We start from the raw sequence: 48,221 nt of genomic DNA, 5'->3' as shown, positions 1-48,221 counted from the left end.
GGTCCGGGTCGGGGGCGGACGGGAGGTGACGCGGCGGGAAGAGCATGGTGCCGGGGAGAAGCACGCGCACGGCGTTCAGGCCGTGGCGGGGCGGCAGGTCGATGACGGCCGGCTCGGCTCCGTATCGCCGGTGGCAGGCGGCGACGAGTTCCTCCAGCGTCCGGGCGCCCGTGTGGAGCGTGCCGGGCTCGGTGGTCCGGGCGGCGATGAACTCCGCCTGCCGCCGGGAGCCGTGGTACGCCCCCATCCCCCGGTCTCGGACGCACGTTTGCAGCCGGCGTCCGGAGCTGCGGTTGCGCAGCGCCACGCGGACGGCGACCGCTTCGCCGAAGGCGTGCCGCCAGGCGCTGGCCGTGTCGGGGCGTGCGGCGGCGCCGAAGGTGGCGCCGGTCCCGTCCGCGCGGGCGAGCCAGGCGACCACGATCTCCACCCGGCTGCCCGGTACGCGCACCGCCCGGGTCTGAAGCCCCTGGCGTTCGAGGACGTCCGCCGTGGCGGGTCCCAGTACCTGGGAGGCGAGAGGCGTGAGGTCTTCGAAGCGGATCCGGCCGGTGCGCCAGCCGGTGCGCAGGGTGTCGCGTTCGAGGATCTCCCGAAGGGCGGCGGCGGTCGCCGCTTCCCGGGTGGACCCGGCCGCGGTGCCGTTGGAGGTCTGGACGCAGTAGGTTGCCGGGCGTCCCGGCGGGTCCCAGCCCATCAGGACGCACTCGGCAGGCACCGCCACCCGCGAACCGCTGACTATGCCGCGGGCGGTGGTCCACGCGGCTGGCTCCGGTACCGGGCCGTCGTGCTCGGGACACATCCAAGCTAGGTCCCACGCGGCGGGCGCGGCGGGCGCGGCCGGGAGAAGGGGGAGCGCGTTCTTCGCGTCGAGCAGGCTGCGGCGTTCGGCGTGCTCCCCTGCGGCGCGCAGCCGGGCCTGCTCGGCGGAGAAGTCCGCCGCGCCGCCACTGACGCCGTCGGCGTCGGAAGGTGTCCAGGCCAGAGTGAGCAGACCGCCGAGGACGGGCACGGAGCGGGTGGAAGGTGACCTGCTGTCGAGGGTGTTCATGACCTCGCCTGAGGTGTGGGGCCGGAAGCGGGCGGGGTGGGGCGGAGGGCCGAGACCCGGGCGCCGGTGTCGTCGTCGGGCGCGTGCCCGACGACGACACCGGCCTCATCGCCGCCGATGACTGGGCTGGCAGCAGCGGCTCAGGTGAGCTCCGGCCGAGCTCAGTAGGCCATGTCGATGAGGACGTCGAACTCCTCGACGTCCTCGCCGGCCTCGCCGAGGTCCCAGGTGATCTCTTCCTCGATGTGCTCCATGACAGCTCCTCGCTGCTGGTGGGTGAATCGGACGAAGATCACTGTGCCGACCCCTCGCACCGGGGAGTCCCCGCGCCCGCACGGCGCCGTCACCGCGGCGTCATCACGCCCGGATCGGTCGCCTTGCGCGCAATGACGGCCCGATGACGCGCAGATGCGACCGCGCGACAGGCTCTGCAACCAGCACCTCGCGGCACCGGCAGGAGGTTTTCGAGGCAATGACGGCATCACCACCCGCACCAGCCCCCGAGAGTAGAGCTGGCCCACCGGGCGCAGCGCCGGGTCTCGGCCGCAACTTCTGGCTGCTGTGGTCCGGTTGGTCCGTCTCAAGTCTCGGCAACGGGATCACGCTGGCCGCCCTGCCCCTGCTGGCTGCTTCCCTGACCGACAGTCCGCTGCGGATCGCGCTGGTCAGCGCCGCGTCAACGCTCCCCTGGACACTGCTGGCGCTCATCGGCGGCGCCCTGGCCGACCGCTGGGACCGTCGGGCCGCGCTGTGGATCTGCGATGCCGTGCGGTTCGGGCTGCTGGCCCTGCTGGCCGTACTGGTGATGTGTGACGCAATCACCATCCCGCTGCTGATGGTCACCGGCTTCCTGATCACCAGCGTGGACACCGTCTTCGACAGCGCCCGGCAGTCGATCATGCCGATGCTCCTCTCCCGGGACCCCGAGCGGCTGCGGACCGCCAACAGCCGCCTCACCAGCGCCAACATCGTCGCGCTGCGGTTCCTGGGCCCGCCGCTCGGCGGCCTGCTGCACTCGATACGCGCCGCCGTGCCCTTTATCGTCGACGCGGCCTCGTTCCTCGTCAGCTCGGTGCTGCTGCGCCGGCTGCGGGGGGAATTCACCGCACACCGGCCCGAGGGCCGCAGGTCGATGCGCCGGGAGATCGCCGAGGGGGTGCGCTGGCTGGCAGGGCACCGGACGCTGCTCACCGTGACCCTGCTGACCGGCGCCCGCAACCTGATCGCGCTCGCGCAGACCGCCATCCTGGTGCTCTTCGCCAAGGAAATCCTCGGCGTCACCGGCGCCGGGTTCGGACTGCTGCTCGCCTGCGGCGCGGCCGGAAGCCTGCTGGCGACCCTGACCGCGACGTCCCTCAGCCGCCGGCTGGGCACCGCGGGAGCCATCCACCTGTCCATGGCACTCGCCACCGCCAGCGGGCTGATCGTCGGGCTGACCGGCATCACCGCGGTGGTGGGCGTGGCGCTGGCCGTGAGCGGGTTCTCGGTCGTGATGTGGAACATCACCACCGTCTCGCTGCGGCAGACGCTGGTGCCGGACGGCCTCGCCGGAAGGGTCAACGGCGCGCACCGGCTGGTCACGTTCGGCGTGATGCCGCTCGGGGCGCTGGGCGGCGGTGTTTTCACGGACCTGCTCGGCCTGCGCGCTCCCTTCCTCTACGGCGGGCTGCTCATGCTCCTCCTCACCCTGCTGGCCCTCCCGCTGCTGGGCCAAGCGACCGTGCGGGCCGCTGAAGCCACGGCCGCCGCTGAGCCGGAGGCACCGGAAATCAAGAACGCTCGATGAACTGGAGAAGTACTCATGACAGTTGACTCCCACGGGACTACCGCCGCCTCCGCGGAGGCCACCGTTCCCGAGCCTGTCAGGACGGGACGGAGCATCCGCGCGCCCCGGCAGGAGGTGTGGGACGCCTGGTTCATCGAGGAACGACTGCGGGCTTGGCTGCCCTGCGACGAGACCAGGATGTCCGACCAGCCCGGGAGCACGTTCCGCTGGGAGTTCCGCAGCGGATTCCATACCCCCCACATCCACCACGGCACGGTGCGCGAGGTGAACCCGGGCGTGGCCGCCACGCTGGACTGGCACGTGGTCAGCAGCGACGCCCCCACTCGCTTCACGCTGCGGGTCACACAGCAGGCCCCGGATCGCACGCTGCTGGAGCTGACCCACTCCGGGTTCGCCACCACGCCCTACGCCCACGCCGAGCGAGACGGCTTCGACCACCACTGGCCGCACCTGCTCGACGCGGTCCAGGCCCATCTGGAGGGAACACCGCTGGAGATCGACCGGCGGGTGTCGCTCGGCATCTGTCCGCTCGGCGCGCTGCCGGACTCCGGCCTGTGGATCAAGGACATCGTCATCGGGTCCGCCGCCGAGGAACTCGGCATGGCCGCCGGGGACCGGGTGCTGTCCATCGACAACCACGTGATGCGCACCATGGAGGACTTCCACTCCTGGCTCGACGCCGCTGAGCCGCACCGGCACGCCGGCTTCGTGATGGCCGACGGCCGGAAACTGGAGATGATGCTCAGGCCGCTGCCGTCCCGGACGTCATGAGCCGCCGGTGGGGGCCCCCGCTCCCGGAACGCCACGCGCACTGCGCCGGGCTGCCCGACCCCTTCGCCCGGCCGCAGCTCGACCACCATGCGCCGTCGTTCGCGCTCACCCCGCAGGGCCCGGTGGTCAGCAGCGACGCCTGGTCACAGCGGCGCCTGGCCATACTGCGCGGTCACACATGGCAGCCGGTCACGGCCGACGGCTGGCACCGCGAACCGCGGTGGGCGGGCGGACAGCTGTTCACCCTGGCCCACGGCCGCAGTGAACAGTCCGCCACCGGCCTGGCCGGCGCTCTCCCCCCCGGCCCACCCACCAGCGACTGGCTTCAGCCGGTGACCGAGGGCCTCCGGCTCGGCGAGGTCCACTGCTGGGACGGCAGCCGCCCGCTGCGGCCAAAGCGACCGGCCACTGCCATGGCCCTCGATCCCCGCGGCGAACCGGTCCACGCCCAGTGGCAGGAGACAGGGCCAGGCATCCTCCACTGGGGCCAGGTGCGGATCGCCCTCCCTCCGGGCGCCCGCGTCCAGGACCTGGCCGTCTCCGACGACAGTCGGCTCTGCGTCATCTCCCTGCGCAGCGGACAGCACCTTCGCACCCTATGCCTCACCCGCCAGGGGAAAACGGTTGGCCCACCGACGAGCCTGCCGGTGACCGGCCACGCGGTATGGGTCTCCCCCAGCACGGTGGCCCTGCTGGTCAGCACATGGCCGTCCGTCCACCCGACGCTGTGGAACCCGCACACCGGAAGCATCCAGACGCTCAACCGGGACCGCGTCGGGGTCGCCGAGACCCTCGGCGCAGCCGACGACGGGCAACTCGCCTTCAGCTGGACCACCCCCGACACGCCCCGACACCTGCGCCGGGCCGCCACCGACGCCCCGGACCCGCCCCCGGAACGCCGAGCCAAAGCCAGCACGACCCGGCAGGAGACGATCCAGGGCCACCAGGGACCGTTGCCCTGCCTGGTCCAGGACCCGCCGGCCGAGCCCCGCGGCACTGTGGTGCTCTTCCACGGCGGCCCCAACGGGGCGCACTACGCCACCTGGTCCGCGCTGGGCGAGTCCCTGACCGCCGCCGGATGGCGAGTCGTGCGCCCCAACCTGCAAGGCAGCCGGATCCTCGACACCACGCTCGCCCCGGGACCCCCCAGCCGATACGGCGCCGAAGACGTCGACGACGCCTGCCTGGTCACCATCCGGCTCGGCCGCGGCACGCTCGTCGTCGCCGGGCACAGCTACGGCGGCTACATCGCCTCCCGCGTCGCGCAACGCCTGCCCGTAGTCCGCGGCGCCGTCCTCATCAGCGGCTTCCTGCGCATCACCGACCTCAAGGAGAGCCCGGAGAAACAGGTCGGGGACTTTCTCCACTCCCCCCGCGTGGACCCCACGCTCGACCCCCCACACATGCCGCGCACCCCCCACTTCGTCATCCACGGCGACCGCGACACCCGCATCCCCGTAGCGGCGATGCGCCGCCGCTCCGAACACCTGCCAGCAGGGTCCGAATACGTCGAACTCCCCGGCGAACCCCACGGCCTGACCAGCGACACCGCCGCGCGAGCGGCCATCCCCCGCCTCTTCACATGGCTCGACAAGCGGTGAGGACCAGGAAATGGGAACGTGTATAGGCGTGCGACCGCACGCCCATACACCAGACGAAGCTGTGCGTGCTCTCAGGCAAAACTGACGATGGACCCGTGCAGCCGACTCAACCGGTCCCCAGGCGCGATACCGAGTTCGTCCCTGAGAGTCCGGTAGACCTGCTGGTACACAGCCAGCGCCTCCGCGGTACGCCCCAGCCGCCACAGCGCCGTGATGTACGACTCCTGCACACGCTCGTCCAGGGGATCCTCATGTGCCAGCGGCAGCAACTCCTCCAGCGCCTCGCCGACCAGCCCAAGATCGAGCTGACGCTCGGCGAGCAGCAACCGGGCCTCCTTGTGCATGGCCTCCAGCCGCTGGGCCTGCCCCTCAAGCTGACCGACGGCTATCCCCCCCAGAGCCGGGCCCCTCCAGTACGACAACCCACGCCGCAGGTGCGCGACGGCCTTCGCATGCTCACCCGCCACCTGCGCCGCGCGTGCAGCGGCCAGTTCCTTCTCGAAGCAGAACATGTCCACCGCCCCCTCCGGCACCTGCAAGCGGTACCCCGGGCTCTGCGAGACCAGCGCACCGTCCGGCAGCCCGGCACGTTCCAGTCGGCGACGCAGCGAGCCAGCACAGTTCTGCACCTGCTTGACCGCGGTGGTGGGCGGCTCCTCGTCCCACACGAAATCCACCAGCCGCAGCAGGGGCACCAGCCGACCGTGGAACACCAGTAACGTGCCCAGAATGCGCTGCTCTCGCACGCCTTCCAGGACGAACTCCCCCGCAGGGTTGGCGACACGGATGGGTCCCAGAATGCCAAATTGCACTATCAACAGATCAATATCCTCACTGCGTTCATCATGACCACCGCCCACCGCGGCAAGCGCGGGCCAGTCGCCGGGCCCCCGGAGCAGCGAGCACCGACCACGTCGCGGACCTCCGACACATCCGGAAGACGGCCCGCGATCAGCCCTGCACCCGGGCTCGTCACGGCGCCGCCCGCCCCGGTGGGTGCCTCACCGCTCTCGGCATCGCTGCCGGGCAGCACACCGTCCGGGCGGCAGCGGGGACCCCCCAACAACACCTTCCTGTCCGGATCGGTGAACAGCACCGTGGCGACCATCCAGAGGAGGCGGCGGCGCGAGAGGCCGCGTACTCCGCCGGCCGCATCAGGCGGAAGGCGTCCCGGCCCCCGGGGTTCATCGCTGCCGGAGTCGTCATCGCCGCTCCTCCACGCAGAACCGCAGTACGGCCAGGGACTTGTCGTCGGCAGGCTTGTAGCGGGGCCACCGTTTGCCGTCCGGGTCGCCGGACTCGGCCGCCCGGATCATCTGAACGACGCGCGCCGGGCCGCGATCACGGCACAGCTCGGCGAACTCGGCCCAGGACTCGATCAGCCGGTACTCGTCGACAACGGCGCTCACCCCGTCGGTCATCGCCAGGACCTCCGCCAGGTCGCTGACCGGCCAAGACCGCGTGACGGCATGGCGCGCTGCCTCCGGAACGGCCTCGGCTATCCAGTAGGCGCCCTCGACCTCACGGTTGACGTGCCGCATCTGGTGATCCCGGAGCTGCCGGAGCAGTTCCCGGTGCTCGGCGGCCTGGAAGCCGCCGCCGTTCCGCAGCCGGTCCCGGTAGCGCGCATGGGCAGCGTGGGCGCCGACCAGTCCGGCCAGGCGGTCGTCCCGTACCTCCTCGACGGTGCCACTGGTCCTGATCGCGATGACCGGGCTGTCGCCGAGGGTCAGCGCGTCGACCTGGTGGTCGTGGAGGCGCACGATCGAGACGGTGGCGGCCGGGGAGGCGCCCGGCCTGAGGCCGGAGAGGTCGGCCACCGAGGCGATGGCGTCCTCCAGCATGGACCGCAGGCCGGCGCCGGGGGTGGCGCTGAGCGCCACCGCGAGGCGTCTGCCGAGGGTCTGGGCGTACCAGCCGCCCCGTGGATCCTGGCCGTCATGAACGGTCGAGACGCCATCCAAGACGATCACCGCTCGCGGAGTTCGGAAGATTCGGTCCTCGGACGGGCTCGCCCCGCCGGACAGTTCACCAGTCGTCAAGGACAGAACTGCGCTGGTCATGTAGGTGTCTCTCCGGAGTATCACGATGGTCACGTAGCGAGCGTCAGGGCCCGTTGCAGTCGGGCACGGCTGAGCCGGGCCGCGACCAGGGCATGGTCGGATACGTCACCTACCTCGTCACTGTCGTCGACATCCAGACTGATCAGGCACCGGGCGACATCCGGGGTAGCGAACATACGGTCGATGCGTTGCAGCGATCCCTGGTCGGTCCGTCGCAGGCTGGCAGTGGGCTTCAGCGCCTCCGGCAGATCCAGTTTGTTCGACGCGTACCAGCCGAGTTCCTCGTAGGCAACGTGGCCGCCGGGCTTGACGCCTGCCAGGATCCGATCCACTTCGGTGGAGGACACGCGTTCGCTGCCGCGCCAGATGGTGCGCTGCTCGTAGAGGATCGGATCCTGCACGAGCTTCCAGTCGGGCAGCGCAACGGGCTCGGGTCGGTGCGGATAGTCGTTGGTATCTCCTCCGATGAGCGCACTGCGGCCCTGGGCGGCGAGAAACAGCAGCCGACGCGCCTCCCCGAAGCGGGTGTCCGGGTCGTAGCTGCACAGATGCAGCGAGGCCAGCGACAAGGGTTTCGATGTGCCCTTGAGCTTGATGACCGGGTTGCAGATGGGGTGCCAGCCGTTGGTGACGTGCTCGTACTCATGCTGGATCTCGAAGGTGTTCGGGCAGACCAAGACGCCGGTCGGGTTGGGCGACTCCGGCGTGGCCGGCGCGAGGGACGGAAAGAGCCCGAGCGCGTTCGCTTCCATCCACAGTGGGCCGCGGCCGTCGTCTGCGGCACCAGTGAGCTCCTGGCGCAGCACGAGATTTGCTCCGTACCGGGCCATGATCTCGACTCGGGCCATGCCGGCTCGCGCATTACCCGGATCGCGTCGGTCGCGTTCGTTGTGCTCCACGTTCCAGCACAGCACCACAATCTCGTCATCCACAGCATGCATGGAGCCTGTCCTCACAACCAGGGGATGGCACGGGGCGGCACAGGAGCGTCCGAGTCACGTCTTGTGCACGGCGCTGCTGCGCGGATCGGGACGGTTCGCAAGTCGGCGACGGCGCGGCTGGCCGGCGGGTGCCGTGTGCGCGGCCCGCGCGGAATACCGCCGCCGCGGGGGTGTGCAGCAGGACGGGGGGGTTACCGGGCGCGGCGGCCATCGGGTCTGACGGTGATGGGTAGGTGGGACCAGCCGCGGAGGATGTTGTTGAGCGCGCGTTGTGGCTGACCTTGGGGTTCCAGGCGCGTGCAGCGGGCGGCCAGTGCGTCGATGACGGCGGCGGCCTGGAGTTCGGCCAGGTGGTTCCCCGCGCAGGTGTGGGCTCCCTCGCCGAGAGCGAGGTGCTGGTGGGCGTCCGGACGCCGGATGGTGAAGGCGTCCGGGTCCTTCCACCTGCGGGTGTCGCGTCCGGTGGAGCCATACAACAGCCAGACCTGCTGGCCGGCCTCGATGGTGGTGCCGCCTATGACGGTGTTGCGCGTGACGCGGCGGCCGAAGCCCTGGATCGGGGCGTCCAGTCTGAGGGTCTCGTGGAAGACGTTCTCCGGGGTGACGCGGCGCTCGCGGCGGTAGGCGCGGAGCATCGTGAACTGGTCGGGGTGGGTGGCCAGCAGATATATCGCGCTGGTGATGGCAAGTTGGGTGGTGTCCATGCTGGCCGCGGTGTAGGCGGACATCAGCGGGACGGCTTCGTTCTCCCCGATCTCGCCGGCGTCGACGGCGTCGAAGACGTCGTGCATCCAGGAGCCTGGCCGCACCGTGTCTCGTGTGACCTGCTGGGTGAGGAATTCGATCATGGCGGCTGCGGCCGGTGCGGCGTCCAGGTACCGCTGGTTGGACGGGCCGAACATGTCGAAGGTGGGCGCGGCACCGGCGAGCACCTGCTCGCGGGTGTCTTCGGGCAGGCCCATCAGGTGCATGACGTTGTCGGCGACGAACCGTTCGGCCAGGTCGGTCGCGGCGTCGAACGTGCCGTGCTCGACGAGTTCGGCCACCAGGCGGTCGGCGCGCAGGCGTATCTGGTCGGTGAGCCGGCGGATCGCGGGACGTCCGAGCTGTTTTCCCAGGATCCTGCGGAGCCGGAGATGGTCCTGGCCGTCGGAGGCGAGGACGGTTCCGCCGAGGATGAGACGGTTGGTGTCGTCGGTCAGAGCGATGCCGTCGACGGAGGAGAAGGTGACGGGGTCGCGGAGCGTGGCGCGTACGTCCTGGTAGCGGGGCAGTGCCCAGACGTTGTGCCGTTTCAGGTAGACCGCCGCGCCCTTCTCGCGCAGCTCCTCGTAGATGGGGTAGGGGTCGGTGAGTACCGGATCGCTGAACAGGTCGATGGTGCTGCTGGCGGCGGGCGGCATCCTGTGGTCCTTTCCGTGGCTCAGGCGGGGGTGGGCTGGCGGCGCAGGCGGTACTCGATCAGTTCGATCAGGGCGGCGGTGCTGGACTGCTCGTCCCTCGCGTCGAGCCGGATGAGCGGGATCTCGGGTCGCAGGCCCAAGGCGTCGCGCATGTCGCCGGAGGAGTACTCGGGTGCGTCGTCGAAGCGGTTGACGGCCAGAACGAAGGGGATGCCGCGTTCCTCGAAGAAGTCGAGGCTGGGGAAGCAGTCGCGCAGTCGGCGGGTGTCGGCCAGCACGATGGCACCGATCGCGCCGCGGGCGAGGTTGTCCCACATGAACCCGAAGCGCTTCTGTCCGGGCGTGCCGAACAGGTAGAGCACCACGTCGTCGTCGATGGTGCGGCGGCCGAAGTCCAGCGCGACGGTCGTGGTCGTCTTCGAGCCGGTGTGGGAGGTGTCATCGGTGGCGGCACTGAGGGTGGTCATGGGCGCCTCGGTGGAAAGCGGCCGGATCTCACTGGTACTGCGGACGAAGGTGGTCTTACCGACCCCGAATCCGCCGGCCACCACGATCTTCACCGACCGCAGAGCACTAGTTGGCATGCTTCTCCCCTTCCTCGTCGGCCTCTTGTGCCACATCGCACCGCAGGCTCTCCCGGAGCTTCGCTGCGACGCGTTCCATCAGGGCGTGGGTGACGGTGGTGTCGGGACCCATGTCGTAGGGGGCGCGGGTGGCCACCTGGCCGCGGCGGTGCAGCTCGTCGACCAGGAGGGTGACCACCCCCAGCGGCAGATCCATCCCGGAGGCGAGTTCCGCGACGGCGCGAGGTGCGCGGCACAGCCCTAGCAGTTCACTGTGCTGCGCGGTGAGCGGGCCGTGTGTTCCACCGGTCTGGGCGGTGACCTGGGTATCGGGCCGCAGGTCACCGTCCAGGGCCTGGACCCGGCCGCCGGTGGCGGCATACGGCCGCGAACGACGGCCCGAGCCAGGCGGCATCTGGCTCACGGCGAGCCCTCCTCCGGAGCCTGATACCTGCTGGCGGACAGCCTGCGCGCGGCGTCCAGTTGGCCGCCCAGCTGCCCGGCGAGCAGGGAGAGCTGATAGCCGAGGGCTCCTACGTCCGCTCCCTTGTTGGCGCTCAGGGCCAGGTAGCTGTTCGCGCCTGCCCGGCCGAGCACGAGCCAGCCGTCCTCTCCTTCGATGAGGGTGCGCAGCGCGGCTCCGGCACGGTCCTGGCGGGCGGCCTCGTCGGCCAGGGTGGCCATGCCGGAGACGATCGCGGCCCGGTGCTCGGCCACCTCCTCCCGCTTGGTCACCGGCCCGGCATGCTCAAGGCCGGTCCAGTACAGGAGCAGTCCGTCCACGCTGACGATCACGGCGCTGTGCACGCCGGCGGTCTCGGCGACGCGCTTGTCCAGCAGCTTTTGGATCTCGGGGTTGTGCCTCACTGGTCGTCTTCTTCCGTCGTTTCATGGTGGGGGACCTCACCGGCGCGGGCCCCCTGGTGAAAGGCCCCCAGGCGGCACCGACCTGTTCGGGCGACATGCCGTCCGCTGCCACACGGCCGGACGAGGATGGGGAGGGCTGGGTAACCGCCCGCGCCGGGGCGGCGCGCGGGGTGCGCCGCGGCAGCGCCGGCGCTCCCGGGTCGGTCCGCTCCGGCAGCGCCGCGGCATGGCGCGGCGCCACCGGCATACGCAGCTCCGGCTGTGGTGGGGTCGGCTCGGTTCCCGAGCGGCGGGGAAGCGGGGGCGCCGACACGCCAGCGTCAGCGGCGACAGGGGGGTGGGACAACGGCGGGACCGGCCCTGGCGCGGCAGCAGGCACCGCACTGTTAGGCACGACGCGCGACGGCGAGGAGGCACTGTCTCCCCGATGCTTGACGTCATCCGTCAGCAGCACCACCGCGGTCGTGCCGTTGTAGACCGAGGGCCGCAGTTCCACCCGCATCCGGTGCCGGCATGCGTACTGGCTCACCACGAACAGCCCGAGTCTGCCGTCCTTGTGGGCCATGGCCTCGAAGCTCGATGACTTGGCCAGCGCGTCATTCACTTCTGCGTACTGGGCGGCCGGCATGCCCCACCCGAGGTCCTCGATCTCCAGGGCAATGCCGTGCACAGCGGTCCGGCTGGTCACGGTGACGTCGTCGTTGGAGTTGGCCAGCGCGTTGTCGAGCAACGCCGCGATCATGTGGATGACGGAGTTGACCTTGTCCGGCGCCACCAGGAATCCGGCGGCGATCCGGTTGTTGATCCGCTGGGGTTGTCCGGTCTCCACCGCCGCGTCGTTGACCAGATCGAGCAACGCCTTCGGCTCGGTGTACGGCTCTTGGCGGCCGGTCCCGGTCAGAGCGGCCAGGTTCTCCTGGTGCCGGCGAGTCGCCACCACTGGGCCGTCGAGCTCGATCAGCTCCTCGACCAGCCCCGGGTGCTTCTCGTGCTTCTTCATCAGCCGGTGCAGCAGATCAAGCGACCGCGACACCAGGCCCAGCGTTCGCGCGGTCGTGGAGGACACGAACACGTTGAAGCCCCGACGGTCCGCGGCCTGGCGGGCCGCCTGTTCCACGGCGGTCCGCTGCGCAACCACCAGGGCACGCTGCACGTGTCCGAACTCGTCGACGACCCGCGGATCGGGGAACTCCAGCTGCGGATCGACCCGCTCGCCGTTCATCAGCCGCTCGACCACCGCCGGCAGCCGCCGCGTGCCCTCCTCGGTCTGGAGCCGCACCTCACGTAGGCGCGCGGCGATGGACACGATGAGCCACACGATCAGCCCGGCGATGACGACCACAGCCCCCAGACCGCCGAAGAACTGCCACAGCGCCTGCGCGCGAACCTCATCCGCGCGCTGGTATCCGTGGGCCAACAGACCCTGCGTCCGGGAAAGGTTCAGCCTGCCGATCCGCTCGGCGACCTCCGCATAGGCCGCGTCCCACGTCTCCAACTCCGCTGGCAGTTCCTCGAGGGAGCCGTCGGGCTGGCTCGTCGGCGCGGAGATGAGTGCGAGTTCGACGCGCTCCTTCGTCTCCCACGCCTCACTGGCGAGGATCCGCTCGTACGTCTCCCCGTCCTGCGCCGGGAGGTAGGGGGCGATCCACCGCTCATACATGACCCGCTGGGACCCGTAGGCCGCGGCGAAGTCCTCGCGATGCTCAGCGCTCATGCCGCCTGCGGCGCGCGCCTGAGCGATCAGCGCCGCCTCCTGCGCCAGCCCTTCACTCGCCCAGAACAGGCCGACCAGCGGCCTGGTCTCCAGGGTCAACTCGGGGTCGTCCATTGCCGAGAGCGCCTGGTAGAACTCGATCAGGCGAGCGAGCAGATCCGTGTAATAGCCCGTGATCTCATCCGGATCACCGCTGCGGGCATCCGCCTGACGGCGAACGTCATCGAGGCCGTCGAGCTCGTCGTAGACCCGCTCGACGTACTCCCACTTGTGCCGATGCTCAACCTGCAGCTCCGAGCCGGACAAGTGCGTGAAACTGTCGATGCCCTGATCCGTCCGCCCCCGCTGCTCTTCCAGCGCGGCACGAACCTCCGAGGTCGGATCCACGAGGTAAGCGGCCGTCAGCGTGCGCTCCACCTGGGCGCCGGTGAACAGGCCCAAGGACGCCTCGCCACCCAGCTCGCCCGTCCTGGAATCGTTGTGGAGACTCCGCTGCTGTCCCCAGTCCCGCGACGCGTTGACAGCGACCAGCACGACCAGCGCAGTGATCGCCATCACCGCGACCGCCAGAAGGCGTGAGCGCACGGTCAAGAAGCGATCCCACCAACTACTGACTCGGGGCTCGGGTGTCGATGTCGCGGTCATGGATCCTCAGACGGTCGTTGCTGACGCGGACGGAATAGAGGGGAGGCCGCCGGGGCGCGTCCCGTACCGTTCCCGACGGGGGCAGTAACGGTCCGGGAACGTTCGCCGCACACCCGGCGGCCGGTCCAAGAGAGAAAACGCACCTGCTCTTCCCTTGATCACGTTCTGTGGCCACGCCTGCCCTCCAGACCGACCTCGGTACGGCTGTCGGTCTGAGCCCGATGAGGCAATGCGTCGCTTCGCAGGCATTACGGTGGCTCAGATTCGGTGGCACCGATACGCCACACTGTGGCCAGATCGTGGCCACTTTCCTGGCGGGCCCAGCGGTCAAGCGGCGAAACCGGGACACTCCGGGTCAGACGATTCGCTTGATGAGCCGCTCGGGGAGAGTTGAACCGCCTTCGACGGCGCCTTCTTGGCAAAGTCCGAAAAAGCGCTACTGCCGCCGTGCTTCGGGGACGGCGATATCGCCAACGGGCCGCTGTCGTGCGACTGGATATGATCGGCGGTCGACCTTCGTTCATTTTCGGCTGGTGGACCGGGCCTCGTGCGTCGCGGCGGTCATGAGGACGGCCTGCAGCACGATGGGATGGCTGTATGGGTGCTCGGTGTCTTCGGGGCCTCGTATCCATCGGTATTCACTGGGGGACGGCGCTCCCAGGCTGAGCTCCGACAGAAGGAGTTCGTCGTGCGCATGGCGGTGGTAGCGGGTACCGGGCGGCCAGGCCGACCACTCCTCGGGCAGGTCCACATCGTCGCCGGCGTGTGCGCCGGAGCCGAGTTCCAGCAGCCACCACCAGCCGACCGTGGTGGCGACGACCCACCCGGCCCAGGGTGTGTCGGGCAACCGGTCGCGGGCGTATTCCCCCAGGCGGGGGGTGACAAGCACAGCGTCGAAGACGTCAGGAAAGTCTGGGAAGGTACGTGATGGCAGATCCGTCATCTCTTGCTGGGAAGAGGCAGCGCGTAGGTACGCGCGTTCGGTGAGCAGGGCCATGGGCGGGCCTCGCTTTCGGCGGGAGTCGTGGAGGAGCGGGATTCGCCGTCTGCCTGGATCAGGGGCGGGCAGAGGTCGCGTGAAGCGGAAGGTGGCGCCATTTGTGCTGCATGCTGTGGCCCCCGGGACGGGATGGTTGGGGGGCGGGGCTCGGCACGAGTGGCAAGAACACATGGCCGCCAGCGTTATCGGTTTGCCGTGGCACCGATACGCCACACAGCGGCCACATGTTGGCCACTTCCACACTCGGGCACAATCGTTCGACTTTTCTCAGCTGGACTGATGCGCGAGCGGCAGAGGCCCGCGACGAAAGTGGCCGTGTTCTGGCCGTGATATGGCGTATCGGTGCCACGCCTCCGCCCGCCACTGTAGGGAGCGGACCGGCAACGGTCCGAGCCACAGGCGTTCCGGAGCATGAGGAGACGAAGGTGCCCCCCACCACGGAGCTGGTCCCTGGCACAGAACTGGGCGAACTAGTTGATCACGCCGACGTCGACCTCCGGGCCCAGATCGCCCCCGGGCAGGTTGCCCGCAGCCTGGTGCGCCGGACACTGAAGGGCTGGGCGGATGTGGAGCGGATCGACAACGCGGTCCTGGTCGCCAGCGAACTGATCGGCAACGCCGCCCTGCACGGCGGAGGACCGATCCGCATGACCCTCGATGTCTACACCCGGGGCGCTGTGGTTGCCGTCCTCGACCACAGCACCGATTTCGCGGCCGTATCGATGCCTCCTTCCAGCACAGGAAGCGACCACGCCGACGGCATTGGCCCCGACACCAACGCGCCGCACGGGCGCGGCTTGTTTCTCATCACCCACCTGGCCACGGCCTGGACGGTGAAGAGAGAAGCACAAGGCAAAGCCGTGGTGGCCATCTTCTCCCTGCCCGACGGCGGTCAGCGGTGACGGGGCTTCCCGAACTCGCGTCACGCCACCTGGGACGCGGAATACTCGCGCATCCAGTAGGCGTGAGCTGCTCAGTCACCGGCATGCCTGGACGAAACTCTGGGGCCCCGGGGGCCACGGACGACAGGCGCGTCTTGCGCGGGCTGCGACGCGCGGCCGAGTTCGGTGCGAATTTTCTTGACACCTCGGACTTTTACGGAGGCGGGTATGCTGAGCGCCTTATCGGCCGGTTCCTGCGGGACTACCCGGATGAGCACTTCCGGATCAGCAGCAAAGTCGGCCTCCTGAGAGGCTCTGCACCCCATCCGTATGCCGGTCGCCATATCCATCACCAGCTTGAGCAAAGCCTGGAGAACCTCTACGTGGAGCGCCTGGACGTGTTCACACTGGAGTCGCTCGACTTCGGGCCAGGTGATCGATACCTCGGTGGGGCAATCGACCAGCTCCACACGCTGCGGAAACTGGGGGCCATCCGGGCAATCGGCATGCGCGGCCCCGAAGCCGACTACGACACACCACGCGAACAGCGGGCCGCCGCGGCAGCCCGGTTCCTGTTCCTCTTCCGGCTGATCAAGCCCGACGTGGTGTGGCTGCGGTACCACGCACTCACCCCTGCGCTGACGATCGAGGGAGAGGACTTCTTCTCCTTCATGGCGCACCGGGAGGTGAGCCTGGTACTGGCGGACCCGCTGGCGCGGGGGCTACTCACCGGGAAGGGCGCTGCCCCCCGCCGGTCCGGGCGCACCTCCGGGCCGGCGTTGCGGTCCGGCATCATCTCCAGCGGCCTGGAGCTCCTGAGAGAGCGATTCGGCCACGCTCCAGGAGCGCTGACGCAGCTGGCCGTGCGCAGCTGTCTGCGGAAGGCCGACAACAGCGTGGTGGTCTGCGACATCGCGGGTGCGGAGGATGTCGAGGAGATCTACAACAGCCAAGGCACCGAGCCCACGGACGCCGACTTGGCCCTCGCCGACCAGTTCTATGCCGACATCCGCAGCGGTCTTGAGCGCGAGGCGCAGTCAGTGCATGAGGTCCGGGCCTGAGGAAGGCGAGCGCAGTCCCCCTGCTGACGCGGTTGACATCGGTGCGGGCGTCATGCGCCTCTTGGAGAACGACGTCGGCCACGCGACGCCCGCACCTGGGGCAGCGTTGGGCTTCCTGTTCGTGATCGTGCCCGGCCGGGGCTTGGGACGGCTGTCTCCTCCTGCAATCCCAGTGGACCCTCCCGGTGGATCTGCCGCCCCCCGCCTCCGCTGGGGCCGCGAGGGCGAACCGAAGCGCCTCGCCTGCCGCGACTACCGCGAACTACCCACCACCGCACACCGCAGCTCAGCGGCCCGATGGTGCTGGCATGGGACAATCTCGTGTGGCCACCACCGTCACCCGCGGCACGTGCGGGTGCCTGAGTTTCGATTGCATCGCTGACTGTGCCGACTGCGAGTGCTCCACGGAGACCTCCGCAGGGACGCGAACACAAAGGTGTCCCCTGCATAGTTGGTATGCACCGAGGCCGACGCCGTGGCCCTCCGTGGGAGCCGCCTGGACGGTGTTCATCTCCGCCCAGTCACGAGGGGAAGTACGCTCAGGATGCGACCCGAGGATGCAGCGGTATACCGGACGATCCGAGAGTGGATCGCGACGGGCAGGCTAGCTCCGGGGGAGAAGCTACCTTCGGAGCGGACGCTGATGGAGCAACTGGACATCGGTCGAACACCCCTTCGCCAGATCTTGGCGCGGCTGGTCTCTGAAGAACGCCTCCAAGCCCGGGGAGAGGGCTCCTATCAGGTTCCTACTCGGTCGCCGAGCCACAGGGAAGTAGACGTCGCACCTCCGGAGAACCTCACGCCGTGGCGGGTTAATGGCGAGCGACCGTTGTACGAGAATCGATGGGTAACGCTCTCCCTGGTCGACGTTGAACCGCCGGGCCGAGAGCGGTTCGAACATCACGTCGTTCGCCTCCACCACGTCGCCGTGGCGGCTGTCGTTGACGATGACGACCGCGTGCTCATGCTCTGGCGCTACCGTTTCGTACCCCAGCGGTGGGGCTGGGAACTGCCGGGTGGAATCGTTGAGTCAGGGGAAGACGCCCGCGGGACAGCGTTCCGCGAAGTCGAAGAGGAAACCGGCTGGCGACCGCACGATCTCGAGCATGTCGTCACCTATCAGCCAATGATCGGCATGGTGGACTCACCTCACGCGATCTACGTTGGTCGCGGGGCACAGCACGTCGGCGACCCGACCGACACCGAGGAAGCCGGACACGTTGCGTGGGTACAGCTTGCCGACGTGCCGGGTCTCATGGCCCGCGGTGAGCTGATGGGTTCGGGAACGCTCGTTGCGCTACTGCACATTCTCGCCATGCGCCGCGAGACGTGTTCTACAACTTTCTTGTGAGATGTTCGATGCGGCGGCGGTATCGCACTGATCCGGTCCGGCTGGCAACGAGGCGCGCTTCGCGCAGATGCTCGCGCGCTTGGCCATGCTCCTCGCGTGCCAGATGGGCCGTGGCCAGATCGACGCGAAGGCCCGACGACGCGCGGACGAATGTGGGATCCATGGAGTCCAGGGCCTCGTACAGACTGCTGACCGCATCATCCTCGCCAAGCAGCGCCAGGACGTGGCCACGCCATCGGCCCAGGTGCTCACCGTTGAGGAAGATGCTCAGCATGTCCGGGTCGCGCGCTTCGTCTCCTTCAGGGAGGTGCGCGGCGGCCAGGTCGAGAGCACGTCGGCAGTCATCACGCTTTTCGGCTCTGGCGCACAGTTCAGCTTCCGCGGCGAACAGCCAGGCGCGTAGCCGCACTGACATCTGCGCGTTGCCTGCTCGTTGGGCGCCACGAATCAGTTCGAGAGCTGTCTCCGGGCGTCCTGCTTCGCATAGGACATACGCCTGCTCGGCCATGGCATGCGCCAGGTACATCGGGGCGTCCGCCTCCTGAGCAGCCTTCTTGCCCAGCTCGTACTGTCTCCAGGCCAGTTGAACCGCGCCGACATCGAGCGCTTGCCAGGCCGCCAAGGTGGCCGCGCCGGCAAGCGCCAGGGCCACGGGGCGACGGGTCTGCGGAAGTACCGTGAACGTGAGCGCTTCCTCCAGGGTGGCCAGGTGCCCGGTCATCTGTTCAACGAGCCCGGCAGCACCCAGCTGCCGGTCCATCGTGCGCAACAACTCGGTCTGGTCCATGAACGTCTTGACCATCGTCAGGCTGATGGTCCGAGCTGAGTCGATGCAGGACAGCAGTTCGTCGTAGCCATCCGCCGGCCCGAGCGCAACCGGGGTGGGTCGCTGGTCGAAGGGTTCATCGTCTGTGGCGTGAAGGTTCGCCGTGGAGCCACCGTTGGGCATGTGCCGGCGGGCGTACCCATCAGTCTCGCGAGCCAGCCGCTCTGGTGACCGCCCCCGGGGCGTGCGCTCGGCAACGGGTCCTCTGCTGACTTCTTCCTGTCGCTCATTCTTCGTGCTTGGCGCATGCACGGTCTGGAAGAGAAAGGCCACGGGCTCACCGAAAAGATGTTCCAGGATGCGGCGGGTATCGGCCCAGGGCAGTCCTTGCAACTCGCCTCGCTTCCAGCGGTCGAAGCTGCGCCGGGAGACGATCACATCCCGCAGGGCCCTCTCCCCGGTGAGGTCAGCCAGCTCACGAGCCGCTCGGGAGAAGTGCAGGCTGAAGGTCTGCACCGTCGTCCAGCCACGCTCCTCGATCAGTCGGCGGAAGAGGGTTTCCCGGATCACCGCCACCTCCGTGGTCCTTCCGTTCAGTCTTCGTCGAACGCCAGCAGCGGCACGTTGTACAGGTCCGTGCGTCTGGGACGGGTGAGTTGCGGCTCGACGACCTTCACGACGCGTTCAGTCGCCGGTGCCTCCGGTCGCCAGGGGCAGGTGCGTGTTCACGGCCCGTGCTTCCTCTGCCAGATCCGGGAGCTCGGTGACCGCGATGCCGTTCGCCCGCAGCATCGCCACACCGACGCAGTTGGTCACGAACAGGCTCGGCTCCCGCCAGGCGATCACCACCCGGGGAATCCCGGACTGGAGGATGAGTTCAGAGCACGTGTGGGGTCGCGACCTGCGCTGTGTGCAGGGCTCCAGCGTGCTGTAGAGGGTCGCTCGGGGCAGCTGGGGATCGTCTGCAGCGACCTTGGAGAGGGCGGACTCTTCGGCGTGGACATGTTCGTCCGTCTCGCGGGAGTAGCCCGCGGCGAGGGGGCGCCCGTCTGCCACGATGACGGCCCCGACGGAGAAGGCGCTCCGGCTAGGCGGACATGCATGGGAGAGGTCGATGGCGTAGCGCATCCACCGCCGGTCGTCGGTACTGCCGGTGCCGGTCACAGGCTCTCCTGCTTGGGAAGGTAACGCATCAGCACGACGTCGCCGACCGCTCGGACCTCGGCAAGGCGCATGCGGCGCTTGGGCCCACCCGGATAGTTTCCCGGGCCCAGGAACCGCGGCGCTGCCGGATCCCCTACCACCAGTGGGGCGATGGCCAGATGGATCTCATCTGCCAGCCCCTGGGCGAGGAACGCTGTGTGGATCTGCCCTCCCCCTTCCACCATCAGGCGGCGGATGCCGCGGTGCCCCAGATCGTCCAGGAGCACAGGGAAGTCGATCTCAGGTCCCACCGAGATGACCTCGGCCAAGCCGGCCAGGCGCTGCTTCAGTTTCTCCTCGCTGGCATCGGTCGTGTAGGCGATCTTCGCTCCCCCGTGGTGCCAGAACTTCAGATGGGGGTCGAGATCGCCGGTTGCCGTGATCGTCACCTTCAGCGGGTACTCCGGCTTCCCCGCTGCCCGCCGGGCGGCGCGGCGCTCCTCGTTATTCACAAGCAGGCGTGGGTTGTCCGCCCGCATGGTGCCAGCGCCGATGAGGATCGCGTCGGACTCGGCGCGGACCTGGTCCACGCGGTCGAAGTCTTTGCTGTTGCTGAGCAACAGCCGGTCGGTCGTGGTGTCATCGATATAGCCGTCTATCGATGTCGCCACGCTCAACAGCACGTGCGGACGCGACATGGTGTTCTTCCCCCTGTTTCAGGCGTGAGTCAACGCGGACTCGTTGAGGGCGTCCCTGAACTGGGCGGCAGCGGGCACCGTACCCCAGTAGGCAAGTCTCCGGTCCAGCTCGGTCAGCTCCGAGGCAATGCGGTCCGAACCGGTCTCGATGCCGATGCTCAGTACTTGCAAGCCGACCTGAGCGGCTTGCTCGGGTTCTCCTGCATGCGCGTGCGCGACGGCTGCGCGGGCGAGATAGACACCGCGGTCCCGGTGGTAGGTGGCCGGAAGCCGCTGGACCGCGTGGTGGAAGCGTTCGGCGGCCCCGGTGTGGTCACCGAGGTGGGCGAGGCTGCGTGCCCGCTGTGCCTCGATATAGGCGTCATCGAGCCACGGCCCCAGCGGCATGGGGTCAGGGTCTATCTGCACGCACAATTGGTGAGCTTGGTCGTAGGCACGCTCGGCGGCTAGGGCGTCGCCGCGTAAGGCGTGGCCGTGTGCGGCGTAGGTGCTCGCGACGGCCGCCAGTCTGCTGCCGGGGGCGGCCATGTGCTCGGCAGCCTCGGCCATGGCGACGGCTTCGTTGTGGTCTCCCATGTCGCCAGCGAGTTGGCTGCGCCGGGCGAGGACGAAGACGGTGATCTCCCGGTCATCCGCCATGTGCGACGTCTCCAGCGCCATTCCCATCCAGTGCTGGGCCGTGCGGAGGTCCCCCATGTCCTGGAATAGCCAGCCGCACAGTTCCATGTACCGGGTCTGCAGGCGTAGGAGCCTGCGAAGGTCAACGCCTCGCCGGTCCTTCCGCAGCATCCTGATCGCAGCGAGGTGCTGCTGGGCGATGGCGATGACGCGGTGGGGGCCAAAGAGGTTGTCGTTGTCGATCAGCACCCGGAGCGTGGCCTGGAGCTGCTCGATGGGATCCGGAGAGGAGAGGATGCTGGCCGCATGCGCACCCGCGGGCGTCTCGCTTCTGGCCGCGCCGCTGAACGCGCCGACTCCCAGTGCGCCAAGGATATCTCTTCGGGACAAGGACACGAAGGCGATCCTTCCGTCGCTGGTGCGCACAGGGACAGAGATGCTCCCCTCCGACGGTAGTTGTGTGCCCGCTCCGGCCGTGAAACCTACCTGGCCGGTGCCTGCTTCCGCTTCACGTTGCTCGACACTCGTATCTTGCTCGCGCATGGACCGGAAGAGAGCGGCCACAGGGACTCCGAAGAGATGTTCCAGGATGCGGCGGGTATCGGCCCAGGGCAGTCCTTGCAGCTCGCCTCGCTTCCAGCGGTCGAAGCTGCGCCGGGAGACGATCACATCCCCCAGGGACCTTTCCCCGGTGAGGTCAGCCAGCTCACGAGCGGCTCGGGAGAAGTGCAGGCTGAAGGTCTGCACCGTCGTCCAGTCGCGTTCCTCGATCAGTCGGCGGAAGAGTGTTTCCCGGATCACCGCCACTTCCGTGGTCCTTCCGTTCAGTCTTCGTCGAACGCCAGCAGCGGCACGTTGTACAGGTCCGTGCGTCTGGGACGGATCAGATTGGGCTTGACGATCTCTACAACGACGAGCTCGTTGATGAACTGGACGGTGCCCTTAAGCAGGTGGCTGGTGCGCCCGTGGGCCTGGTCTCCTTTGAGGCCGGCGCTGAGGTGGATGTGCGGAGCCACGGAGTCGTTGTCCGGATCCCAGGCTAGGGTGCCGCTGCCGCATGCTTCCAAGAACTCCACTTGCACCGAATCCCACAGCGGTGCGTCGGGGTTCTCCAGCGGGCCGCAGGTGCCGACGAGGCGGGCGGAGCGGAAGCCGCCGAGCAAGACCGGAATGTAGCCGGAACGGATGCCGTGTTCGGCGCAGAATTGCCCGAGCGCGGGGAAGAAGTCCTCTCCCTCGTCGAAGGCCACGACGAATTCCCTGCCTTTGACGACCTGTGTCGCGCGCATACAGCCCCTCCTGTCCTTGTCGAGACGGCTTCTTCAGCCGCGGTGGTCAAAGGCGGCCGTGATGGCCGCACGGTCGGATCCGGCCCGGAGATGGGCCAGGAGGAGAAGGCGTGCCTTGTACGGGTCGAGCCGGCCGCCACTGATCAGCCCGCGGTCCAGGAGGTCACGCTCGGACCCGTCGAACGCGTAGGTGGCGGACAGGATGCTGCCCGCGCCGGTGCGGGAGACCAGCACAACCGGGATACGGGTGGCCAGGTTCTCCAGCGGCTTCACCCAGCTGGCCGGCACGTGACCGGCTCCGAATGCGGCGATGACGGCTCCGTCGACGCATTCCTCCAATCCGTCGAGCAGAGCGCCGTCACTGCCGAGGGCGGCCGTGAGAACTTCTACCCTGGCCGGCCGGGCAAGCGGCAGCTGGATACCCGGATGGCGCGGAAGCGAGAAGTGCAAGCGAGGAACACCTTCGACAACGCTTCCGAGCGGGCCGGTTCCTGGGGAGGCGAACGCTGCGGTGCTGAGGCTGTGGACTTTCCGGACGTGGCGTGCGGCGTGAATCTCGTCGGCCATGACCACGAGCGCGCCGAGGTCCCGCGCCGCGGGGGATGCAGCCGTTTGTACGGCGGCGAGGAGGTTCGCGGGGCCGTCGGCGCCCGGAGACTGTGGAGGGCGCATCGCGCCAGTCAGAACGGCCGGTGCCCGACCGTGGTAGTAGAGGTCCACGGCGAAGGCGGTTTCTTCCAGAGTGTCCGTGCCTTGCGTGACGACCATGCCGGTCACCCCAGCTGTCGCCGCGTGGTTGAGCCGCTCGGCCAGATCCGCGACATCCTCAAGTGTGAGGGACGCACCCGGCACCGTCCGGACGTCCTCGACCTGAAGGATCGCCTCACGCTCCAGACCCGGCACCGCGGCGATGAGCTCAGCCCCGGTGAGGCGCGGCTGCACGCCGGCGTCGTCGAGACCTGAGCGAGTCATGGCGATGGTGCCACCGAGCGAGAGGACAAGGACGTTCCCGGGCTCTCGGGAAGTAGCAGAGGTCACGGATTCGCCTTTCTGGGGAGCGGAGGTGGTCGACTGGCCGCGCGAAGCTGGGGACGGGCGTAGCGGCCGGCTCATCGGCGCGGGGCCAGGGAGCCGAGGAAGCGCAGAACAGCGTCCAGAGCGTCAACGCTGATGAGACGGCTGCGTGGCCGGATGATCCCGGCGACTCCGCAGTCACCGAGGTCGCGGCATCGCGGAATCAACCACGGCCAGTCCAGGCGGAGGTAGTCGGCCAGGAGTCTCAGCCGGGTCTCCGGCTCCGGCCCGGCCATGACGCTGCGGTTGCTCGCGTCGGTGAAGGCATCCCGGTACGTGCGCAGATCAGGACTGCTTGTTGTGGTGTCGACCTGCCAGAGTGCATCTGTGCGAACCCAGTTCGCCACGACGGCGCTCTGGCCCGGCACGAGCGCAAACCCGTCCATGGAGGTGTACTCCGGCTGCGTTGTCACACGGACGTGGATGCCGAGCATCTCCATCAGCGAGATGGCCAGGAACAGCAGGATCCGCTCGTACGGACTGGCGCCTTGCACCTCGTTCTCTGGAATGCAGAACACGCGGGAGAGCGGCCTCGCTGCGTGGGCGTACCGGTCCGCCAGGCTCTTGAGGTAGGCGATCTTGTGGCCAAAGAACAACCAGAGTGCGGCCTCCTCCCCCGTACGTTCCCTCGTCCAGAACACCGGAGGCTCCGCAGCCCTGTCCAGGCGGCGATGAATGTGCCGTGCGCAAAAGGCCGACCCGAGCCACCTGGCACCGACGGAGGTGAGGGTGGGCTGGGACAACTGGCTGACCGCTGAGCGTGGCAGTGACAAGTAGGTGTCCAGGACTTGCTGCTCGGCGTCCAGCGTCTGATCGTCGGCGAGTAACCCGTCATCGAGTTGCACGAGGGACCAGAGGATTCCGTAGGTGAGGTCGTCCAGCACGTACGCGGCTGGCAGAGCCAGGGTGCCGTCTCCTGCAGTGGGCGCGGACAACGCCCGTCGTGCGTTTGCCGAGTCGATGACGAAGAGGCGCAGGTCGTCATCATGGCCTTCGTCGACCCCCACCAGCAGGCCGCGCCGAGCGGGCCGAAGGAACCCCCTCAGCGACGTGACATGCTCCGTCCGAAGGGTGACGCCCTCGCCGTTGCGGGACACGGGGAGGAACTGAACGGCAGCGGTGGTGCCGTCCAGCACCTCCCGGCCCAGCCACTCCCAGGAGTCAGCAACATCATCAGCGGCCGACAGGAACAACCGGGAGGTCGGCCAGCGGCGACTGATAGCGAGCGATGCCTGCACCCCACCGCGGTCATGGGGGGCCATCTTTGCACTCATGACATCGGGTGCCGGGCTGAACAGCTCATTGAGAGGAAAGCCGAGCAGGGCTTCTAGGACGCGGCCCGTGTCCTTCCACGGACGCCCGTACCAGTTCCCGCAGAACCACCGGTCAAAGGTCTTCCGGCCCACCGTGACATGTGCCAGCCGGGGGTTGGCCGTCTCCTCCGCCAGCGCGCGGGCTCGCGCCTCGAAATGAGGGCAGAAGATCGCCCAGGTATCCCAGCGCCGTTCCAGAAGCAGGAGCCGGAACAGTGTGGGGCGGGCCATCGGCACTCCCGGGACTAGGCTCGACCGGACGTCAGCCAGCGCAAGCCGACCGCGTCTCACCACGAGCGGCAACGCCGCTCGCACGCAACGTGACCCCAGCTAGCATGCCCCTTGTCATGGCAGATCCGCAATATGAAGGAGCAAATTGCGGACTGACCTTGCTTGTCGGCCCGCCAGGAGACCCGTCACACTACTCACATGGCAGAGATGTACGGGACACCCTGGTCGCTGGAGCGCATGGAAGTGGGCGGCCGCATGCAGGAGTTGCGAGACCGCTCCGGCCTGACCCTCAGCCAGGTCGTGCGCCACCCGGTGCTCAGTCAGCGCGGAGTCAAACTGGACACCGCCGCGTTGAGCCGACTCGAACACGGCCAGCGCGGCATCACTCGGGAGGTCGCCGAGGCCCTCCTGGAGTGCTACTCAGCGGGTCAAGGAGAACGGGAGGAGATCCTGGCTCTCCTGGCAGTCGACACCACCCGCCGCCGCCGGCCCGCGCTGTGGCGCAGGCACTCCGCCCTCCTCACCCCGATGCAGTTCGAGGGCTACCTCACACTGGAACAGCGGGCCTCTCGTATGCGCAACTACGAGCCAGCGGTGGTGCAGGGCCTCCTCCAAACTCCGGACTACGCCCGGCACGTCATCGAATCCATGCGGCCGGACCTGACCTCGGCACAGGTACGTGGCCTCGTCGACGTGCGGTTGGACCGGCAGCGCAAGGTTGAAGACGGCGCGCTGACAGAGTTCCACGCCCTCATCGACGAAGGCGCCCTACGACGCCTCGTCGGCACCCCAGCGGTCATGCGGGGCCAGTTCGAACACCTGCTCGCCACCTCCGGACAAGACCGGAACACTGTACGGATCCTCCCGGACATCGGGTGCCACCCGGGCCTGGCGGGCCCCTTCGTCCTCATGGACCTGCCCACCATCGGACGCGAGGTGCGCGAGGCGGTGTGGATCGAGACCATGGACAGATCCCTTTACCTGGAAGATCCAGTCGAAGTGGACCGCTACGCCGCGGTGTTCCTCAACTTGTGGCAGAGGGCCCTGACCCCCGACGATACCCGGGCACGCCTCAAGTGTATGATCAAGGAGTCTCAGTGAGTACGATCAAGCCGAGCCCCTCTCAGCTCGACCTCTCAAGCGTGGAGTGGCACATCTCCTCCCACAGCGGCGGCGGAGGGAATTGCGTACGGCTTGCCACTCTTGACGGCCTCGTCCTCATCGGGGACTCGAAGAACCCCGACAGGCCACCCCATGTGTTCACCCAGTCCGAGATCGGCGCGTTCATCCTCGGCGTTCGAGACGGCGAGTTCGACCACCTGCTCGCCTCGGAAATGCCCGCAGACTAACGAACTCACGCACCGTTCAGGTGCGGCAGCGCTTCCGGATCGCGATGTGTGATGGCCTGCCGCCCATAACTGCTGACGCGTGCTCGCAGTACGGGCGACAGAGCTGCCATCGCGCTCTCACCGATTACGCCCCAGGTACCCGACTTCCCCTTTCAGGAGTGCGCGCCGGCCTCGTAGGCCCGGAAGGTGGGCAATCCATCAACTCGTGCCCCTTGGCCGCGACTCCGCTCGGTGTCGTCTCGTTGCTCAGCAGCCGCAGCCCGGCCGGAGCGCCGTTGTCCGGGAACAGCCGCGGGCCACTTCCCACGACCACCGGCACGACCATCAGCCTCAACTCGTCGATCAGCCCGGCGGCCAGCAGCAACGCGTCGAGGCGGGCACTGCCGTGGGTCGGGCGTGGTAGCCAGGTGCTGCTCAGCTCGGGCTGTGTGCATCTGGCGAGAGTCCGGCCGTGTGCCTGGAGCCAACGTAGGAGGGGGTCCGCAGCCGTGACGCGGACCCGGACGTTCCAGCGCGTCGGCGGATTGACAGATGGACGGCGATCTGGAGCGGTAGTCTGGTGCTTTCGCATGTCGACTGGAGCGCATCCCCGCAGAAGCGTACGTCGGGACGAGGCGAGCGTCGCGGGTGTCGACCCGGCCTGGCTCGGGCCGCCCATCCGCGTCCCGGTCCCGGTCATGCAGCTGTCGGAAGCCTTCGGGCAGGCCAGGGTGAGGTGTGGGACATGGGAACGGGGTTCCTGAACGTCCGGCCGTACGAGGGGCGGGATGAGCAGGAGGTGCTGCAACTGCTTGAACGCGACCGGTTGCCGGGCCAGCCCGTTGTCACGACGGCGATGCTCCGTGACGCCCTGGCGGGCCGTTCGGAGGTCGACGCCGGCTGGTGGGAGGAGCTGGCCCCTCCGGAGACCTCCGTCGCCGCCGACGCGTCAGGGACCGTGATCGGCGTGATGTCCCATGCGCTGCGTCCCAAGGACGGCGCGGGCCTGGTGCTGTGGCTGCACTGCGCCGAGGATCAGGCTGTGGCGGACAGGCTGTTGCGGCATGCTCTGAAGTGTCTCGGTCCGCGAGAGATGCACGCTTTCGACTTCGCCAGTGCCCTGACGCTGGGGCTTGAGGCGCTGCCGGTCGGGCACCGTCCTGCGACTGTCAGGGCGTTGGAGAACCTGGGCTTCGTCGGCGAGGATCTGTGGCGGTACATGCGACGCGATCTGCCCGCCACCGATCTCCCGCGCGCCAACACCCACACCCTCGGCGACAGCACCGACCCAGCCGGGAAGCGCCTGGAAGTGCGTGAGAAAGACGAGTTGCTGGCGGAGGCTGTCGTCGGTGAGCCGCGGGCGGGGATCGGTGTTCTGTGGTGGATCAGCGTCGAGCCGCCCGCGCAGGGGCGCGGTCTGGGGCGCGCGCTGTTGGGCTCGGCGCTGGATGTGCTCGCTGATCTGGGAGCGGAGCAGGTGATCCTGTTCGTCGATGACGATGCTCCAGCCGACGACCCTCGCTCCCGCTCGGCGGCCAACCGGATGTACGAGCGCGCCGGTTTCACCGAGGTCGACCGCCTGCACTCCTTCCTCCGGCCCACGCCGGTGGCCTGAGCAGCGACTCGCCGCTCACCACGTCGCGCCTGCCTCTCGTGCTCCGGTGAGCCACCGCTCGATGGCCGCCACCCCGAGCAGCACCGCAGTGTCCTCTTCGCTTGCCAGTGCCTCCGTGTCCAGCAGCCCGGACTCGGCACACAGCGGCGCGGCGCGTCCGGCAAGGGTGGCATATCCGCTCAGGGCACGCGTGAAGTACTGCTTGCGGCGTGGCAGCACGGCTGACGCGCCTTGTGGCAGCAGTTCCACGACGCGGGACTTGCACCGCAGATACGGCGAGGGCAGCCGCATGTCGTAGCGGTCGCCGATCCCAAGCGCCAGAGCGGCCGAGAGGAAGATCGGATGCTCGTAGGGTGATGCCTCGGCCACTGGTCCCGCGGGCGGGATCTCCTCACGCGGCAGTAACGCGTCGACCGCGTCCGCCAGTCCCCAAGTCCTGCCCGCCCGGGCATGGGCGGCGATCCGCGCGTCCACCCAGTCTCTGGCCCACTGGGTGGCATTCTCCCGGTAGGGCGCCGACAGCACAGCAGGAGCAACTGGGTCGCACCACTCCGGCCAGTTCACAGCCCAGTAGGCCCGCATCCGTGCGGTCGGCGGCAGCAGACCCACCGCGACGGCGGCGGCCTCACCCGCCCGGCCCGGCCGTGCGAGAGCGGTGTCCATGGCGTACCGCCACGCCGCGTGCACGCCACGGCGCCGCGCAACGGCCATGCCGGCGTATCGCGGGACCCCCAGCACCTCATCGGCACCATCCCCCGAGAGCAGCACCCCGGCCCCGTATTCGGCCGCCCGTGTGGCGGTCGCGGCGTTGACCTCAGGGAGCGCGTCCAGCCGCGGGCCCGTTGGCGACCACCGCGGCTCCAGCCGATCCCGGAGCGGATCGATCACCACCAGCTCCGCATGGAGACCCAGGTCGCGCATCAACCGCAGGACCACCGGCACGCACCCGTGCCCCGAATCGTCGGTCAGGTCCGTCGTGAAGGCCACCACCCGCCGCCCCTCGGCAACCTTCAACGCATGCACCAGGACAGCCAGGGAATCCAGGCCACCGGAGACCTTGACCGCGATGACCTCCGTCTCCGCGGCCAATGCACCAACTGCGGCGGTGAACGCGGCGGGCAGATCTCTCCGGACCGGCCGCGGGAGCCTGGCAGGCAGCTGCTTCACTCCACGCCACACGCAGCGCGGGACGAACTCGCCGAGCAGCGCAGGCGGAGCCAGCAGCAACCCCACCGCCCGGAGATCAACCTGCCGCTCGAAGCCGGACAGTGCAAAGGGATCCTCCGCGACGGTCCCATCCTCAACGCGAAACCTCGGGGTGAAAACGCTCACCGGCGCCGCAGAGCCCGCAACCCCTGGAACATGCCCCGCCAGAACCCGCCATCCGGCCGCTGCGGGTCCTCGAACAACGAGCCCTTGGCACCCTTCCGGTGCTGCCCGTCACCCGGCCTCGATTTCGCCGACACGATCCCGCCTCTCCATTCCGCCTTCTGCTGCCCTGCCAGTGTGACTGCCGGCCGAAGACACGGCTACCGGCTTTCCGGTCACAACGATCTCCCTTCCTCGGGCGGGCAGCGGGGGCGAGTAGCCCCTCAGCACCGAACTGGCCCCCGCCTCGCTGGGACGAGGCCCAGCAGCCGAGGGGAATCTCACCCCTCGGCCCTCACAGATCCGTCTCCGGAGTCTGGTGACCAGAACGACAGGCCCTATGACAAGAGATCGTCACATACGGACGTTTGCCACCGTGCGGCTCGGGACGAAGCTCGTCGAGTACGCCCGGACCCGCTGGCACCGACAGCGATCACGTTGAGCTCCAAGGAGGACGACGGCAAATCCCCTGGGACCGAGAGCTCGCCGAGGCCATGGAGAATAGAACCGAGCCGTCTACGAGGAGGCAGTCGCCGACACCCTCCTGACCGACTGGTCCCACGAGGGACAGTCCAGACGCGGCCGGGCACGGGTGGCTAGGGACTTGGCGGAGCTGCCGGTACTGCTCGGCTGAACAGGGCATGATGCCGTGGCCACGGGCTGGATGTGCGGTCTGGGTACGGGAGGGACTACGCTCCGGCTCGTGGCCGATATCCAGATTCCCGCTGACATCAAACCCGCCGACGGCCGGTTCGGATCGGGCCCCTCCAAGGTGCGCACCGAGGCGCTCAGCGCCCTGGCGGCGACCGGAAGCTTCCTGCTCGGCACCTCCCACCGCCAGGCCCCCGTCAAGAACCTGGTCGGCCGGGTCAGGGAGGGCGTACGCGAGCTGTTCTCGCTGCCCGAGGACTACGAGGTAGTGCTGGGTAACGGTGGCTCCACCGCGTTCTGGGACGTCGCGACGCACGGGCTGATCGAGGCGAAGTCGCAGCACCTGTCGTTCGGGGAGTTCTCCTCGAAGTTCGCCAAGGCCGCCAGCAAGGCGCCCTGGCTGGACGAGCCCACGATCATCTCCGCGACCCCCGGCACCCACCCGCTGCCTCGCGCCGAGCGCGGCGTCGACACCTACGGCCTCACGCACAACGAGACCTCGACGGGTGTCGCCGCGCCGATCCGCCGCGTGCCCGGCACGGACGAGGGCTCGCTGGTCCTGGTCGACGCCACCTCGGGCGCCGGCGGCCTGCCGGTGGACATCGCGGAGACGGACGTCTACTACTTCGCCCCGCAGAAGTCGTTCGCCTCGGACGGCGGCCTGTGGGTCGCGGTCTTCTCCCCCGCGACGCTCGACCGCGCGGCGCGCATCCACGCGTCGGGACGGCACGTGCCCGAGTTCTTCTCGCTGCCCACCGCGATCGACAACTCGCGCAAGAACCAGACCTACAACACCCCCGCGCTCGCCACCCTCTTCCTGCTGGCCGACCAGCTGGACTGGATCAACGGGCAGGGCGGCCTCGCCTGGTCCGTCCAGCGCACCGCCGACTCGTCCTCGCGGCTGTACACGTGGGCGGAGAAGGCCGAGTACGCGACGCCGTTCGTGGCCGCTCCGGAGCAGCGCTCCCAGGTGGTGGGCACGATCGACTTCGCCGATGGCGTCGACGCCGCCTCGGTGGCGGGGGTCCTGCGGGCCAACGGCATCGTGGACACTGAGCCCTACCGCAAGCTGGGCCGCAACCAGCTGCGGGTCGCGATGTTCCCGGCCGTCGACCCGGCGGACGTCGAGGCCCTGACCCGCTGCGTCGACTACGTGATCGACCGCCTGTAGCACCCCCAGCGCTCGCCAAGAGGACTCTCCTGCTTCCAAGACCCTGGAATGCTGCTTCTGTGGCTTGGCGAGTCCGGAAGGCAGTGCGCGTCAGCACTGCAACGGGGAGCTCGGCGGTCCCTATCTGACAGTCTCGACTGAGACGGCCCGGTGTGTCGGGATGTGTGACGGGTGTCAGAGGGTCCCAGTAAGCTGCCCTCTTGTTGGTCATGCATGACGATTTCGGAGGGGTGTGCGGTGCCTGACGGCGAGGGAGCACTCCCCAAGGCAGGCAGCCAGATCATGATCGACGGGCATCTGGTCACCGTGGTGATGGCGACGGAGACTGCCAGTGGTTGTGATCTGGTGATTCGGCATGGTGATGGTCGACTGGCCGATGCCGCGCTGACTCATGAGGATCTGTGTGAGGCGGTGGTGCCAGCGAACGATGCTGGTGGCAACCCGGATCGGGCGCTGGCGGGACTGTGGGGGCGGTGGATGCAGTACGCCGTGCCGCGTATTCGCTCCGCAGTGTTGGCCACGCGCCCACTCAAGCCGTATGCGCATCAGGACGAGGCCGTCTTCACACATATGCTGGCTCAGCCGCGCCTGCGATTTCTTCTTGCCGATGAGCCGGGGACCGGCAAAACGATCATGACGGGGATGTATATCGCGGAAGGTACGCGTCGTGGGCTCATCCCGGGCCGCACGATTGTCGTGGTTCCTGCCCACCTGGTCAGCAAGTGGCAGCGGGATCTACGCCGGTATTTCGCGATCGAGGCCGGCCGCCTGACTCCGGAGATCGCGCGCGACCCGAAAGATCTAGACCCACGGGTGTCGGTCTGGGTGGTCAGCGTCGACCTCTACACCTACAACGCCGATGTGTTCCGCAAGGTCTCTGGGTCGCGCGCGTCATGGTCGCTTGCCGTCTTCGACGAGGCTCACCGTTTGACCCCGACGTCCCGCTATCTGGGTGCGGCTCGGGAGCTGTCGAGGCGCACACATCACCTGCTGCTGCTTACCGCCACCCCACACCGCGGCAAGGAGCACTTCTTCCGAGGATTGATGAATCTGCTGGATCCCACTCTCTATCCGTGGGACCCCCGTGCGTCTGAGTACGACAGTGCACTGAGGCCGAGCACGCTGTCCTTCCTCCGCCGTATGAAGGAAGAGCTCAAGGATCTGGAAGGCAATCTGCTTTTCCCGCCGAGGTTTGCGAAGACCGTGCCGGTTGATCTCAGCGCGCAGGAGCAGGCGGCCTACACGGCCGTGATGGAGTATGTGGACACGTTCTACGAAGATGCTGCCATGCTCGCTCGGTCCATCTACGGCAAACGTGCTGCGTCATCACTGGGGGCGGCAGCCGCTACTGTCCGCCGCCGCCACACTGTGTTGCGGGGTCCGGCCAGCGAGCGGTCATCCGGCTCCATTCCGGAAGAGTTCACTACCGGTGCCGAGGGTCGTCTCAATCTGGCTGTCGATGACGAGGATGCCTGGGATCGAGCGGAAGAGCTTGTCGTAGGGGCTCGCACGCAGGACAAGGCCAAGGAGCTGGCCCGCATCGACGGAGTGCTGGCTGCGATCGCTGAAGCCGAACGCGCCGGCCCGTCGACGAAGTGGCTGCGCACTCAGCACATCCTCGGCAAGCACGGCATCGTCCCGGGTACTGGCCAGCTTCTGGTGTTCACCGAGTTCGCCGACACTGCACGGTGGCTGACGGCTCAGTTTGCCGAGGCAAGCTTTTCGGTGGACACCCTCGAAGGCAGCGTCGGGCATCTGGAGCGTGACAAGCTTCAGCAGCGCTTCCTTAGCGGCATGTTCCAGGTTCTGATCTCCACCGATGCCGGCGGGGAGGGCATTGACCTCCAGTCAGCTCATGTAATGATCAACTGGGACATCCCGTGGTCTCTGGTGCGACTGGAGCAGCGCATGGGGCGGCTTCACCGCATCGGGCAGACCAACCCCGTGCACATTTATCACCTCGTGGCGCCTCAGACCCGCGAAGGCCGCGTGCAGGAGGTCATGCTGGCCAATATTGAAGCAGCGGGCGAGGCTCTGGAGGGACGCATTTTCGACCTTCTCGATGCCGCTGCCGCTCGATCGGGTTTTGACTACGCCCAGGCTCTGACCACGGCTCAGGACGACCCCCGTCAGCCAGTGCACGTCCCCCAGGCTCACACGCTGTTGGCCAGTGCCCGGGAGCTGGTCCGAGACGAGAACCGCCTCATCACGCCGGCCAACGTCGACGCGGCCATGGCCCGGTTCCGGGCAGACCGGCTGGAGGCGATCAATCCAGTCATCGTTGACGCCTTCTTGGACCAGTTGGCCCGTGCCCAAGGATGGGCCCTGATCACCGGCCCGGCCCCGGGGCTGCGCCTGCTCACCTCCCGCTCACCGCTGCCGGAGGCCTTGGGCGGCGGGCATGAGCGCCTGGTAGCTGCGGATGGTGCCTCCGTCCGTCTGGCCATCAACGACGGAGCCACCGACCTGGACGATGTGATCGTGCTGGGCCCGACCGAGGAGCCTTTCGGCGAACTGGTCGAGTTGGCGCTGCGCTCCGGAGAGATGGACCTGGTGCGCGGCGCGCACGTCGTGGACACGGCGTCCTTGACCGCTTACGTGCTGCTGCTGTACGACGCCGAGGTAGAAGTCCACGACGGGGTCCGCCGAGTCCGGGAGAAGTCCCCCATGCTGGTGCGCTTCTCCGGCGCAGGGGCCTTCGCCGCCGGGTGGGAATCGCTGATGAACCTGCGGGCCGCTCCGAGCACTTCTTCGTCGGCCGCCACGCTCACTCCCGCCATGCGGAGCGAAGGCGCCCGGGAGGCACAAGCACTCCTCGACGCTGAGACCGCCCGTTTCCGGAATCAGCGGCGCTCGTGGGTGGTCAAGGCAAGCGAACAGCTCGATCAGGTGGAGTACCGCTACCTCGAAGAGCTGGAAGAGTTGTCCGCCGATGTCCGGCGTGAACGCATGGACCAGTTCGCTCAGCACAAGAAGGAGCGACTGATCCAGCTCGGGCAGATCGAGAAGGTCAATCCCACCGCTCAGCGATTGGTCGGCTGGCTCCACGTGGCTGCCGGAGCCCGGATGGCCGAGCTTGGCTACGACCCCAACAGTGAGCAAGTCGCCATCGCCACGGTACTCGCCGAGTTGGAACGGCTCGGCTACGTAGTCGACGACCGACAGACCGCTGGCGTCGGCTACGACCTCCTGGCTCGACACAGCCAGCGCGGCGAGCAACGGCTCATTGAGGTCAAGGGCTTGGTGGACGACCTGAGGCCAGTCTGGCTGGAGCAGCACGAGTGGGCACAAGCCCAGCAACGAGGCCCGGACTACTGGCTGTACGTCGTCACCGGCTGCGCGACCCACCCGGTGGTGACCATCCGCGCGCAGGACCCAGCCGGCAAACTCGGTTCCGCAGTCCGGCGCATCGAACGCGTACAGATCAAGGTCACGGACCTCATGAGAATGATGGAGTCAAGTCGTGAGCGGCACTGAGGCCCGGACCACAGGTCCCCTGCAAGGTTCCACTGCCCAGGACGTGCGGGCACGGCTTATCGACACATGGTTTCCATGCGCCGCGGTCGACGATGCATGTGCAACCCCGGCGGGATCCGGGCGAAACGAGAAGGCGATCTTCCCCTGGTTCGCTTCAAGACCGATCGCCCAGGCACGGGCAGCCGTCCTCACGACACTACTGCCAATCGGTGATCAGTTCCGTCCCCATGTCGAAGCAGCGGTACGCATGGGCAGTCCAGGAGCTTTCGATCAGCTTGCCAGAGTTGTTAAGGAGAATTACGGAGGTCGCAACCCGGTGGTTCTCGATCTCTTTTCAGGCCGCGGCATCATCCCCTTGGAAGCGGCACGTGTGGGCGTTACCGCGGTCGGCACTGATCTCAGCCCGGTCGCCACACTGGCAGGGCGGCTGCTCGCCGATTGGCCCTTGAGGGCCTGGGAGGAAGAGCCAGCACTGCCCTTCAGCCGCACTGAGGACGATGACAAGCTCATGGCGGCTGCCGGACACCGGCTCGCGGCTGATTCCCGTCTGCTGCATGCCGAGATCGGTCGGCGTGCTCGGGTGAAACTCGCCGGCTTCTATCCGCTTGACGGCGCGGGTCGCTTGCCCTGGGGGTATCTGTGGGCTGTTTCGATGCCATGCGACCAGTGCCGAAGGCGGTTCCCGCTCATCGGCAGCCTGACCTTGCGGCACCCGTACCGGCGTACATCCGATAGTGGCCAGGCCATGCAAGTGAGTGTCATTGGGGACAGTTGGCACGTGGATGTCATCGACGGTCTCCCTACGGGACAGCCCACCTACACGTCGGCCGGTAAAAAGGGAAAGAGCGCGCGGTGTCTTTTCTGCGGCCATGTCCACAGCCTGGAGACCGTCAAAGCCAAGGGCCTGGCGGGGCAATACCAAGACGAACCGCTCGTAGTCGCAGACTTCAGCTCTGGGAGCAACGGCAGAAACGACACCAAAAAGATCTTCCGTACCTTCCGCGAAGAGGAGCGGAAAGCGGCGCTGGCCGCCGACCCGAAGGTCTTGCCAGATGTCGGAGGGCTCAGCGCCGTACCGGATGAAGAGATCCCTCCAAATAATGTGCATACCGTGCAAGCCAGCGGATACGGATACGCCAATTACGGGCAGCTCATGGTGGCACGCCAGTCACTCCTCTTCGGTACACTCGCCGAAACCATCCGCGAATGTCACGCCGAGATGCTCAACGCCGGCCTGGGGCAGGACTACTGCAGCGCCCTGGCCGGCTACGCATCCTCCACGTTGGCGCGTATGACGCGACGGGCTACGCGCGGTGCACGGCTGCACTGCCACGGCAAGCCGGACGGCAGCGCTCAAAACCGTGTTCAAATCGGCGACGTCTTCACCAATGAGGCAAGCCTCTCCTTCCAGTTCGACTTCTTTGAAGCCGGGATCGGAGAGGGCCCGGGCACGTGGAACAGCGTGGCTGATACGGGATTGACTCCCCTGGCAACACACTTGCGCAGCTTGCGTGGAAGGCCAGCCAAATTGCGCCGGGCGAACGCCATGGCCCTGCCGTACCGCGACGGCTCCGTGGATGCCGTGGTGTGTGACCCTCCGTACTATGACATGATCGAGTATGCTGATGCATCCGACTACTACTATGTCTGGCTCAGGCGCACGCTCGCCCAGATTCAACCTGATCTGTTCTCCGAGGATCTCGGGACCACGGTGGGCCCGAACCTGCAGAATAAAGACGACGAAATCATCGTGCGCCGAGTCTATAACGGTGGAATTCGTCATGATCGTGAATTCTACGAACGTTCACTCGCGAACGCGTTCCGGGAAGCCAAGCGTGTTTTGCGCAGCGACGGCCACCTCGTCGTGGTGTTCGGTCACTCCGACCCGGAGGCATGGAAGCGGCTGCTGGCCGCCCTGCATGATGCAGGCTTTGTGATCACAAGCTCCTGGCCGTCCCGAACTGAGAACGCGCATACGGGAGTGGCCAGCATCAAGGTGACGGTGACCATCGGATGCCGGGTCGCCCCTCCACACCGTCCGGTCGCCACTGCCGCACAGATCGACCGCGAGGTCAGCGAGGCCGTGAAGTCAGCAGTCCGTGAGTGGGACCGCGACGGCCTAGCATTCACCGACCAGCTCATGGCATGCATCGGCCGCGGAATGGAGGTCTACGGCCGCTACAGCAAGATCCTCAAGCCCGATGGCACCGAAGCCGAGCTGGAGCGTTACCTCACCCTGTCACGAGTTGCCGTACGGGACTCCATGGCCCTGAAACTGGACGAGCTGCCGCTGGAGACGTTCGACAAGCGCACCCGGTTCGCCGTCTTTTGGCAGCGGGTCAACGGGCTGGCCAACGTCTCCAAGGGAGAGGCACGATTCCTGGCCCAGGCGGACAGCCTTCGCTTCGAAGACGTACGCGGTCCCTTGCTCAGGGAAGGCAAGAGCGGCTTCAGACTGCGCCTGGACGCACCCGAGACCATAAACGAGGGCTCCTCCACGTTCGAGGTCGCCCGCGCCATGGCCGGAGCCTGGGACGCCGGGGGTACCGAGTCCGTCGCCTCGGTGATTGCGCAAGCCGAGTGCGCACCCAATGACCCCCATCTGTGGGCGGTCGTCGGTGAAATCGTGACCCAACTACCCAACAGCGACAAGACCGCCAAAGCCTTGACGACGATCCAGCGCAACATCCCCGCAATCGCCAGCCTGGCCCAGCGGGTTGCCGAATCCGCCCACAGCCAATCCGCCCAGTTGACCTTCTCGGACATGTTGGAGGAGACCCCCTGATGAGCCCGTCGTCGCCCCCGGCACCTCACTGGGCGGACCTGCTGCCGCTGCGGCCCGAAGTCCACGCTTCTGACGGCTCCGTCGGTGAACTCCAGATGTCTCTCCACAAGGCCGTCTATCAGACAGCAGACGTGCCGTACCGCAAGGTCAAGTACTACACGGAAATCACCCAGCCCACCCCTAACCTGGTCGGGTTCTTCGGCAAGGTCGCACGGCGGCTGGGCACCGACGAGCAAGGAACCGCGCTCTTCCACCTCGACCAGGGGATGGGAGGCGGTAAGTCCCACGCGCTGGTGGGCCTGTTCCACATGGCCAATACCCCGGAACAGTTCTTCGCCACCGACTTCGGCCAGATGGTGAGAGTCGAGGCCGAACAACGGGGTGGACATGTCGACCTGCAAAGCCCCAGGATCGTCACGCTCACTGCGGACAACTTCTCTCCAGGCCGCCCCACGGAGATCTTCGGCCCAGCCGTCAATCTGTTCGAGCGGTTCGTATGGTCCCTCACCGACGGGAACATGGACCGCTACCATTACTACGTCAGTATGGGGCCGAACAAGGAAACAATTCGCAAGGCTCTATCCGACAACGGCCGACCGGTTCTTATTCTCCTGGATGAGCTGATGGACTATGTCCTTCCGCTCTCTGCGCCGGCTTATGTCGCGACGATGCCTGATGAGCTGGGTTTCCTCGGCGCGCTGATGGACGCCTGCGACGATGTGCCCCGTGTGGCCTTCGTCCTGGTCATGATCCGCTCGGAGATCAACGAACGCGGCTACAACATCCACGCCCAGGACTTCCGGGAACACGTGGCAGAACGCGTCGTGCGGAACGGAACCACCATCGCCGTCACCGAGTCGCAGGACTTCGCCTCGATTATCCGCCGACGGCTGTTCCAGACCAAAGAGACTCTGCCTTTAGATGAACTCAGCTCCTCGTACACCGCTGCCGCGGAAGGGCAATGGGCAGCGAAGGTCTTCGACAAGATGGGCGCTAATCGAGGTATCGCAGGTTTTCCGGAACGCATGGCGGAGAGCTATCCGTTCCACCCAGAACTCATGCGCCTTGTGCAGGACGAATGGTCCCAAGTCCAGGGGTTCCAACGTGTGAGGTCCACTGTCGCGATCTTCGCCCGCACCGCAATGCACTGGGTTGACGAGCACCAGGCTGGCCGCTGGGCCCCCGTGCTGGTCGGAGCAGGCGACATCCCTCTGACCGTGGTGCTGGAGGAACTACTCTCCTCCGGGCTCCTCATGAACAATGACCGGGCGATCCAAGGATGGCGCGCCGTAGCCGGCACTGACATCACCAGCTCTGACAAGGCCAACGGACGCGCGGTGGACATTGACGCGGAACTCACTCGCTATGGCGTCGATACGCGGCAACCAGCGCCGGCTGTGCGCATGGCCACGGCCCTGCTGTGCTATTCCCTGGTGGGGCGTCCTCAGGGAAGGCGAGGCGCAACCAAGACTGAACTGATGGCGAGCGTTTTCGAGCCGGTCTCTTCGGGTGGCTTTGCCTTCACCGCCGCGGAGGAGGTGTTCAACGCCTTGACGGCCGAGGAGGGCCTCGGAGCACTGGAGGTCACGACCCCTACTAACGCTCCGGCGCGCTACTCGCTGTCCATCAAGCAAAACTTGCGCATGTACTTCACGGCCGCCAAGGCCCTCATCAAACGCGAGGATCAAGAGGCCCTCGTCTGGGACGTTGCCCAGCAGATCGCCTCTTCGTCCAAAGGCCCTTTCGAACAGGTACTGCTCATTGACCGCCCCGGCGATGAGAAGACTCCCCTTGATCAGATCTTCGGGGAAGTCGACTCCAACACGGTCCGACTCGTCGTCCTGGATCCGCGCCGTTGGACCTTGCTCAACGGCAAGGACAACAGCAGCCGCACCGAAATCTTGGCACTGTTCGGACTCGGCCCACACGCCTTGACAGTTGACAACGCTGCCAGCTGCATCGTGGCCTGCGTCAACACCCAGCAGCGTGACCACGCCCGCAAGCGCGCCTGGGAGGTACTGGCCTGGCGGTACGTCCTGCGGCAGATCAACCACGACGCAACTGACGAGCTCACCGAAGCCCGCACCAAACTCAGCGCCGCCGAATCCAAACTCAAGGAAGCCATACTCAAGGCATACCGCCACTACGCGTACCTGCTACGCGCGGGCGAGGAACTCGTCGTCGAATTCAGACGGTTCGAAGACGACGGAAAGTCAGCACTGCAAGGACAGGCATTGTGGGATCGCTTGGTCGAAGACCAGCGTGCGACCCGCCGCGGAGAGCTGGCACACCAATACCTCGCCACCCTGCTAAGGACATTCGACCGCGCGTTGACCCCCCGAGAGGTCGTCCAGGCGTTCTTCAAGAATCCAGCGTTCCCCCTTGTCACATCTACCGACGAGATCCGCCGGGCTATCTACGGCCTCGTCACAGACGACTGGGAACTGGTCGACTCGCAGAACAACCACCTATCCATCGCGTCCCCCGGTCAGATCCAGATCAACTCCATCAGCCAATCCTTGCGGCCACGGATCACCACCCCCCTGCCTGGCAACGACGGCACCGGGCAGGAGTCCAGCCAGGATTCTGGAGAAGATGCCCGGAGCACTCTCTTCGGCGACGCAGGCAACGCCAACGACGCTCCGGCCGGCTCAACGGACACGTCCAGGAGCCCTGCGCCCCAAGGACAGTCCTCCGCTGGCCCGAGGATCTACAAGAGATATTCGTTGGAGATTGCGAACCGAAGCATCACCTCGCCTGAAAACCGAGAATACATCTGGCAGCTATTCCGCGAACTGGCCAAGACGCTGGATCCTGCATTCTTCAGCGAACGCGACCACCAGCTCATCGATATGAAAATAACTCTCACAACCGCTCAAGGAGACGAGGGGGGAATTACCACCAAGGGCCAGCAGGCGGGCGCTCGAATCACGGTTGAAGACGATGACTTCTAAAGCGCCTTCCTCAATCAATGATATTCCGCCAGGAGTTATCGCAGGCGAATCAAGATACTAAAACTCCCTGGCGGAAGCGGAAGGGGCCGTGGCTACAGTTCATGGAAAGCATCTTGCACAGTCGATTACCCTCCGACGGCAGCTCTGCCGGGAACCGCCGGAGCTTCAACCACGTATGCTGCAGATGAGTACTGGCATGTCCATACCCCGACGGTGGGATGCGTCCTCGGCTTCAGCGATCGGCTCTCGCTTTCCGCGCAGTGTGGGCAGGTGACGGCGAGTTGGCCCTATCCTGCCCACCTATCGATAAGATGATATGAGCCCTCGCTCAGTGACTCCATCCCCTCAGGGCATTCTCCCGTGAGAACCAGAACCTTGATGGAAGCGCGAATATAGGACGGTGGCTCGCCCAAAGGAGGTAGGATCGCTGAGCAAAGAATGCGCTGCACATCGTCAGCGGCGAGAGGAAGTTCGCTGTTATCGAAGTAGTTGGCGTAGCGGGTGATCAGTTGCGGCAGATTGGGTAAGCGGTTCCGGTCGAGGACCGCGGGATGTGGCCGGACGCCGGCGGCGATCCATCGCCAGACGTCCATGGTCTCGTAGAGGTGGCCCAACCGCCGCATGGGGGACCGGCGTAGATCTTCTTGACGTGCAGCACTTGCCCCTGGCCGAGATCGAGGAGCACAGGGCGAGCGCAGTAGGTGATGGATCGGCGTGGCTGCTTCCAGCGGAAGGAAACGTACGAGTCATCTCGTCCGGGCCGCAGGATCAAACGATTGCTCCAGTAGGCTTCGCGAGCATCAAAGAGCCAGTTCATTGCGCCGTAGTGCGCCTCGCGAGCGGCAATCTCGTCGGAAAGACTGCTGTGCTGAAGTTCGACGACGGCTCCGTTAGCGCTCACGAGATCGGCTCGATGCGTCCCCATCGGCACCTCTCGGCGGTCGGCTGGAACGATGCGCTGGTAGGCGCGATGCCAGTCGGTTTCAGGTTCCGACCACGAGTCGCAATCACCGCCGGACACGTGTGCCCAATGCCAGATGTTGACCTGACCGCAACGGGCCCTTATGACCCCCGCACACAACGGACACGCAGCCCTCCCCGAGGGGTAGGGCTCAATCCGCTCCCCTGTACCGTCATCGGCATACAGCATCGGATCCCTCCCCAGCCCCGCAGGCTGCCACGCGAGACTGACACATCGATGCCCTCCCCCCCTCCAGCTTCACACGGACATCTAGGCGAAATCAGCCTCACCACAGAAGATGGCGGGTACCAGCGGCGCAGAAGTCTTAGGAGGTAAGACCGCGTTGTGCTATGGAGTCGGGGCGCAGCGCTGGCAACGCTTGTAGTTTCGGCCACCCTTGGGACCCGTATGGTCAGCGACCCAAACCCGCGTCTCTTCTGGAGTCACGGGCCGAAACGATGGATACACCGATTTCCTGTCGAAATCACCGTCGAAGTTTTCATAGAAGCCGCTGTCCATGAAGGAGTTCGCGGCATGTGCGTAATCGCGGAGAGCCCGTTCGTACGCCTCACCCGAGGGCGGCGCGAATTGCTTCGGCATTTCGCGCGTGACAACCGAACACGTGGTGGTGTGCAGCCCTCGCTTGCCTACTGTAAACGGGTACTGATCGGGTAGTTGGAACCTGCGCCACGACTCCGACGCATCTCGCACCATCTGATCGAACATATTCTGGTGCCGCGCACACGCTTCACATCCGCCGTCACGCTCGCACCAGTCGCGTTTGTCTGCGCTGTCTTCGTAATCGAAGCAGCCGCTCGGGTCGTACAAGTGGTCAACCGCTTCGAGGAGGCCGGTGAGGGCCTGATCCGCCGTCAGATTTCCCGCTTGCACCGCTGCGAGGATGTCCATCACCGCTGGCAGCTCGATATCGAAACCCCAGCCCTCCCGGATGCCCCGCTTACGCTCCTTGGGGAAAGTCTCGCCGAAGAGAAAACACGTCGCCGGCAACGCCTGGTTCCCCACAGTGACGTCGGCCTTGAGGGCTACTCCCATGGCTCGCTCCCCTCAGGTAGGTAGTGGGTGGGACCGGGGGCCGACATTACCGGAACCGGACGCAGGTCCGAGCCGTTGCCGAGATCGGCGGCGCGGGCCAAAGCCTGTCGACTCCCCCGTGCACGCCGACCACAGCGTCGTCGTCCTGAACATCGGGCTCCGCCGAGGTCTGCTCGTCAGCAGCACGGACCGCGGGCTGCTGGGGTGAGGCGGTTGTCAAGGACGGGGAGTAAGACGGGACGTTCACTCGCGTGAAGCGGTTGGTGGTGTGGGGACGTAGGGGGCCACCTGCATCTCCAACGGAGCTGCGGGCCTGGCGTCCCTGAGCGTAACGGAGAACACCGAGCTTAGTGGGAGGGGCAAGCGGCAGGAGGAGATCTTCACTGATCTCATTGCCGCGGCGGCTGGCATTGTCTTGGGCCAACGTGGACGTTGTGTTCCTGTCGCTGTTCTCCGCGGCGTCGCATTCACTCCGAGTAACAAGGGAGTAGCCACAATGATCCATCACCGGCCGTGATGCCCAGTGCCAACACGGTGGCGGCCCGCCGGCTCGCGCGCGTGGTCGGATTCGCTGCCAACTGAGCAAGTGCCACCATTCTTCTGAGGCCGGGCCGCCTTCAAAGGCCCGGCCTCAGTTAGATCAGATACTCGTCAGGGCTCACTTGGTGCCGTCCGTGAGAGCTTGACCCACCGAAGCCATAAACGGACGACTCGAGAACCTGCGCGGCTCCGCCCTCGGCGTCCGCGATCTACCAACTACACCGCCAGGAGCCTGCTCGAAGCCAGCGGATTCGGACCGCATCTACACCCTCGTTCGTGAAGAGCCCGATAACGGCATCATGGTCTCTTTCCGAGCCTCGGACGAAGATCACGGTTTCGGACTCACGGAGGAGTCGGCAAGTTGGCTGAGCAGGGCCTGAGCTGCTGCGGTCTTGGCAGCGCTCTTGGTGCTCCGGCGGCTCTGCGCGGCTGCGGGTTCGTCGGTGTCTGCCAGCACCGTGGATACCGCGGAGGTGAAGACCGGCTGGTGGGGCGGCCCCGTGGGTGTGCAGTGCCAGGTGAGATCGCGCAGGTATCCCGCCTGTTCGAGTTCGTGGACGGCGCTGACGGGTGAGGAGTGGGTGCGTCGGGCGATGAAGTCTGCGATGGGAAGCGGGGCTTGGCGCTGGCCTGGGATCTGCGGTGATTCGAGCCGTTCGTCGTCATCGATGCAGATGTCTCCGGCGCGGAGCCAACGCCGCAGGTCATCCGTGGCAATGCCGAGGAGGTCACCGGTCTGCCGGATGCTGAGTTTGCTGTCGTGCATGAGATGGATCGCACGTTCGATCAAGGCCGCGTGCTCGGCGTATTCCTCTTCCAGTCCGAGGTATTCGGCGTGGGCGGCCTGGCCTTCCTCCAGCCGCCGCTGCCCAGCGATCAGGCAACGCACCGCGCAAAACAGGCCGAGCCGGAAGTGCTTCTCCCCATGGCCACTGGAGCGCTGGACCAGATACCAGCCGGCGGGGATGAAGTGGCCACGGTCCGTCTTGCCACAGGTGCGGCAACTGTAGCCGCGCTCGACCCGCGGCTGGAAGGGAACTTCGGTGCTCCCGAAGGCGGGGGCAGGTACAGTGTCGACCGAATCGGCAGGGATAGTGATGCTCATGCAATTATACTCCGTGTTGGGAAGTTTGCGCACCTTAGTCTAGGGTCTCGGGACCGTGAACCTCCCTCCATGTAGCCCAGCACTGTCCCTCTTCCGTGGCGGTCAAGGCCGGTGCTGCCGATGAGCCGCGGATTCCCCGAATGGCTGCGATCTGCCTTCCGTGACGGGGTACTCGGCATGGATGTCGCGGCCGATGTCGAGCAGCGAGCGCGTGCTCGCACGTTGACACCGAACGAGCTACGTACGCTCCTGCTGATCCCAATCGCCGGTCCTGGGATGCCCACGGCCCGGCGGACGGCGTTGGAGTACGTGGCCCAGAATCCGCCGCTGGCGCGGTCCATCTTGGGTATTCACGCCCAGTCCTCGGGCCTACCTCAGCCGCAGGCCATCTGCCGTCCCAGGGGCGCCGCCTTCACCGCCCAGGCGATCGTGGACATCGGCGGCCAGCGAAGTGAGAGCAAGTGGTGCACCGCCTCCAGTAAGAAGGCGGCACAGCAGCGGGCGTACGTTGACGTCCTGGAACAGCTCACGAGTGCGACGAGCACTCCCGTGGCGCCAGCCGATACTGGCACCGGGCAGGACGCCTACGCCTACGTCGACGGTGACACTTTGCTGGACCTGCTGGCTACGTGCCGGGAGGGCCGTCATCCGGAGTTGATCGAGCATGTCGAGCTGCGGGCCCGCAGCGGTCTGCTGACTCTTCGCCAGATCTATGCTCTGCTGCTCATCCCGCGCAGCAAGTTCTGGCGCCAGGCACGGCTTGCTGGGCTGGATGCGGTCGCGCAGACCACCGGTGCGGCTGCTGCTCTGCTTGATGAGTACTGCCGGCGTACGGGCCTGCCCCCGGTGCGGCTGAAGCCCTCCCCGAGCGACAAGAAAGGCAGCTACACCATGCAGGCGCTGCTGGCCGCGCACGAGGCCCTGGTGGCCTCGGGCCTGTGCAGCGGGTCGACCGAGGCAGCGGCGGCGGAGTCGGCGCGATATGAACTCCTGGTCCGCCTGGGCGGCCTCGCCGAACCCGCTTGCCTTCCCGCATCCGGCGGCGATGCAGAGCTCATCACCGTCTTCGGTGGTCGCACGGCCCTGGAAGCCCTGGAGGAACGCGCCCGCACCGGCGGTATCAGCGATTTGACCTGTCAGGTCACCGGAACGACGCTGCCCGCGCGCGCCCAGGCTGAATGCGTCGTCCACAGCCAACGCCTGCGTGCGCCGGGGCGCGGTCCTACGCCGCGGGCTGCCCGGGAGGCGGCTGCCCGAACCTTGCTGCTGATGGTGAACCGGCGGCTCGCTCAGGGCAGTTCACCCCCGCCGCTGCCGCCTGCTGTCGAGGAACCCACTGGGCTCTCCATCCCGGCACCGCGGCACGACCACTCGGGCGAGACCGACGCCGCGCCCCGGCAGCTACCGAAACCTCCACTCCCTGTGGCGGAGCGTCCCGCCCCGACTCCTCCTGCTGTGCCCCGGCAGGCGCCCCTTCGTCCGGCCCCAGTGGTCGCACCGGCTCACCTGATCGCCGAGCTGCTGGCCGCCGGCGCGGACTTGGCGCTCGACGGCCGCGAGGGAGGACAGACGACCTTCCTGTGCGTGCTCCCGGACCGGAAGTCGCCAGATCATCCTGGCGAGGACGCGCGGGTCGTGAAAACGCTGCTGCTGCCGGGCGGGGAATTGGCCGAATGTACATGCCTGCGCGTCGACCTGATGGACCTCGTCACCCATCTTGCCCTGCCAGCACACGAGGGGTGGTCATCGGCCACGACGGTGTGGGCCCGCGTGATCCGGCTGGCGCTGAGCCTGATCGCCCGCAGCCAGGTGTATCCGGCGCTGACCGAACCCGGGCAGCACCAGGGTCGGCAGCCGACCTGGCGGACGGGGCCGTGGACGCCGGAACTCTGGGAGGAGACCACCGCGCTCTCCGCCGACGTGGCGCGTCTCCCGCGCTGCCTTCAGACCCGCGACGCCCGCCAGGAGGCCAACGAGCCCCTGGACGAGGTCCGCCGGTGCCTTGACGCTATCGCCGACCGATTCGTGCCCGCACCCGGACTGTGCCATCTCCTCGGCCACGTCCCCTTCGCCGCCCCCGTCGACTACCAGGACCCGATCACTGCCCTGCAAACCTGGGCCGACGACATCGAGCACGACCTCGATCCCCAGCCCATCGCCGAGGTGACCCTGCGTATCCCGGCACCGCACCGCGACCAGTCAACCCGGCTGCGTGCCACCCTTCGGCTGGCCATCACCCCTGACGGCGACGAGACCGTCGACGCCACCGACGTCTGGGAAGGTCGCGCCAAGCTGCCGCACCTCCCGCCAGGACTGCGCCAGCGCACCGGCCGGGCCCTGCGCCGCGCGGCCCTCATCTTTCCGCCGCTGGGCCCGCTGGGACAGCAGCCACGCCCCGGAGCATTCCTGATCAGCCTCGCCGACGCCGCAGCCCTGCGCGGAAACGTCGGCGATGAACTGGCCCGCCTGGGGATCACCGCGGACTGGCACGACAACTGGGCCGGCCACCTCGCCGCCCACGCCGTCGTCGGCACCGGAACCCCCGCACCCGTCTGTGCCGGCACCTTCGGCCTCGGCGAAGTCCTCGACCGGCGGTGGCAGATCACCCTGGACGGCGTAGCACTCACCGATGCTGAGATGGACACCCTGGCAGCGCAGGCACTTCCCTGCGTACGGCTGCACAACCGCTGGGTCCTGCTGGACGAGGGCATCCGTGAACACCTCCGGCAGCGCACACTGCCTCCCGTCGGTGCCCGCGAGGGCATGCTCGACGCCCTTCTCGGCACCGTCACGTTCGACGGGACCACCTACGCCTGCAACGCCGCCGACGGTCTGGCCGAACTGATCGAGGAAATGCGCAACGAGGACGGCCACCACGCCGCCACCGAGCCTCTGGGCCTGTCCGGCACCGTGCTGCACCCCTACCAGCTCAGCGCCCTGAACTGGCTCAGCCGCGTCACCAGGCTCGGCTTCGGCGCGGTGCTCGCCGACGACATGGGCATCGGCAAGACCATCACCGCCCTCGCCTTCCACCTCAGCCGCCAACACCTCGGCCACGGGCCCACTCTCGTGATCTGCCCCAGCAGCCTGGTCGACAACTGGCACCGCGAAATCGCCACCCGCGCCCCGCACACCCCCGTCATCCGCTACGCAGGGCCGAAACGCCGCCTGACCGGCCTGCGACCCGACACGATCGTCATCACCAACTACCACCTCATGGGCAAGGACAACGCGGAACTGGCCGCACACGCCTGGGGCCTGTTCATCGCCGACGAAGCCCAGACGATCAAGAACGCCGACACCACCACCGCCCGGACGGCCCGCACCATCCCCGCCACCACCCGCCTGGCCCTGACCGGCACACCCATCGAGAACCGCCCCGACGAACTGTGGGCCATCCTCGACTGGTGCAACCCCGAACTGTTCTCCACGCGCCAGGGCTTCCTCACCCGATACGCCCGCCCCCTCCAGCAAGCCGGCAACCCCGCGCACGCCGACGAAGCTCGCACGCGCGTCCACCAGCTCCTACTCCCCTTCGTCCGCCGACGCCTCAAAACGGACCCCACTCTCGGCCTGGACCTGCCGCCCAAACGGGAGACCACCCACACTATTGCGCTCTCACGCGAGCAGATCGGGCTGTGCGAAGCCCTCCACCGCGACACCTTCGACCAGCTCCGCACCTGCCCCAACGGCAAACGTCGAGGCGAACTCCTGCTGAACCTCATCACCAGCTTCAGGAAAGTCACCAACAGCCCTGACCACTACGCCGGAACCGACCCCGCCGCCATCGCCGCCGACGTCCAGGCCGCCGCGCACCGCGCACCCAAACTCACCGCCCTGGATACCCTGCTGCGCAACATTCGCAACAACGACGAATCCGCTCTGGTCTTCACCAGCTATGTCGTCGTCGGCCGACTGCTATGCGCATACCTCACCGCCCGCGGCTTCCGGCCGCTCCTGTTCAACGGCTCCCTCAGCCGCACCCAACGCAATGGAGTTCTGGATGCCCTCAGCGCCGGCGCCGCCGACGTGCTCGTCATGACGCTGCGCAGCGGCGGCCTCGGCCTGAACATCACTGACGCCAACCACGTCATCCACTACGACCGCAACTGGAACCCCGCGCTGGAAGCCCAGGCCAACGACCGCGTCCACCGCATCGGACAGCAACGCCCCGTACAAGTCCACTACCTCGTCACCGCCGGAAGCATCGAAGAACGCATCACCAGCATGCTCGCCAAGAAACGCAACCTCGCCGACGCCTTCCTGCCCTCCGGCGACCTCGACTTGAGCAAACTCAGGGAAACGGAACTCCTCGCCCTATGCACACTGACACCCCGACCATGACCAATTCCTCCCCCACCGCACCACTGTGGGACCGAAAAC

Annotated in this window: 37 protein-coding genes and 1 pseudogene; 16 read left to right on the top strand and 22 right to left on the bottom strand. The window is 67.2% G+C overall.

What is annotated here, in order from left to right; genetic code table 11:
• Nucleotides 1-1,051 (bottom strand): YcaO-like family protein (locus ADY01_RS03040; RefSeq protein WP_049564995.1); only part of this gene is annotated, 1,051 nt, incomplete at its 3' end.
• A 472-nt stretch (nt 1,052-1,523) separates the two neighbouring features.
• On the opposite strand from ADY01_RS03040, the gene ADY01_RS03035 reads away from it, so the two are divergent.
• From ADY01_RS03035 to ADY01_RS03025, 3 genes are read left to right on the top strand one after another with little or no spacing between them, the layout of a single operon-like run.
• A complete protein-coding gene (locus ADY01_RS03035) occupies nt 1,524-2,837 on the top strand; it encodes an MFS transporter (protein WP_063784098.1) in 1,314 nt (437 codons plus the stop codon).
• Nucleotides 2,838-2,852: 15 nt separating this feature from the next.
• On the top strand, nt 2,853-3,608 hold the full coding sequence (locus tag ADY01_RS03030) for an SRPBCC domain-containing protein (RefSeq protein ID WP_078899947.1): 756 nt from the start codon (nt 2,853-2,855) through the stop codon (nt 3,606-3,608).
• Nucleotides 3,605-5,209, top strand: coding sequence for an alpha/beta hydrolase (locus ADY01_RS03025; protein WP_049564989.1), 1,605 nt, complete (start codon nt 3,605-3,607; stop codon nt 5,207-5,209). Before ADY01_RS03030 ends, ADY01_RS03025 begins: the two co-directional genes overlap by 4 nt.
• Nucleotides 5,210-5,280: 71 nt before the next feature.
• On the opposite strand, the gene ADY01_RS03020 is transcribed toward ADY01_RS03025, so the two are convergent.
• From ADY01_RS03020 to ADY01_RS02975, 9 genes are all read right to left on the bottom strand, one after another.
• On the bottom strand, nt 5,281-6,069 hold the full coding sequence (locus ADY01_RS03020; RefSeq protein WP_107081618.1) for an AfsR/SARP family transcriptional regulator: 789 nt from the start codon (nt 6,067-6,069) through the stop codon (nt 5,281-5,283).
• Nucleotides 6,070-6,411: 342 nt separating this feature from the next.
• The gene (locus ADY01_RS03010) at nt 6,412-7,182 is read right to left on the bottom strand and encodes a protein phosphatase 2C domain-containing protein (protein WP_234320034.1); all 771 of its coding nucleotides are present in this window, start codon (nt 7,180-7,182) and stop codon (nt 6,412-6,414) included.
• A 119-nt stretch (nt 7,183-7,301) separates the two neighbouring features.
• The gene (locus tag ADY01_RS03005; RefSeq protein WP_049565006.1) at nt 7,302-8,204 is read right to left on the bottom strand and encodes an endonuclease/exonuclease/phosphatase family protein; all 903 of its coding nucleotides are present in this window, start codon (nt 8,202-8,204) and stop codon (nt 7,302-7,304) included.
• A gap of 200 nt (nt 8,205-8,404) precedes the next feature.
• Nucleotides 8,405-9,616 (bottom strand): cytochrome P450, encoded by a 1,212-nt coding sequence (locus ADY01_RS03000; protein WP_049564983.1) that lies wholly within the window; start codon nt 9,614-9,616, stop codon nt 8,405-8,407.
• A 20-nt stretch (nt 9,617-9,636) separates the two neighbouring features.
• Nucleotides 9,637-10,200 carry a GTP-binding protein gene (locus ADY01_RS02995; protein WP_049564981.1) on the bottom strand — a complete coding sequence of 188 codons (564 nt, stop codon included), beginning with the start codon at nt 10,198-10,200 and terminating at the stop codon, nt 9,637-9,639.
• Nucleotides 10,190-10,594, bottom strand: coding sequence for a DUF742 domain-containing protein (locus ADY01_RS02990; protein ID WP_049565003.1), 405 nt, complete (start codon nt 10,592-10,594; stop codon nt 10,190-10,192). The genes ADY01_RS02995 and ADY01_RS02990 overlap by 11 nt, the downstream gene beginning before the upstream one ends.
• A 5-nt stretch (nt 10,595-10,599) precedes the next feature.
• Nucleotides 10,600-10,974, bottom strand: coding sequence for a roadblock/LC7 domain-containing protein (locus tag ADY01_RS02985; RefSeq protein WP_234320035.1), 375 nt, complete (start codon nt 10,972-10,974; stop codon nt 10,600-10,602).
• Nucleotides 10,928-13,405 carry an ATP-binding protein gene (locus tag ADY01_RS02980; protein ID WP_049564977.1) on the bottom strand — a complete coding sequence of 826 codons (2,478 nt, stop codon included), beginning with the start codon at nt 13,403-13,405 and terminating at the stop codon, nt 10,928-10,930. Before ADY01_RS02980 ends, ADY01_RS02985 begins: the two co-directional genes overlap by 47 nt.
• A gap of 520 nt (nt 13,406-13,925) precedes the next feature.
• Entirely contained in the window at nt 13,926-14,402 is a 477-nt protein-coding gene (locus ADY01_RS02975) for a hypothetical protein (RefSeq protein ID WP_049564975.1), read from the bottom strand.
• Between the two features lie 428 nt (nt 14,403-14,830).
• On the opposite strand from ADY01_RS02975, the gene ADY01_RS38820 reads away from it, so the two are divergent.
• The 3 genes from ADY01_RS38820 (at nt 14,831) to ADY01_RS36525 (ending at nt 17,698) form a co-directional block, all read left to right on the top strand.
• Nucleotides 14,831-15,307 (top strand): ATP-binding protein, encoded by a 477-nt coding sequence (locus tag ADY01_RS38820; protein WP_049564971.1) that lies wholly within the window; start codon nt 14,831-14,833, stop codon nt 15,305-15,307.
• Nucleotides 15,304-16,347: an aldo/keto reductase gene (locus ADY01_RS02965; protein ID WP_049564968.1), complete on the top strand. Its 1,044-nt coding sequence runs from the start codon at nt 15,304-15,306 to the stop codon at nt 16,345-16,347. Before ADY01_RS38820 ends, ADY01_RS02965 begins: the two co-directional genes overlap by 4 nt.
• Nucleotides 16,348-16,891: 544 nt before the next feature.
• Nucleotides 16,892-17,698 (top strand): NUDIX domain-containing protein, encoded by an 807-nt coding sequence (locus ADY01_RS36525; protein ID WP_078899942.1) that lies wholly within the window; start codon nt 16,892-16,894, stop codon nt 17,696-17,698.
• Here ADY01_RS36525 and ADY01_RS02955 read toward each other — a convergent pair.
• The 7 genes from ADY01_RS02955 to ADY01_RS02925 all read right to left on the bottom strand — a co-directional run bounded on the left by ADY01_RS02955 (nt 17,682) and on the right by ADY01_RS02925 (nt 24,830).
• Nucleotides 17,682-18,647: a hypothetical protein gene (locus tag ADY01_RS02955; RefSeq protein WP_049565001.1), complete on the bottom strand. Its 966-nt coding sequence runs from the start codon at nt 18,645-18,647 to the stop codon at nt 17,682-17,684. The genes ADY01_RS36525 and ADY01_RS02955 overlap by 17 nt on opposite strands.
• Nucleotides 18,648-19,148: 501 nt before the next feature.
• A complete protein-coding gene (locus tag ADY01_RS41470) occupies nt 19,149-19,628 on the bottom strand; it encodes a deaminase (RefSeq protein ID WP_324612887.1) in 480 nt (159 codons plus the stop codon).
• Nucleotides 19,625-20,305, bottom strand: a complete 681-nt coding sequence (locus tag ADY01_RS41465) for a RibD family protein (protein WP_049564964.1) — start codon at nt 20,303-20,305, stop codon at nt 19,625-19,627. Before ADY01_RS41465 ends, ADY01_RS41470 begins: the two co-directional genes overlap by 4 nt.
• A gap of 18 nt (nt 20,306-20,323) precedes the next feature.
• Complete coding sequence (locus tag ADY01_RS36520) at nt 20,324-21,730, bottom strand: hypothetical protein (RefSeq protein ID WP_049564963.1); 1,407 nt, start codon at nt 21,728-21,730, stop codon at nt 20,324-20,326.
• A 17-nt stretch (nt 21,731-21,747) separates the two neighbouring features.
• Complete coding sequence (locus tag ADY01_RS02935) at nt 21,748-22,212, bottom strand: PPC domain-containing DNA-binding protein (protein ID WP_049564962.1); 465 nt, start codon at nt 22,210-22,212, stop codon at nt 21,748-21,750.
• A gap of 33 nt (nt 22,213-22,245) precedes the next feature.
• Nucleotides 22,246-23,250 (bottom strand): asparaginase, encoded by a 1,005-nt coding sequence (locus ADY01_RS02930; RefSeq protein WP_053170441.1) that lies wholly within the window; start codon nt 23,248-23,250, stop codon nt 22,246-22,248.
• A 71-nt stretch (nt 23,251-23,321) separates the two neighbouring features.
• Entirely contained in the window at nt 23,322-24,830 is a 1,509-nt protein-coding gene (locus ADY01_RS02925; protein WP_049564958.1) for a hypothetical protein, read from the bottom strand.
• Between the two features lie 198 nt (nt 24,831-25,028).
• Between ADY01_RS02925 and ADY01_RS02920 the strand changes: the two genes are divergently transcribed.
• Together ADY01_RS02920 and ADY01_RS02915 are read left to right on the top strand one after the other, a co-directional pair.
• Nucleotides 25,029-25,931 carry a helix-turn-helix domain-containing protein gene (locus ADY01_RS02920; protein ID WP_049564956.1) on the top strand — a complete coding sequence of 301 codons (903 nt, stop codon included), beginning with the start codon at nt 25,029-25,031 and terminating at the stop codon, nt 25,929-25,931.
• Nucleotides 25,928-26,179, top strand: a complete 252-nt coding sequence (locus tag ADY01_RS02915) for a DUF397 domain-containing protein (protein WP_049564955.1) — start codon at nt 25,928-25,930, stop codon at nt 26,177-26,179. Before ADY01_RS02920 ends, ADY01_RS02915 begins: the two co-directional genes overlap by 4 nt.
• Before the next feature lie 124 nt (nt 26,180-26,303).
• Here ADY01_RS02915 and ADY01_RS36515 read toward each other — a convergent pair whose 3' ends face one another.
• Nucleotides 26,304-26,750, bottom strand: coding sequence for a dihydrofolate reductase family protein (locus ADY01_RS36515; RefSeq protein WP_234320031.1), 447 nt, complete (start codon nt 26,748-26,750; stop codon nt 26,304-26,306).
• 153 nt (nt 26,751-26,903) lie between these two features.
• Between ADY01_RS36515 and ADY01_RS02910 the strand changes: the two genes are divergently transcribed.
• The gene (locus ADY01_RS02910) at nt 26,904-27,773 is read left to right on the top strand and encodes a GNAT family N-acetyltransferase (RefSeq protein ID WP_049564953.1); all 870 of its coding nucleotides are present in this window, start codon (nt 26,904-26,906) and stop codon (nt 27,771-27,773) included.
• Between the two features lie 15 nt (nt 27,774-27,788).
• Here ADY01_RS02910 and ADY01_RS02905 read toward each other — a convergent pair whose 3' ends face one another.
• Entirely contained in the window at nt 27,789-29,105 is a 1,317-nt protein-coding gene (locus ADY01_RS02905) for an asparagine synthase-related protein (protein WP_199826149.1), read from the bottom strand.
• 739 nt (nt 29,106-29,844) lie between these two features.
• Here ADY01_RS02905 and serC point away from each other — a divergent pair.
• The 4 genes from serC (at nt 29,845) to ADY01_RS02885 (ending at nt 40,179) form a co-directional block, all read left to right on the top strand.
• Entirely contained in the window at nt 29,845-30,963 is a 1,119-nt protein-coding gene (gene serC, locus ADY01_RS02900; protein WP_049564951.1) for a phosphoserine transaminase, read from the top strand.
• A gap of 237 nt (nt 30,964-31,200) precedes the next feature.
• Nucleotides 31,201-34,440 (top strand): helicase-related protein, encoded by a 3,240-nt coding sequence (locus ADY01_RS02895; RefSeq protein WP_159000922.1) that lies wholly within the window; start codon nt 31,201-31,203, stop codon nt 34,438-34,440.
• Nucleotides 34,427-37,225 carry a hypothetical protein gene (locus ADY01_RS02890; RefSeq protein ID WP_159000920.1) on the top strand — a complete coding sequence of 933 codons (2,799 nt, stop codon included), beginning with the start codon at nt 34,427-34,429 and terminating at the stop codon, nt 37,223-37,225. Before ADY01_RS02895 ends, ADY01_RS02890 begins: the two co-directional genes overlap by 14 nt.
• Nucleotides 37,225-40,179, top strand: coding sequence for a DUF499 domain-containing protein (locus tag ADY01_RS02885; protein WP_049564944.1), 2,955 nt, complete (start codon nt 37,225-37,227; stop codon nt 40,177-40,179). Before ADY01_RS02890 ends, ADY01_RS02885 begins: the two co-directional genes overlap by 1 nt.
• Before the next feature lie 505 nt (nt 40,180-40,684).
• On the opposite strand, the gene ADY01_RS41715 is transcribed toward ADY01_RS02885, so the two are convergent.
• Together ADY01_RS41715 and ADY01_RS02880 are read right to left on the bottom strand one after the other, a co-directional pair.
• The gene (locus ADY01_RS41715; RefSeq protein WP_107081617.1) at nt 40,685-41,329 is read right to left on the bottom strand and encodes a competence protein CoiA family protein; all 645 of its coding nucleotides are present in this window, start codon (nt 41,327-41,329) and stop codon (nt 40,685-40,687) included.
• Between the two features lie 159 nt (nt 41,330-41,488).
• Complete coding sequence (locus tag ADY01_RS02880) at nt 41,489-42,193, bottom strand: hypothetical protein (RefSeq protein WP_049564942.1); 705 nt, start codon at nt 42,191-42,193, stop codon at nt 41,489-41,491.
• Between the two features lie 292 nt (nt 42,194-42,485).
• On the opposite strand from ADY01_RS02880, the gene ADY01_RS41710 reads away from it, so the two are divergent.
• The gene (locus tag ADY01_RS41710; protein ID WP_420715565.1) at nt 42,486-42,710 is read left to right on the top strand and encodes a hypothetical protein; all 225 of its coding nucleotides are present in this window, start codon (nt 42,486-42,488) and stop codon (nt 42,708-42,710) included.
• A 169-nt stretch (nt 42,711-42,879) separates the two neighbouring features.
• A pseudogene (locus ADY01_RS37875) lies at nt 42,880-43,013 on the top strand (ISL3 family transposase); the annotation flags it as partial.
• A 48-nt stretch (nt 43,014-43,061) separates the two neighbouring features.
• Here ADY01_RS37875 and ADY01_RS02875 read toward each other — a convergent pair.
• Nucleotides 43,062-43,838 (bottom strand): hypothetical protein, encoded by a 777-nt coding sequence (locus tag ADY01_RS02875; protein WP_049564940.1) that lies wholly within the window; start codon nt 43,836-43,838, stop codon nt 43,062-43,064.
• A 177-nt stretch (nt 43,839-44,015) separates the two neighbouring features.
• Between ADY01_RS02875 and ADY01_RS38815 the strand changes: the two genes are divergently transcribed.
• Nucleotides 44,016-48,182 carry an SNF2-related protein gene (locus tag ADY01_RS38815; RefSeq protein ID WP_159000918.1) on the top strand — a complete coding sequence of 1,389 codons (4,167 nt, stop codon included), beginning with the start codon at nt 44,016-44,018 and terminating at the stop codon, nt 48,180-48,182.
• Nucleotides 48,183-48,221 lie beyond the last annotated feature (39 nt).

It is taken from the genome of Streptomyces sp. SBT349, from assembly GCF_001083795.1.
In the GTDB taxonomy this organism is placed as follows: domain Bacteria; phylum Actinomycetota; class Actinomycetes; order Streptomycetales; family Streptomycetaceae; genus Streptomyces.
Note: the sequence above shows the minus strand (reverse complement) of the source record. Positions and strands in the feature narration are given on the sequence as shown.

Excerpts from the sequence above, each read along its gene's own strand:
- ADY01_RS02975 (WP_049564975.1), bottom strand. The coding sequence starts at position 14,402 with ATGGCCCTGCTCACCGAACGCGCGTACCTACGCGCTGCCTCTTCCCAG.
- ADY01_RS02995 (WP_049564981.1), bottom strand. The coding sequence starts at position 10,200 with ATGCCAACTAGTGCTCTGCGGTCGGTGAAGATCGTGGTGGCCGGCGGA.
- ADY01_RS41715 (WP_107081617.1), bottom strand. The coding sequence starts at position 41,329 with ATGCTGTATGCCGATGACGGTACAGGGGAGCGGATTGAGCCCTACCCC.
- ADY01_RS02990 (WP_049565003.1), bottom strand. The coding sequence starts at position 10,594 with ATGCCGCCTGGCTCGGGCCGTCGTTCGCGGCCGTATGCCGCCACCGGC.
- ADY01_RS03000 (WP_049564983.1), bottom strand. The coding sequence starts at position 9,616 with ATGCCGCCCGCCGCCAGCAGCACCATCGACCTGTTCAGCGATCCGGTA.
- ADY01_RS02885 (WP_049564944.1), top strand. The coding sequence starts at position 37,225 with ATGAGCCCGTCGTCGCCCCCGGCACCTCACTGGGCGGACCTGCTGCCG.
- ADY01_RS03030 (WP_078899947.1), top strand. The coding sequence starts at position 2,853 with ATGACAGTTGACTCCCACGGGACTACCGCCGCCTCCGCGGAGGCCACC.
- ADY01_RS02935 (WP_049564962.1), bottom strand. The coding sequence starts at position 22,212 with ATGCGCGCGACACAGGTCGTCAAAGGCAGGGAATTCGTCGTGGCCTTC.
- ADY01_RS41465 (WP_049564964.1), bottom strand. The coding sequence starts at position 20,305 with ATGTCGCGTCCGCACGTGCTGTTGAGCGTGGCGACATCGATAGACGGC.
- ADY01_RS02925 (WP_049564958.1), bottom strand. The coding sequence starts at position 24,830 with ATGGCCCGCCCCACACTGTTCCGGCTCCTGCTTCTGGAACGGCGCTGG.
- ADY01_RS02955 (WP_049565001.1), bottom strand. The coding sequence starts at position 18,647 with ATGCCCAACGGTGGCTCCACGGCGAACCTTCACGCCACAGACGATGAA.
- ADY01_RS02910 (WP_049564953.1), top strand. The coding sequence starts at position 26,904 with ATGGGAACGGGGTTCCTGAACGTCCGGCCGTACGAGGGGCGGGATGAG.
- ADY01_RS03035 (WP_063784098.1), top strand. The coding sequence starts at position 1,524 with ATGACGGCATCACCACCCGCACCAGCCCCCGAGAGTAGAGCTGGCCCA.
- ADY01_RS02920 (WP_049564956.1), top strand. The coding sequence starts at position 25,029 with ATGGCAGAGATGTACGGGACACCCTGGTCGCTGGAGCGCATGGAAGTG.
- ADY01_RS02980 (WP_049564977.1), bottom strand. The coding sequence starts at position 13,405 with ATGACCGCGACATCGACACCCGAGCCCCGAGTCAGTAGTTGGTGGGAT.
- ADY01_RS03025 (WP_049564989.1), top strand. The coding sequence starts at position 3,605 with ATGAGCCGCCGGTGGGGGCCCCCGCTCCCGGAACGCCACGCGCACTGC.
- ADY01_RS02875 (WP_049564940.1), bottom strand. The coding sequence starts at position 43,838 with ATGAGCATCACTATCCCTGCCGATTCGGTCGACACTGTACCTGCCCCC.
- ADY01_RS02880 (WP_049564942.1), bottom strand. The coding sequence starts at position 42,193 with ATGGGAGTAGCCCTCAAGGCCGACGTCACTGTGGGGAACCAGGCGTTG.
- ADY01_RS36515 (WP_234320031.1), bottom strand. The coding sequence starts at position 26,750 with ATGCGAAAGCACCAGACTACCGCTCCAGATCGCCGTCCATCTGTCAAT.
- ADY01_RS38815 (WP_159000918.1), top strand. The coding sequence starts at position 44,016 with ATGGATGTCGCGGCCGATGTCGAGCAGCGAGCGCGTGCTCGCACGTTG.
- ADY01_RS36525 (WP_078899942.1), top strand. The coding sequence starts at position 16,892 with ATGCGACCCGAGGATGCAGCGGTATACCGGACGATCCGAGAGTGGATC.